This window comes from Streptomyces sp. NPDC005393 (assembly GCF_040606675.1).
GTDB lineage: Bacteria > Actinomycetota > Actinomycetes > Streptomycetales > Streptomycetaceae > Streptomyces.
Genome location: NZ_JBEXFG010000024.1, coordinates 54,751 through 110,095 on the forward strand (window position 1 = coordinate 54,751; position 55,345 = coordinate 110,095).

At 71.0% G+C, this 55,345-nt stretch carries 49 protein-coding genes, 1 tRNA gene and 3 pseudogenes; 30 read left to right on the forward strand and 23 right to left on the reverse strand.

The window, feature by feature from the left end; translation table 11 throughout:
* Positions 1-395: 395 nt before the first annotated feature.
* The 5 genes from ABZS71_RS20775 to ABZS71_RS20795 all read right to left on the reverse strand — a co-directional run bounded on the left by ABZS71_RS20775 (position 396) and on the right by ABZS71_RS20795 (position 5,580).
* A complete protein-coding gene (locus tag ABZS71_RS20775; RefSeq protein ID WP_356212112.1) occupies positions 396-1,076 on the reverse strand; it encodes a response regulator transcription factor in 681 nt (226 codons plus the stop codon).
* On the reverse strand, positions 1,073-2,455 hold the full coding sequence (locus ABZS71_RS20780) for a sensor histidine kinase (protein ID WP_356212115.1): 1,383 nt from the start codon (positions 2,453-2,455) through the stop codon (positions 1,073-1,075). The genes ABZS71_RS20775 and ABZS71_RS20780 overlap by 4 nt, the downstream gene beginning before the upstream one ends.
* Before the next feature lie 116 nt (positions 2,456-2,571).
* Positions 2,572-3,534 carry a DUF4429 domain-containing protein gene (locus ABZS71_RS20785; protein ID WP_356212118.1) on the reverse strand — a complete coding sequence of 321 codons (963 nt, stop codon included), beginning with the start codon at positions 3,532-3,534 and terminating at the stop codon, positions 2,572-2,574.
* Positions 3,535-3,608: 74 nt separating this feature from the next.
* A complete protein-coding gene (locus ABZS71_RS20790) occupies positions 3,609-4,814 on the reverse strand; it encodes an alpha/beta hydrolase (protein WP_356212121.1) in 1,206 nt (401 codons plus the stop codon).
* A 100-nt stretch (positions 4,815-4,914) separates the two neighbouring features.
* On the reverse strand, positions 4,915-5,580 hold the full coding sequence (locus ABZS71_RS20795; protein WP_356212124.1) for a TetR family transcriptional regulator: 666 nt from the start codon (positions 5,578-5,580) through the stop codon (positions 4,915-4,917).
* A gap of 128 nt (positions 5,581-5,708) precedes the next feature.
* On the opposite strand from ABZS71_RS20795, the gene ABZS71_RS20800 reads away from it, so the two are divergent.
* Both ABZS71_RS20800 and ABZS71_RS20805 read left to right on the forward strand, forming a co-directional pair.
* Positions 5,709-7,310, forward strand: a complete 1,602-nt coding sequence (locus tag ABZS71_RS20800; RefSeq protein ID WP_356212127.1) for an MFS transporter — start codon at positions 5,709-5,711, stop codon at positions 7,308-7,310.
* Between the two features lie 117 nt (positions 7,311-7,427).
* Positions 7,428-7,793 carry a peptidase inhibitor family I36 protein gene (locus ABZS71_RS20805; protein WP_355850780.1) on the forward strand — a complete coding sequence of 122 codons (366 nt, stop codon included), beginning with the start codon at positions 7,428-7,430 and terminating at the stop codon, positions 7,791-7,793.
* 920 nt (positions 7,794-8,713) lie between these two features.
* On the opposite strand, the gene aceE is transcribed toward ABZS71_RS20805, so the two are convergent.
* Positions 8,714-11,443 carry a pyruvate dehydrogenase (acetyl-transferring), homodimeric type gene (aceE, locus tag ABZS71_RS20810; protein WP_356212130.1) on the reverse strand — a complete coding sequence of 910 codons (2,730 nt, stop codon included), beginning with the start codon at positions 11,441-11,443 and terminating at the stop codon, positions 8,714-8,716.
* Between the two features lie 475 nt (positions 11,444-11,918).
* Between aceE and ABZS71_RS20815 the strand changes: the two genes are divergently transcribed.
* The 6 genes from ABZS71_RS20815 (at position 11,919) to ABZS71_RS20840 (ending at position 16,444) form a co-directional block, all read left to right on the forward strand.
* Positions 11,919-12,359: a DUF3052 domain-containing protein gene (locus ABZS71_RS20815; RefSeq protein ID WP_355850774.1), complete on the forward strand. Its 441-nt coding sequence runs from the start codon at positions 11,919-11,921 to the stop codon at positions 12,357-12,359.
* A gap of 135 nt (positions 12,360-12,494) precedes the next feature.
* Positions 12,495-12,953 (forward strand): peroxiredoxin, encoded by a 459-nt coding sequence (locus tag ABZS71_RS20820; RefSeq protein ID WP_355850771.1) that lies wholly within the window; start codon positions 12,495-12,497, stop codon positions 12,951-12,953.
* A gap of 115 nt (positions 12,954-13,068) precedes the next feature.
* Positions 13,069-13,644 (forward strand): TerD family protein, encoded by a 576-nt coding sequence (locus tag ABZS71_RS20825; protein ID WP_356212133.1) that lies wholly within the window; start codon positions 13,069-13,071, stop codon positions 13,642-13,644.
* A 155-nt stretch (positions 13,645-13,799) separates the two neighbouring features.
* Positions 13,800-14,375: a TerD family protein gene (locus ABZS71_RS20830; RefSeq protein WP_355850765.1), complete on the forward strand. Its 576-nt coding sequence runs from the start codon at positions 13,800-13,802 to the stop codon at positions 14,373-14,375.
* Between the two features lie 51 nt (positions 14,376-14,426).
* Entirely contained in the window at positions 14,427-15,602 is a 1,176-nt protein-coding gene (locus tag ABZS71_RS20835) for a DUF475 domain-containing protein (RefSeq protein ID WP_356212136.1), read from the forward strand.
* Positions 15,603-15,715: 113 nt separating this feature from the next.
* On the forward strand, positions 15,716-16,444 hold the full coding sequence (locus ABZS71_RS20840) for a Tellurium resistance (protein ID WP_356212214.1): 729 nt from the start codon (positions 15,716-15,718) through the stop codon (positions 16,442-16,444).
* 31 nt (positions 16,445-16,475) lie between these two features.
* Here ABZS71_RS20840 and ABZS71_RS20845 read toward each other — a convergent pair whose 3' ends face one another.
* On the reverse strand, positions 16,476-17,597 hold the full coding sequence (locus ABZS71_RS20845) for a TerD family protein (protein ID WP_355850756.1): 1,122 nt from the start codon (positions 17,595-17,597) through the stop codon (positions 16,476-16,478).
* Positions 17,598-17,830: 233 nt separating this feature from the next.
* On the opposite strand from ABZS71_RS20845, the gene ABZS71_RS20850 reads away from it, so the two are divergent.
* From ABZS71_RS20850 to ABZS71_RS20865, 4 genes are all read left to right on the forward strand, one after another.
* Complete coding sequence (locus tag ABZS71_RS20850) at positions 17,831-19,018, forward strand: HpcH/HpaI aldolase/citrate lyase family protein (RefSeq protein WP_355850753.1); 1,188 nt, start codon at positions 17,831-17,833, stop codon at positions 19,016-19,018.
* Between the two features lie 4 nt (positions 19,019-19,022).
* Positions 19,023-22,427, forward strand: coding sequence for a phosphoribosyltransferase domain-containing protein (locus ABZS71_RS20855; protein WP_356212139.1), 3,405 nt, complete (start codon positions 19,023-19,025; stop codon positions 22,425-22,427).
* Complete coding sequence (locus tag ABZS71_RS20860) at positions 22,424-23,284, forward strand: HAD family hydrolase (protein ID WP_355850746.1); 861 nt, start codon at positions 22,424-22,426, stop codon at positions 23,282-23,284. The genes ABZS71_RS20855 and ABZS71_RS20860 overlap by 4 nt, the downstream gene beginning before the upstream one ends.
* A gap of 120 nt (positions 23,285-23,404) precedes the next feature.
* Positions 23,405-24,067, forward strand: a complete 663-nt coding sequence (locus ABZS71_RS20865) for an O-methyltransferase (protein ID WP_355850743.1) — start codon at positions 23,405-23,407, stop codon at positions 24,065-24,067.
* On the opposite strand, the gene ABZS71_RS20870 is transcribed toward ABZS71_RS20865, so the two are convergent.
* From ABZS71_RS20870 to ABZS71_RS20880, 3 genes are all read right to left on the reverse strand, one after another.
* Positions 24,042-24,938 (reverse strand): DUF4383 domain-containing protein, encoded by an 897-nt coding sequence (locus ABZS71_RS20870; RefSeq protein ID WP_356212142.1) that lies wholly within the window; start codon positions 24,936-24,938, stop codon positions 24,042-24,044. The two genes, ABZS71_RS20865 and ABZS71_RS20870, sit on opposite strands and share 26 nt — an antisense overlap.
* Before the next feature lie 141 nt (positions 24,939-25,079).
* On the reverse strand, positions 25,080-25,310 hold the full coding sequence (locus ABZS71_RS20875) for a zinc ribbon domain-containing protein (protein WP_356212145.1): 231 nt from the start codon (positions 25,308-25,310) through the stop codon (positions 25,080-25,082).
* A gap of 54 nt (positions 25,311-25,364) precedes the next feature.
* On the reverse strand, positions 25,365-26,663 hold the full coding sequence (locus ABZS71_RS20880) for a hypothetical protein (protein ID WP_356212148.1): 1,299 nt from the start codon (positions 26,661-26,663) through the stop codon (positions 25,365-25,367).
* Between the two features lie 296 nt (positions 26,664-26,959).
* Between ABZS71_RS20880 and ABZS71_RS20885 the strand changes: the two genes are divergently transcribed.
* The 7 genes and pseudogenes from ABZS71_RS20885 (at position 26,960) to ABZS71_RS20915 (ending at position 31,940) form a co-directional block, all read left to right on the forward strand.
* A tRNA-Val gene (locus tag ABZS71_RS20885) sits at positions 26,960-27,034 on the forward strand.
* Between the two features lie 283 nt (positions 27,035-27,317).
* Positions 27,318-27,963 (forward strand): annotated as a pseudogene (locus ABZS71_RS20890) (substrate-binding domain-containing protein); the annotation flags it as partial.
* Positions 27,964-28,239: 276 nt separating this feature from the next.
* Positions 28,240-29,949, forward strand: coding sequence for an ATP-binding protein (locus ABZS71_RS20895; RefSeq protein ID WP_356212151.1), 1,710 nt, complete (start codon positions 28,240-28,242; stop codon positions 29,947-29,949).
* 33 nt (positions 29,950-29,982) lie between these two features.
* Complete coding sequence (locus tag ABZS71_RS20900) at positions 29,983-30,378, forward strand: roadblock/LC7 domain-containing protein (protein WP_355850731.1); 396 nt, start codon at positions 29,983-29,985, stop codon at positions 30,376-30,378.
* 3 nt (positions 30,379-30,381) lie between these two features.
* Positions 30,382-30,765, forward strand: a complete 384-nt coding sequence (locus tag ABZS71_RS20905) for a DUF742 domain-containing protein (RefSeq protein ID WP_355850728.1) — start codon at positions 30,382-30,384, stop codon at positions 30,763-30,765.
* On the forward strand, positions 30,743-31,408 hold the full coding sequence (locus tag ABZS71_RS20910) for an ATP/GTP-binding protein (protein WP_355850725.1): 666 nt from the start codon (positions 30,743-30,745) through the stop codon (positions 31,406-31,408). The genes ABZS71_RS20905 and ABZS71_RS20910 overlap by 23 nt, the downstream gene beginning before the upstream one ends.
* The gene (locus ABZS71_RS20915) at positions 31,380-31,940 is read left to right on the forward strand and encodes a GAF domain-containing protein (RefSeq protein ID WP_356212154.1); all 561 of its coding nucleotides are present in this window, start codon (positions 31,380-31,382) and stop codon (positions 31,938-31,940) included. Before ABZS71_RS20910 ends, ABZS71_RS20915 begins: the two co-directional genes overlap by 29 nt.
* Before the next feature lie 191 nt (positions 31,941-32,131).
* On the opposite strand, the gene ABZS71_RS20920 is transcribed toward ABZS71_RS20915, so the two are convergent.
* Complete coding sequence (locus ABZS71_RS20920; RefSeq protein WP_356212157.1) at positions 32,132-32,425, reverse strand: hypothetical protein; 294 nt, start codon at positions 32,423-32,425, stop codon at positions 32,132-32,134.
* Between the two features lie 652 nt (positions 32,426-33,077).
* On the opposite strand from ABZS71_RS20920, the gene ABZS71_RS20925 reads away from it, so the two are divergent.
* Genes ABZS71_RS20925 through ABZS71_RS20935 form a run of 3 tightly spaced genes read left to right on the forward strand, consistent with a single transcriptional unit; the run spans position 33,078 to position 34,939 of the window.
* Entirely contained in the window at positions 33,078-34,232 is a 1,155-nt protein-coding gene (locus ABZS71_RS20925; protein ID WP_356212160.1) for an acyl-CoA desaturase, read from the forward strand.
* A gap of 38 nt (positions 34,233-34,270) precedes the next feature.
* Positions 34,271-34,546 carry a hypothetical protein gene (locus ABZS71_RS20930; RefSeq protein WP_355850713.1) on the forward strand — a complete coding sequence of 92 codons (276 nt, stop codon included), beginning with the start codon at positions 34,271-34,273 and terminating at the stop codon, positions 34,544-34,546.
* Positions 34,547-34,552: 6 nt separating this feature from the next.
* On the forward strand, positions 34,553-34,939 hold the full coding sequence (locus ABZS71_RS20935) for a DUF5994 family protein (protein ID WP_356212163.1): 387 nt from the start codon (positions 34,553-34,555) through the stop codon (positions 34,937-34,939).
* A gap of 519 nt (positions 34,940-35,458) precedes the next feature.
* Here ABZS71_RS20935 and ABZS71_RS20940 read toward each other — a convergent pair.
* A pseudogene (locus tag ABZS71_RS20940) lies at positions 35,459-35,770 on the reverse strand (winged helix-turn-helix domain-containing protein); the annotation flags it as partial.
* An 87-nt stretch (positions 35,771-35,857) separates the two neighbouring features.
* Between ABZS71_RS20940 and ABZS71_RS20945 the strand changes: the two are divergent.
* The gene (locus ABZS71_RS20945) at positions 35,858-36,673 is read left to right on the forward strand and encodes a class I SAM-dependent methyltransferase (protein ID WP_356212166.1); all 816 of its coding nucleotides are present in this window, start codon (positions 35,858-35,860) and stop codon (positions 36,671-36,673) included.
* Positions 36,674-36,772: 99 nt separating this feature from the next.
* Positions 36,773-37,027 (forward strand): annotated as a pseudogene (locus ABZS71_RS20950) (ATP-dependent Clp protease proteolytic subunit); the annotation flags it as partial.
* A 21-nt stretch (positions 37,028-37,048) separates the two neighbouring features.
* Here the strand turns inward: ABZS71_RS20950 and ABZS71_RS20955 are convergent.
* Both ABZS71_RS20955 and ABZS71_RS20960 read right to left on the reverse strand, forming a co-directional pair.
* Positions 37,049-37,498, reverse strand: a complete 450-nt coding sequence (locus ABZS71_RS20955) for a helix-turn-helix transcriptional regulator (protein WP_355850707.1) — start codon at positions 37,496-37,498, stop codon at positions 37,049-37,051.
* A 746-nt stretch (positions 37,499-38,244) separates the two neighbouring features.
* Entirely contained in the window at positions 38,245-38,880 is a 636-nt protein-coding gene (locus ABZS71_RS20960; RefSeq protein WP_356212169.1) for a histidine phosphatase family protein, read from the reverse strand.
* A 607-nt stretch (positions 38,881-39,487) separates the two neighbouring features.
* Here ABZS71_RS20960 and ABZS71_RS20965 point away from each other — a divergent pair.
* Complete coding sequence (locus ABZS71_RS20965; protein WP_355855472.1) at positions 39,488-40,270, forward strand: alpha/beta hydrolase; 783 nt, start codon at positions 39,488-39,490, stop codon at positions 40,268-40,270.
* Here the strand turns inward: ABZS71_RS20965 and ABZS71_RS20970 are convergent.
* The 6 genes from ABZS71_RS20970 to ABZS71_RS20995 form a co-directional block, all read right to left on the reverse strand.
* On the reverse strand, positions 40,251-41,021 hold the full coding sequence (locus tag ABZS71_RS20970) for a lytic transglycosylase domain-containing protein (protein WP_356212172.1): 771 nt from the start codon (positions 41,019-41,021) through the stop codon (positions 40,251-40,253). The genes ABZS71_RS20965 and ABZS71_RS20970 overlap by 20 nt on opposite strands.
* 84 nt (positions 41,022-41,105) lie before the next feature.
* Entirely contained in the window at positions 41,106-41,801 is a 696-nt protein-coding gene (locus ABZS71_RS20975) for a VTT domain-containing protein (RefSeq protein ID WP_355855467.1), read from the reverse strand.
* 186 nt (positions 41,802-41,987) lie between these two features.
* On the reverse strand, positions 41,988-42,404 hold the full coding sequence (locus ABZS71_RS20980) for a DoxX family protein (protein ID WP_356212217.1): 417 nt from the start codon (positions 42,402-42,404) through the stop codon (positions 41,988-41,990).
* A gap of 196 nt (positions 42,405-42,600) precedes the next feature.
* Positions 42,601-44,568: an FAD/NAD(P)-binding protein gene (locus tag ABZS71_RS20985; protein WP_356212175.1), complete on the reverse strand. Its 1,968-nt coding sequence runs from the start codon at positions 44,566-44,568 to the stop codon at positions 42,601-42,603.
* Positions 44,569-44,718: 150 nt separating this feature from the next.
* A complete protein-coding gene (locus ABZS71_RS20990; protein ID WP_356212220.1) occupies positions 44,719-46,407 on the reverse strand; it encodes an alkaline phosphatase D family protein in 1,689 nt (562 codons plus the stop codon).
* Between the two features lie 148 nt (positions 46,408-46,555).
* Positions 46,556-47,224 carry an HNH endonuclease family protein gene (locus ABZS71_RS20995; protein WP_356212178.1) on the reverse strand — a complete coding sequence of 223 codons (669 nt, stop codon included), beginning with the start codon at positions 47,222-47,224 and terminating at the stop codon, positions 46,556-46,558.
* Between the two features lie 201 nt (positions 47,225-47,425).
* Here ABZS71_RS20995 and ABZS71_RS21000 point away from each other — a divergent pair, with 201 nt between their 5' ends.
* Positions 47,426-48,241 (forward strand): ABC transporter permease, encoded by an 816-nt coding sequence (locus tag ABZS71_RS21000; protein WP_356212181.1) that lies wholly within the window; start codon positions 47,426-47,428, stop codon positions 48,239-48,241.
* Between the two features lie 202 nt (positions 48,242-48,443).
* A complete protein-coding gene (locus ABZS71_RS21005; RefSeq protein WP_356212184.1) occupies positions 48,444-49,025 on the forward strand; it encodes a TMEM165/GDT1 family protein in 582 nt (193 codons plus the stop codon).
* A gap of 162 nt (positions 49,026-49,187) precedes the next feature.
* On the opposite strand, the gene ABZS71_RS21010 is transcribed toward ABZS71_RS21005, so the two are convergent.
* Both ABZS71_RS21010 and ABZS71_RS21015 read right to left on the reverse strand, forming a co-directional pair.
* Complete coding sequence (locus ABZS71_RS21010) at positions 49,188-49,850, reverse strand: HAD-IA family hydrolase (protein ID WP_356212187.1); 663 nt, start codon at positions 49,848-49,850, stop codon at positions 49,188-49,190.
* A gap of 158 nt (positions 49,851-50,008) precedes the next feature.
* Positions 50,009-51,037 (reverse strand): peptidoglycan-binding domain-containing protein, encoded by a 1,029-nt coding sequence (locus ABZS71_RS21015; protein WP_356212190.1) that lies wholly within the window; start codon positions 51,035-51,037, stop codon positions 50,009-50,011.
* Positions 51,038-51,337: 300 nt separating this feature from the next.
* Here ABZS71_RS21015 and ABZS71_RS21020 point away from each other — a divergent pair, with 300 nt between their 5' ends.
* On the forward strand, positions 51,338-53,329 hold the full coding sequence (locus ABZS71_RS21020; RefSeq protein WP_356212223.1) for an MFS transporter: 1,992 nt from the start codon (positions 51,338-51,340) through the stop codon (positions 53,327-53,329).
* Positions 53,330-53,347: 18 nt separating this feature from the next.
* Here the strand turns inward: ABZS71_RS21020 and ABZS71_RS21025 are convergent, their stop codons facing one another.
* The gene (locus tag ABZS71_RS21025) at positions 53,348-53,866 is read right to left on the reverse strand and encodes a GNAT family N-acetyltransferase (RefSeq protein ID WP_356212193.1); all 519 of its coding nucleotides are present in this window, start codon (positions 53,864-53,866) and stop codon (positions 53,348-53,350) included.
* Positions 53,867-53,987: 121 nt separating this feature from the next.
* Here ABZS71_RS21025 and ABZS71_RS21030 point away from each other — a divergent pair, with 121 nt between their 5' ends.
* Both ABZS71_RS21030 and ABZS71_RS21035 read left to right on the forward strand, forming a co-directional pair.
* Positions 53,988-54,704 (forward strand): hypothetical protein, encoded by a 717-nt coding sequence (locus ABZS71_RS21030; RefSeq protein ID WP_356212196.1) that lies wholly within the window; start codon positions 53,988-53,990, stop codon positions 54,702-54,704.
* Positions 54,701-55,252, forward strand: a complete 552-nt coding sequence (locus tag ABZS71_RS21035) for a hypothetical protein (protein WP_356212199.1) — start codon at positions 54,701-54,703, stop codon at positions 55,250-55,252. The genes ABZS71_RS21030 and ABZS71_RS21035 overlap by 4 nt, the downstream gene beginning before the upstream one ends.
* Positions 55,253-55,345 lie beyond the last annotated feature (93 nt).

Below are 55,345 nucleotides of genomic sequence, written 5' to 3' on the forward strand. Positions count from 1 at the left end.
TCGGACGTCATACCGGGGTAGGGGGTGCGGCCGCCCCACCCCTCGAGGCTCCGCCCCGGGCCGCGGTGGTGGGTTGCGCCCCGGGCCTCGGCCGAGGTTGCGCCCCGCGCCCCCCGGCTGCCCTTCAGGCGTGCCTCATCGCCGGGGGTGGGAAAATCCAGCCCCTCCGGCGATTGAGGAGCGGGGTCCGGGGCGGGGCCCCTGTGGGGGCGCGGGGCGGGGTCCCGAGGCGGGTGCGGGGCGGGGTCCTGAAGCGGGTGCGGGGCGGGGTCCTGAAGCGGGTGCGGGGCGGGGTCCTGAAGCGGGTGCGGGGCGGGGTCCCGAGGCGGGTGCGGGGCGGGGCTCCGAAGCGGGTGCGGGGCGGGGCCCTGAAGCGGGTGCGGGGCGGGGCCCGGCTACTGGCTCCCCGGCGTCACCAGGCCCGACTCGTACGCGAAGATCACGGCCTGCGCGCGGTCGCGGAGTCCCAGCTTGGCCAGCACCCGGCCCACGTGCGTCTTCACCGTCTGCTCCGCGAGCACCAGCGACTCCGCTATCTCCTGGTTGGAAAGGCCCCGCGCGATCAGCTCCAGCACCTCCGTCTCACGCGGCGTCAGCCCGCCGCGGCGCAGGGCGAGGGCGCCGCGGCGGGGCGCGGGGCGCTGGCGGGCGAAGTCGGCGATCAGGCGGCGGGTGACGGACGGGGCGAGCAGCGCCTCGCCCGCCGCCACCACCCGTACCGCCGAGATCAGATCGGCCGGCGGCGCGTCCTTGAGCAGAAAGCCGCTGGCCCCGGCGCGCAGCGCCTCGTAGACGTAGTCGTCCACATCGAACGTGGTGAGCATCAGGACCTTCGGCCGGTGAATGACCCCGCGCGGCGGGTCGAGGAGCCGGCGGGCCGCCTCCAGCCCGTCCATCTCGGGCATCCGGACGTCCATGAGGACGACATCGGGGTGGGTGCGGCGGCTGACGTCCACGCCCTCCCGTCCGTCCGGCGCCTCGCCGACGACGTCGATATCGCTCTGCGCGGCGAGCAACGCGGCAAACCCCGCCCGCACCATCGCCTGGTCGTCAACGATGATCACCTTGATCGTCATGGCCGGTGGTCCGTCTCTTCGAGGTCTACGAGGGGGAGCCGGGCCGCGACGCGGAAGCCGCCGTCGGGCAGCGGGCCGGTGTCGAGCATGCCGCCGACGAGCCGGACGCGTTCGACCATACCGACGAGGCCATGGCCGGTGCCGGTGGTCTCCAGCGGCTTGGTGGGCGGACTGTCCGGCGGGCCGTTGACCACCAGAAGGGTCAGCCCGGAGCGGTCCTCGGTGGCCGAGACGGAGACGCGGGTGGCCGCGCCCGGGGCGTGCCGGACCACATTGGCCAGCGCCTCCTGCACGATCCGGTACCCGGACAGCTCCACGGCCTGCGGTAGCGGGCCGATGCCGTGGACCTCGTCCGCGATGGTCAGCGTGGTCGGTATCCCGGCCCGTACGGTCGCCTCGACCAGCTGCGGCACCTGCCTGAGGCCCGGCTGCGGCGCCCGCTCGCCGCGTGTCTCCTCGCTGCGCAACACGCCCAGCAGCCGCCGCATTTCGGCGAGGGACTCCCGGGCGGTGGCGGCGATCGTGCCGAACTCCCGCTCCGCCTCGGGCGGCAGACCGCCGATCCGGTACGGGGCGCTGTCCGCCTGCACGGTGATCACCGACATATGGTGGGCGACCACGTCGTGCAGTTCGCGGGCGATCCGGGCGCGCTCCTCCAGCAGGGTGCGACGGGCCCGCTCGGCCTCGCTGATCGTCTCCTGTTCGGCCAGCCGCCGCTGGACGTCACCGCGCTCGCGCAGCGCGCCGCCGACCAGCAGCACCACCCCGCTGAGCACGAACAGCAGCACATTGCTGCCGTTGCTCTTGTTCTGGAAGGCCATGCCGAGCACGAGTCCGGCGGCCCCGGTGACCAGCCACACCGCCACCAGGGTGCGGCGCGGCTCGCGCAGCGCGAGGGCGAGCAGCAGAAAGAGATAGCCCACGATGCCGGGCGGCTGCCAGGGCCATGCCCGGTGCTGGAGGTCGGAGGTGGCGAGCACCACCAGCGCGCACACGATCTCGGAGAGGAAGACGATCCACCACGCCTGCAGGGGGCGGGTGACGGACAGCAGCAGAGGGGTGGTCCGGGCGATGCCGATCAGCGTGGCGACGCCGCCGTTCACCCCGTAGTCGTGGGTGAGGACCTGGGCGGAGACGGGGACGAGGATCGCGGTGAGGATCATCGCCACGCCGTACGGCACGCGGCGCAGCCAGTGGCGGGGCGAGTCGGCGAGCAGCGGGGTCGCCGGATAGCTGGGGGTCACCAGCGCCCGTGCGAGGGCGCCCGCCTGCCGCCGGGCGGCCGCGGGCAGGCTCTCGTGCGCGGTGGAGGACGCGCCGGGGGACGCGCCGGAGCCGGGCGTGGCGGCGGTGGCCGGGGCGGAAGGGGGGCTGGACATGGCCGCTTCAGCGTAGGGTCCACGTCGCGGGCGCACGTCATACCTGGGAGTCGGATGCGGCTCATACCTGGGTATCGGTCGCGTCCCGGGCCCGTTGCCGCTCGTCGGGCAGGCCCTTACAGCTCGGCCAGCAGCTCGGCCTTCTTCGCGCTGAATTCGTCGTCCGTCAGCAGCCCCGCCGTATGCAGCTCGCCCAGGTGGCGGATGCGGTCGGCGATATCGGCCGGGTCGCGGCGCGGGCCCGGGGTCCGGGCCGGCGCGGGGGCGCCGTCGGCGCACGGGGCGGAGGCGGAGGCGGAGGCCCGTACGGCTTCCAGCACGGCGGCGGCGAACGGCAGCGACTGGTGGACGAGCCCGTAGCCCATCCCGAAGACGACGGCCGCCGGGTCCTGGTCGGGGCGGCCCGCGGGCTGGTCCTCGGCGGAGCGCTCCAGCAGCCGCAGATGGCCGTTGTTGCCGCTCTTGGGGGAGCCGCCCTTGGCCGAGCCCTCCTTGGGGGTGCTCTCCTTCGGGGCGGTGCTCGCGGATCCCCTGCTCTCCGGGGAGCGCCACTCCACGCCGGTCAGCTCGTCGACCCGGAAGCGCTGGTCCCCGGCCTTCCACTTCGCGGAGGAGGCACCGGTCCAGAACCAGCGGAAGGAGACCGCCTTGCCGTCGAAGGACGCCTTGCCGTCGTACGCCTTGAAGGACATCGGCGGCGGGGGAGCGGCGACCAGATAGGTTTCGGCGGGGGTGCCGGCGGCGGGCCCGAGGGCCGCGCGTATCTGATCGGCGTAGTAGTCGGCGAGGGTCTCGCGCTCCGCCGGCAGCACCAGGCGGTACGGGTCGTACGCCTCCTTGAGCTGCCCGTCGGCGGCGTCCATCAGCGGGTCGGCGCCGGGTCTGGGCACGGCGCGCAGCACCACCGTTCCTCGTTTGCCGGGAGCGAGCTCGACCGCGGACAGCGCCTCGTAGGGGACGTGGCGTTCGCCGAGCGCCTGGAACAGCTTCGGCGTGCGGATCCCCCGTTCGAAGCGGATGAGCACGGAGTCGGTGTCGAACTCCCAGACGGTCTGAAAACCGGCCAGCACATCACCCATACGGCTCATCGTATGCGGCGGTGGCCCGCCCGTCCCCCTTTGCGAACTACGCGCGTCAAACGCGTTCCGGGCGGTCAGCGCAGCCCGGCGGTGCAATCGTCGCCGTCCCCGCAGCTCACGGACTGGACCGCGCCGACCCCCACCCGGGCGAAGTTGTCCAGGCTGGTGGTGCCCGGTTCGAAGTACCCGGCGTGTCCCTTGGCCCCGTCGGCGGCGAGGACGCGGGCGCCGAAGCCGGAGGAGAGCGGGTCGGCGCCGTGGCCGAGCCCGCCGACCTCCAGATGCGGAATGTCCTGGATCCAGTCGCCGGCGTCACGCATCGCCCAGACCCGGGCGCCAGTGCCGAGGTCGGAGGCGCGGTCGGCGCGCATCCCCGGGCTGCCGGCCACCGCGATATCGGTGACCTTGGGCGGCAGATCGCGGGCCGCGACCCCGCACACCACCGAGCCGTAGCTGTGGCACATCAGCGAGACCCGGGAGAGCGCGGGCAGCGCGTTGACCAGCGCGCGCAGCCGCACCGCTCCCTGGGCGGCGAGCTTGCCGGTGGCCGCGTCCATGCCGATCCCGGCCGGCGAGGTGTAGTCGGCCCAGGCGATGACGGCGGTCTTGGTGTCCGGGGCGTCGGTCCGCTCGTTCTGGTAGAGGGCGCGGGCCATACCGACCGTGGCGGTGTACGGACGCCCGGACTTCTGGAAGGTCAGGATGTTGGTGTCGACGCCGGGCACCACGATCGAGACGCGGTTGGCGTGGGCGAGATCGCCGAAGACCTCGGCGGCCCGGCCGGCGCCCGAGGGGTCGAAGGAGAGGATCTGCCGCCCGTGGCCGAGCAGATCCTCATAGCGGTGCATCCGGCGCCCGGCGTCGGAGCGGCCGAGCGGGGTGAGCCGGCTGTCGTGCATCCGCTCGCGCTCGATGGTGTGCGCCTGGTGCAGGGCGGCCCGGTTGGCGCGGTAGCGCAAGGCCACGGGCGCGCCGTTGAGATTGCCGACGACCAGCGGATAGCGGCGCACCAGCCGGTCGGTCTGGGCCTTGGTGAGCGAGCTGAACCAGCGGGTCAGCGTGCGCGGCGAGCCGTGGGGATCGGGCAGGGCACGGCCGCCGAGGGACGCGTGGCGCCAGGCGCTGACCGATACGGAGAGCGGGTCCGTGGCGCCTCTCTGGCTCCGTACGGCTGTCCAGCCGGTGGTGGCGAGGAGTACGAAGACCACCGCAAGGGCGAGCAGGGCACGCCAGGCGGTGGAACCGGGAGAGGGGGAGCCGAGCTCCGAGAAGGAAGTCACCGCGGGCCACCCTAGGAGAAGCGCGGCGGTGGGTGCCAAGTGCCGTGATTCATCTCACGTTTGAGAACGGCACTTTGTGGGAGCTATGTCTGATTTGATGTTATTTATCCCAGTGTTCGGCGAGTGCGGGGCCCACGTAATCAAGATGGAACGCGGTGATGTCTCGCAATGTGACCGTGCTGTCGTCCTCGCCCTCGCCCCACAGCTTCCCGGCCACCCGGATCACCCCGCCGAACATCGCGACGATCAGCCGCGGTCGCGGATCCGTGGCGAGATCCAGCCCCTCGCGGCGGGCGATCTCGCGCGCCAGCCGCTCCTCCAGCTCCGCGGTGCGGCGCAGATGCACGGCGAGCAGCGCGGGCGTCGACTCGATCACCCGGTACATCCGCATATGGAGTTCGGGCGGCACCATCTGCTCGATGGCCTCGCCGATGCTGCTCCAGGCGTCGAGGACCGCGCCGCGCAGGGCGGCCAGCGGCGCCTCGTCCTCGGGGCGCCGGCACAGGGCGGCGAAGAAGTGCGACTCCGCCGACTCCTGGGTGGCGAAGGCGACTTCCTCCTTGTTGGCGAAGTACCGGAAGAAGGTGCGCTGGGAGACGTCCACCGCCTCCGCGATCTCGTCCACCGTCGTCCGGTCGTACCCCTGACGGGTGAACAGCTCCAGCGCCGACCGCACCAGGGCGTTGCGGGTCCGCTGCTTCTTGCGCTCGCGCAGCCCGGCCGGTGGTGGCGCCGCCTGCTCCGCGACTGCCTTGTCCGTTGTCACCTTCAGGCTCGCTCTCTGCCCCATCCGGGTCGCGTTCGGGCTGCTCAGGATAGCTGTGGGGGAAAGCGACAGCGACCGACGGATGAATCCGATTGTCAATTGTCAGAGGCTGACATTAACCTCCGGATATGACGCCTTCGACCACCGTCGCCGACACGGCGCCGGAACCTCCCATACCGGGTCCCCCCAAGGGGCTGCGTGGTCATCCGTGGCTGACGCTCCTCACCGTTGCCCTCGGCGTGACGATGGTCGCCCTCGACGGCACGATCGTCGCCATCGCCAACCCGGCCATCCAGAAGGACCTCGGCGCCTCGCTCGCCGATGTCCAGTGGATCACCAACGGCTATCTGCTGGCCCTCGCCGTCGCGCTGATCACGGCGGGCAAGCTCGGTGACCGCTTCGGCCACCGGCAGACCTTCCTCATCGGCGTCGTCGGCTTCGCCGCCGCCTCCGCCGCCATCGGATTCTCCGGCAATGTGGCGCTGGTCGTGGCGTTCCGGGTGCTCCAGGGGCTGTGCGGGGCGCTGCTGATGCCCGCGGCGCTCGGACTGCTGCGCGCCACCTTCCCCGCCGAGAAGCTCAATATGGCGATCGGCATCTGGGGCGCGGTGATCGGCTCGTCCACCGCCGCCGGGCCCATCGTCGGCGGTCTGCTCGTCGAGCACGTCAACTGGCAGTCCGTCTTCTTCATCAACGCGCCGGTCGGCCTCCTGGCGCTCGTCCTCGGGCTGCTCCTCCTCGTGGACCACCGCGCCGAGAGCGCCCCGCGCTCCTTCGACCTGCCCGGTATCGCGCTGCTGTCCGCCGCCATGTTCTGCCTCATCTGGGCGCTCATCAGGGCGGCCGACTGGCAGTGGGGCAGCGCGAAGACGCTGCTGTTCCTGGGGCTCGCGGCGGTCTGCTTCGCGCTGTTCGTGTGCTGGGAGAGCAGGACGCGCGAACCGCTGCTGCCGCTCGGCATGTTCCGCTCGGTGCCGCTGAGCGCGGGCACCGTGCTGATGGTGCTGATGGCCTTCGGCTTCATGGGCGGGCTGTTCTTCGTCACCTTCTATCTGCAGAACGTGCACGGGATGAGCCCGGTCGACAGCGGGCTGCATCTGCTCCCGCTCACCGCCACGATGATCGTCTCATCGCCGCTGGCCGGTGTGCTGATCACCCGGTTCGGGCCCCGGCTGCCGCTGGTGACCGCCATGGCGATCACCGCCGTCTCGATGTTCGGTCTCTCCCGGATGGACGTGGGCACCGGCACCGCCATGATGTCCCTGTGGTTCGCGCTCCTCGGCTTCGGCCTCGGCCCGGTCATGGTCGGCGCCACCGAGGTCATCGTCGGCAACGCCCCGATCCAGCACGCCGGGGTCGCGGGCGGTCTCCAGCAGGCCGCGATGCAGGTCGGCGGCAGCCTCGGTACGGCCGTCCTGGGCGCGGTCATGGCCGGCAAGGTGGACGACACGCTGCCGGGCACATGGGCCGGTGCGGGGCTGCCGCCCCTGCCCGCGGACAAGGCGGGCAAGGCGTCCGAGGCAGTCGAGGTCGGGATCGCCCCGATCGCCAAGGGCACTCCGGCGGAGATCGCCGGGAAGATCACGAGCGTCGCGCATGACACGTTCGTGTCGGGGATGGGCCTCGCCTTCACCGTCGCCGCCGTCGTCTCGGCGGTCGCCGCCGTGGTCGCGGCCTTCACCAAGCGTGGTGAGAACGCGGAGGCGGGCGCCGGGGCCGGTCCTATCTGACCCCTTCGTGACACGCCCCCTATCAGGGTGGACCTTGATCAACCCCATGGTGGGGAACGGGAGTCGGCCGACAGGCTGGCTCCCGTTCACGCGTTTCCATCACGGGGAGTGATCCATATGCGCAAGACCGCCATCGCCGCGGCGACCCTCGCCCTGGCCTGTGTGCCGGCCCTGGCCACGGCCCACGCGGCCCCGCCGCCGCGGCTCGGCAGCTGCGCCACCGGTCAGCTGTGTCTGTGGCACCACAGCGGGTTCACCGGGGCGCGCCAGACCCATGAGCTCGCCGACACCGACATCGAGAGCTGTGTGGCCCTTCCGGCCGGCGCCTCGGCCGCCTCGCTGGCCAACCGCACGGGACGGCCGGTGACGGCGTACCAGAGCGCGGAGTGCGCCGAGACGGGCGAGTACCGCACCTATCCCACCGGCTCCTGGGCGCCGGAAACCCCGTACCAGGTACGGGCTTTCAAGATCTGGGAGCGCTGACCCGCCAGGGGGCGGCACCGGACCCGCGGCGGCCTGGCGGCCGCCTGCGGGCGGCCCGGCCATCCGGCGGGGCCGTGCGCGCCGGGCGCTTGGGACCGAGGTCCGGGGCGGAGCCCCTGGACCCGGGGAGGGCGGGCTGGGGGCACCCGGGCGGCCCCGCCCCGTCCCTTCCCGCTGCGTCCGCAATGCGGCTCCGCCGCGTGGCACGAGCTCCGCCCCTGGACCCCGAGTCCTGAGGCCGCGCCCGTGGGGGCCAGTCCTGGAAGCCGGAAGCGGGCTGCGGCCCGGTCCCACCCGAGCGCCGGGTGGGTGGGGACACCAGATGCCGGGCGGGCGGGAAGCCCGAGCGCCGGGCGGGCGGGGGCACTGAAAAGCGCCGGGCGGGTGGGGACACCAGATGCCGGGTGGGTGGGAAGCCCGGGCGCCGGGCGGGCGGGGGCACTGAAAAGCGCCGGCGGGTGGGGACACCAGATGCCGGGCGGGTGGGAAGCCTGGGCGCCGGAGGGGGGCACCGAAAAGCGCCCGGTGGGTGGGGACACCAGATGCCGGGCGGGTGGGAAGCCTGGGCGCCGGGCGGGCGGGGGCACTGAAAAGCGCCGGGCGGGTGGGGACACCAGATGCCGGGCGGGCCGGAAACCCGAGCGCCGGGCGGGTGGGAAGCCCGGGCGCCCGGGGGGGCACTGAAAAGCGCCGGGCGGGTGGGGACACCAGATGCCGGGGGGCGGGAAGCCCGGGCGCCGGGCGGGCGGGGGCACCGAAAAGCGCCGGGCGGGCGGGGGCACTGAAAAGCGCCGGGCGGGCTGGAGAATCCAGCCCGCCCGGCGTTAGACCGAGGCCCCGGGGGCGGAGCCCCCGGGCCCGGGGGCGGCACGGTCGGTGGGGGGCACCCGGGCGCCCCCCACCGCGCCACCCGGGAGGGACTACGCGTCGCCGCCCGCCGCGCCGGGGTCGGCCGCGGCCACGTCGAGCAGCTGGTAGCGGTCGATCGCCTGCTTCAGCGCCGAGCGGTCGATCTTTCCATCCCGCGCCAGCTCCGTCAGCACACCGAGCACGATCGACTCCGCGTCGATGTGGAAGAAGCGGCGCGCCGCGCCCCGGGTGTCGGCGAAGCCGAAGCCGTCGGCGCCCAGCGACTGGTATGTGCCCGGCACCCAGCGCGCGATCTGGTCCGGAACGGCCCGCATCCAGTCGGATACGGCCACCTTCGGGCCCTCCGCGTCCGCGAGCTTACGGGTGACGAACGGAACCTGCTGCTCCTCCTCCGGGTGGAGCAGATTGTGCCGTTCCGCCTCGACGGCGTCACGGCGCAGCTCGTTCCAGGAGGTCGCCGACCAGACGTCCGCCTTGACGTCCCAGTCGTCGGCCAGGATGCGCTGGGCCTCGAGCGCCCACGGCACCGCGACACCGGAGGCGAGGATCTGCGCCAGGATCGCGCCCTTCTCGCCCTCCTTGAAGCGGTAGAGGCCCTTGAGGATGCCCTCGCGGTCCACGTTCTCGGGCTCGGCCGGGTGCTGGATCGGCTCGTTGTAGACGGTGAGGTAGTAGAAGACGTCCTCACTGTTCTCGCCGTACATCCGGCGCAGACCGTCCTGGACGATATGGGCGATCTCAAAGCCGAACGCCGGGTCGTACGCGACGACCGCCGGGTTGGTCGAGGCCAGCAGCTGCGAGTGGCCGTCCGCGTGCTGCAGACCCTCACCGGTCAGGGTCGTACGGCCGGCGGTCGCGCCCAGGACGAAGCCGCGCGCGAGTTGGTCGGCCATCTGCCAGAACTGGTCACCCGTGCGCTGGAACCCGAACATCGAGTAGAAGACATAGACCGGGATCAGCGGCTCGCCATGCGTGGCGTAGGCGGAGCCCGCCGCGATCAGCGACGCCGTACAGCCCGCCTCGGAGATGCCGTCGTGCAGCATCTGCCCGGTCGGCGACTCCTTGTACGCGAGCAGCAGCTCACGGTCGACGGACTCGTACTGCTGGCCCAGCGGGTTGTAGATCTTCGCCGACGGGAAGAGCGAGTCCATGCCGAAGGTGCGGTACTCGTCCGGCGCGATCGGCACGAAGCGCTTGCCGATCTCCTTGTCCCGCATCAGGTCCTTCAGTAGCCGCACGAACGCCATCGTGGTGGCGATCGACTGCTGGCCGGAGCCCTTCTTGACCCCCGCGTACGCCTTGTCGCCCGGCAGCTTCAGCGGCTTCGCGCGCACGACCCGGGTCGGCGTGTAGCCGCCCAGCGCCTTGCGGCGGTCGTGCATGTACTGGATCTCCTCGGAGTCCCGGCCCGGGTGGTAGTACGGCGGCAGGCCGGACTCCAGCTCCTTGTCCGGGATCGGCAGGTGGAGCCGGTCGCGGAAGCCCTTGAGGTCGTCGACCGTCAGCTTCTTCATCTGGTGGGTCGCGTTACGGCCCTCGAAGTTCGGCCCCAGTGTCCAGCCCTTGACGGTCTGCGCGAGGATCACCGTCGGCTGGCCCTTGTGCGCCTTGGCCGCCGCGTACGCCGCGTAGATCTTCTTGTGGTCGTGGCCGCCGCGGCCCAGGTGCAGGATCTGGTCGTCGGTCATGTGCTCGACCATCTTGCGCAGCCGCTGGTCGTCGCCGAAGAAGTGCTCGCGGATATAGGCGCCGGTCTCGGTCGCGTACGTCTGGAACTGGCCGTCCGGCGTGGTGTTCAGCTTGTTGACCAGGAGACCGTCGCGGTCCTGCGCGAGCAGCGGGTCCCAGGTGCGGTCCCACACCAGCTTGATCACGTTCCAGCCGGCGCCGCGGAACTGCGACTCCAGCTCCTGGATGATCTTGCCGTTGCCGCGCACCGGGCCGTCGAGCCGCTGCAGGTTGCAGTTGACGACGAAGGTGAGGTTGTCCAGGCCCTCGCGGGCGGCCAGGGAGAGCTGGCCGAGCGACTCCGGCTCGTCCATCTCGCCGTCGCCCAGGAACGCCCACACGTGCGAGGTGGAGGTGTCGGCGATGCCGCGCGCCTCCATATAGCGGTTCATCCGGGCCTGGTAGATCGCGCCGAGCGGGCCGAGGCCCATGGAGACGGTCGGGAACTCCCAGAAGTCCGGCATCGACCGCGGGTGCGGGTAGCTGGACAGGGCGTGGCCGCGCTGGGACTTCTCCTGGCGGAACCCGTCGAGGTGCGTCTCGCTCAGTCGGTCCAGCAGAAAAGCGCGGGCGTAGATGCCGGGGGAGGCGTGGCCCTGGAAGAAGATCTGGTCGCCGCTGTCGTTGTCCTTGCCGCGGAAGAAGTGGTTGAAGCCCACGTCGTACAGCGAGGCGGAGGAGGCGAAGGTGGCGATGTGGCCACCGACCCCGATGCCCGGACGCTGTGCCCGGGAGACCATCACCGCCGCGTTCCAGCGGGTCGCGTTCAGGATCTTGCGCTCGATCTCCTCGTTGCCGGGGAAGAACGGCTCGTCCTTGGTGGCGATGGTGTTGACGTAGTCCGTGCTGCGCATCTCGGGCACGGCCACCCGCTTCTCGCGGGCGCGCTCGATCAGGCGAAGCATCAGGTAGCGGGCACGTTCCCGGCCTCGCTCATCGACGGCTGCGTCGAGCGAGTCGAGCCATTCCTGGGTTTCCTCGGGATCGAAGTCCGGGACCTGGCTGGGAAGGCCGCCAATGATGATCGGGTTGCGATCGGATCCGGAAGCCACGCTATTCCTTCGCTTTTCGGTCGTGCGGTGCACGGACATGGATTCGTGCTCTGCTGGTGTCACGCCGTCTCCATCGTGTACCGCGGGTACGGGATACGTCATCTCTACCGAGTGGTAACCATCACCTGGTGAGATGGGCGCTCTACCGCCGGCCGGTCGGCGTGCGACGGCCAAATCGCAACCTTACGCCCCGGGTGGGGGTCGGCTGCGTACGACCGTTCGGCCGTGGGGCGGCGTAAGGTGGCGATACACACACGTAAGCCGGACAAGCTTGGGTAATCCGGACGGCTGCTCGCCGTTGCGCGTCGTTCCTCCCTGATGGGAGATGCGGCGACACGTCAACGTTTGGGCGGGATCGCTGGCCGGGTACTTGCGCGATCCGCCCGGCCCGTGTGGACTACGCCCCAAGCCTCTCGCGTACGCGCGCGGGGTCCCCGTACTCGAAGAGTGAACGAAAGATGACAGGAGGCAATCCGTGAGCGCGACCGCGGACCACGCGGAGGAGCGGACCAACCCTGCCGCGAGGCTGGGTTTCCAGCCCGATCAGGTGGTCCAGGAGATCGGCTACGACGACGATGTCGACCAGGAGCTCCGCGAGTCCATCGAGGAGATCACCGGCCAGGAGCTCGTCGACGAGGAGTACGACGATGTGGCCGATGCCGTTGTGCTGTGGTTCCGAGAGGACGACGGCGATTTGACGGACGCGCTGGTGGACGCCATCCAGATGATCGACGACGGCGCACCGGTCTGGCTGCTGACGCCCAAGACCGGCCGTGACGGCTATGTCGAGCCGAGCGACATCAACGAGGCCGCGACCACCGCCGGCCTGTCTCAGACCAAGAGCTTCAACGCGGGCAAGGACTGGACCGGCAGCCGCCTGGTCACTCCGAAGGCCGCCCGTTCCGGGAAGCGCTGAGGCCGGGAATCCACACCGCCAAGCCTCCCTCCGTGCCATTTCGGAGGGGGGCTTGGCGCGTAGGGTGGACGCGATCGTGCGTGATCACACGCGATCGGTCGACCATGTCGAGTAGTGAGCGAAGGGATGTCTTCCATGGCGATAGAGGCCGGAGCCAAAGCCCCCGACTTCGAGCTGAAGAACCAGCACGGCGAGTCGGTGCGGCTTTCCGACTTCCGTGGCGAGAAGAACGTGGTGGTCCTCTTCTACCCGTTCGCGTTCACCGGGGTGTGCACCGGTGAGCTGTGCGCCCTCCGCGATGAGCTGCCCACCTTCGTCAACGACGAGGTCCAGCTGCTCGCGGTCTCCAATGACTCGCCCTTCAGCCTGCGTGTCTTCGCCGAGCAGGAGGGCCTGGAGTACCCCCTGCTGTCCGACTTCTGGCCGCACGGCGAGGCCAGCCGCGCCTACGGCGTTTTCGACGAGGAGAAGGGCTGCGCCGTCCGCGGCACCTTCGTGATCGACAAGGAGGGCGTGGTGCGCTGGACGATCGTCAACGGTCTGCCCGACGCCCGGGACCTGAACGACTATGTGAAGGCCCTCGAGAACCTGTAAGGCCAAAGCCTGTAACGGCCGGGAACCGCTCACTAGGATCGAGGCGTTGATCCTAATGGGAAAACCTCGATGAAGGGGCACATAGTGCTCCTGACGAACCTTTTTAGGAGGACTCGTGGGAGTCAGCCTCAGCAAGGGCGGCAACGTCTCGCTGACCAAGGAAGCCCCTAACCTGACCGCGGTTGTCGTCGGTCTGGGCTGGGACGCCCGCACCACCACGGGCACTGACTTCGACCTCGACGCCAGTGCCCTGCTGACCAACGCCGAGGGCAAGGTCTCCAGCGACCAGAACTTCGTGTTCTTCAACAACCTCAAGAGCCCCGACGGCTCCGTCGAGCACACCGGGGACAACATCACCGGTGAGGGCGAGGGTGACGACGAGCAGATCAAGGTGAACCTGGCCGGGGTGCCGGCCGAAGTCGCCAAGATCGTCTTCCCGGTGTCGATCTATGACGCCGAGACCCGCCAGCAGAGCTTTGGCCAGGTGCGCAACGCGTTCATCCGCGTGGTGAACCAGGCCGACGGCAATGAGCTGGCCCGCTACGACCTCTCCGAGGACGCCTCGACCGAGACCGCCATGGTCTTCGGCGAGCTGTACCGGAACGGGGCGGAGTGGAAGTTCCGCGCCATCGGCCAGGGGTATGCCTCGGGGCTGCGCGGTATCGCGCAGGACTTCGGCGTCAACGTCTGACCGTTCGCTCGACGACCGGCGTATTCGCGCGTACGCATGGGGTGTGCACGTGCATACGCACACGGCAACACCGCGTCCGGCGCCGCATCCCTGCACCCAGGCGGGGGTGCGGCGCCGGACGTGCTTTCGCTCACGCAAGGGGAGGAATCAGCATCATGGGCGTAACGCTCGCCAAGGGGGGCAATGTCTCCCTCTCCAAGGCCGCGCCGAATCTCACACAGGTGCTCGTCGGCCTGGGGTGGGACGCTCGCTCCACCACCGGTGCCCCGTTCGACCTCGACGCCAGCGCGCTGCTGTGCCAGTCCGGGCGGGTGCTCGGCGATGAGTACTTCGTCTTCTACAACAACCTCACGAGCCCCGAGGGCTCCGTCGAGCACACCGGTGACAATCTCACCGGCGAGGGCGAGGGCGACGACGAGTCCCTCCTGATCGATCTGACCAAGGTCCCGGAGCAGGTCGACAAGATCGTCTTCCCCGTCTCCATCCATGAGGCGGATGCCAGGAACCAGACGTTCGGCCAGGTCAGCAACGCCTTCATCCGGGTGGTGAACCAGGCGGACGGTAATGAGCTGGCGCGCTACGACCTCTCCGAGGACGCCTCCGGCGAGACCGCGATGATCTTTGGCGAGGTCTACCGCTATGGCGGGGAATGGAAGTTCCGGGCGGTGGGGCAGGGGTACGCGTCAGGTCTTCGAGGCATCGCTCTAGACTTCGGGGTCAACGTTTCGTAAAGCCGCGTACAGCGCGCGGGGGAGACCTTACGGAGAAGGATTGGGTTGCCAGTGCTCCTCAGAACCTTTGGTTGGTCGTTCGCCGTCACGGTGGGCGGTCTGGCCATGGCCGGCGTCCTCTGGGGGTGGAAGGGGCTCGCGATCGTCGGGATCCTCTCGATCCTGGAGATTTCGCTTTCATTCGACAACGCGGTCATCAACGCGGGCATTCTGCGCAAGATGAACGCCTTCTGGCAGAAGATCTTCCTGACCGTGGGCGTCCTGATCGCCGTCTTCGGCATGCGCCTCGTCTTCCCGGTGGTCATCGTGGCCATCACGGCGAAGATGGCACCGCTGGAAGCCGTTGATCTCGCGATCAACAACAAGGACAAATACGAGCATCTGGTCACGGCGGCGCATCCGGCCATCGCGGCGTACGGCGGGATGTTCCTGCTGATGATCTTCCTCGACTTCATCTTCGAGGAGCGCGACATCAGGTGGCTGGGGTGGCTGGAGAAGCCGCTGGCCAAGCTCGGCAAGCTGGACACCTTCTCGATCGTCATCGCGCTGGTCGGCCTGCTGATCGCCGCGACCACCGTCGCCACCGATGTGGCGCACGGCGGCGGTGACAAGAGCGCGACCGTCCTGCTGTCCGGCGTCGCCGGTCTGCTCACCTATCTGATCGTCGGCGGCATCTCCGGCTACTTCGAGGACAAGCTCGAAGAGGAGGAGGAAGAAGGCGGCGAGGGCGCCGAGGAAGGCGACGACGCGAAGCGCCCGGAGGCCGCGCAGCCCGCTCAGGCCAACGGGGGCAGGGGCGGCGGCGCCACCGTGGTCGGTATGGCCGGCAAGGCCGCGTTCTTCCTGTTCCTCTACCTCGAGGTCATCGACGCGTCCTTCTCCTTCGACGGGGTCATCGGCGCCTTCGCGATCACCAATGACATCTTCGAGATGGCACTGGGTCTGGGCATCGGCGCCATGTACATCCGGTCGCTGACCGTCTTCCTGGTCCGCAAGGGCACCCTGGACGACTACGTCTATCTGGAGCACGGCGCGCACTACGCCATCGGCGCGCTCGCCGTCATCCTGCTGGTCACGATCAAGTACGAGATCAACGAGGTCATCACCGGCCTCGTCGGCGTCGTGCTGATCGCCGCCTCGTACTGGTCCTCGGTCGTGCGCAACCGCCGGGAGGCGGCGGACGGCGAGGACTCGGCGAACAAGGCGGAAGTCACCTCCGGAGTGTGACCGGGGGGCGTTTGAGGAACGCTCTGAGCGGGGCGGCCGAGAGTTTCCGAGCTCCCGGCCGCCCCGCGGCAGTTGACGCAGGCGGGAGCCACGAAAGGGTGGGGGTGCGCACGATGGCGTTCTGGAACAACTGGGGACGGGCCGCGTGGCCCGAGTTCGACAGCGGCGGCGCGTCCGGTGTGGTCGAGCTGACCAAGCGGAATGCGACGATCTCCCTGACCAAGCAGGGCGCCGCCACCGGCAATCTGCGGATCAATCTCTCCTGGCAGATGCGGACGTCGGACTTCAACGGCAAGTCCGGGCGCGGCTCGCTGCGCCATCCGCTGCGGATGTTCAAACCGGAGATGGTGCAGGCCCAGGGCCCCGCCATGGTCAATGTCGACCTCGACCTGGCGGTCATGTACGAGCTGAAGAGCGGCGCCAAGGGCGTGGTCCAGCCGCTCGGCGACTTCTACGGCAATCTCAATGAGGCGCCGTACGTCAAGCTCAGCGGCGACGACCGGTTCGGATCGGGATCCGGCGAGACGATCTACGTCAATATGGACCACAAGGACGACATCAAGCGCCTGCTCGTCTTCGTCTATATCTACGACGGCACCCCCGCCTTCGACCGCACCCATGGCATGGTCACCCTCTACCCGAGCAATGGCCCGCGGGTGGAGATAGCGCTCCATGAGCGGGCCCCGCAGGCACGCTCCTGCGCGGTGGTCATGATCGAGAACGTCAAGGGCGAGATGGTGGTCCGCCGCGAGGTGAAGTACGTGTACGGCTTCCAGGCGGAGCTGGACCGGCTCTACGGGTGGGGGCTGCAGTGGGGCCGCGGCTACAAGACCAAGGTGTAGCAGCGGGCCGCCCTGCCCCGGCCCTGGGCCGTCACCTGTTCTGGAACTGCGGTCCCTGCGGCGGCAGGGTGAACGTATCGCTGTCGGGCCGCCGCCCGGTGGTGGGGTCCGGCACGGGCACGGGCGGCGGGGGCGGCGGCACCGACCCGGTCCGCTGTACCTGCTGCGGATAGCCGTACGCGGGCTGCTGCGGGTATCCGTATGCCGGCTGGGGCGGGTAGCCGTACGCGGGCTGCCCCGGGGTCTGGGCCGGCGGCTGCGGATAGAGCGGAGCCGGGCCCTGCGGCGAGGCGGCCGACGGCTGCGGCGGCACATAGCCGTATCCGCCGCTGTCGCCCTGTGCCGCGGCGGGCTGCACGGGCGGCGGGACGGGCTGCGTCAGCTGCGGGTCCCACGGGTCGGGCGGCGCCCCCTGCGGATAGCCGTAGGACGGCGGATGGGCCTGGGTCGGTGCCTGTGAGGAGCCCGGAGGCGGGGGCGGTGTCGGGGCGGGCGGCAGCGCCACCGCGGCCGGTGCCGGTGCCGCGGGGGGCTCGGAGGCGGCCGCGCCCTCCGGCTCGCCCGCGTCCGTACCCCCGCTCGCGTCCGCTCCCTCGCCGTCGTCCACCGAGATCCCGTACTCCGTCGCCAGCCCGACCAGCCCGGACTCATAGCCCTGCCCCAGCGCGCGGAACTTCCAGCCGTCCCCGCGCCGGTAGAGCTCACCGCAGATCAGCGCGGCCTCCTTGCCCGTCTCGGGCAGCACCGCGAAGATCGCGATCGGCTCCGCGTCCGCCGGGTCCGCCGCGCCGGGCGACGCGTCGTACAGCAGCAGGCTCAGATCCCGCACCTGCCCGAAGGTGCCGCCGTCCGCCGACGCGGCCAGCACCACCCGGTGCACCGCCGGCTCCAGCGCCGACAGATCCGCCTCGATGGTGTCCGTCAGCCCCTCCGACAGCCGCTTCTTCGGGAGGTGCCGGACCAGGCCCGAAGGGTGGCGCGGCTGGTTGTAGAAGACGAAGTCCTCGTCCGAGCGCACACGGTCGTCGCCGGCCAGCAGCAGCGCCGAGGCATCGATATCGGGCACGTCCGTGCCGGGGGTCCAGCGCAGCACCGCTCGTACGGCCGTGGCCTCCAGCGGGATGTTCGATCCCTTCAGCATCGCGTGCGTCATGGCCGCAATCCTGCCCTCCCGGCCGGGGCCGGGACAACGCAGGGGCGGGTTCGAATGCGATACGAGGGCGGTACGGGCGGCAGGGCGGGCATGCCGGACACTGAGCGGACGCACATGAGTTACGCGATTTTCACGCTCTTGGGGAACTTTTGACCCATGCTCGCACGTACGATAATCGGCCAACCGCGGGTCGGCGCGACCGAGGCCGGGTACCGGCAGTACGGGGGAGATATATGCGGCATTTTGGACACTTGCCGGACGAGGTGCGGACGAGCCTCTTTCACCGGGAGCCCGGTGAATTCTCCATGGACTCACCCGCCCGGACGCTGGCCGTCGCCCTCGGCGCGACCCTCTACTGCCCCGCGACCCGACCCCGGCTCGCCGAGGACATCGTCAAACAGGCAGGTCGGGGCGTGGTGTCCATGGTGCTGTGCCTGGAGGACTCCATCCAGGACGCCGAAGTGGCGGAGGCGGAGAAGAATCTCATACGGCAGTTCGCGGAGCTGGCGGAGCTCCATCCGGGCACCGCGCTGCCGCTCCTCTTCATCCGGGTCCGCACCCCGGAACAGATCGACGATCTCGTACGGCGGCTTGGACCGACCGTCCGGCTGCTGTCCGGATTCGTACTGCCCAAATTCAGCGAGGAGCGGGGCGTGCTCTTCCTCGAGGCGCTGATCTCGGCCGAAAACGCCGAGGTGACCGCGGCGTTGGGCGGCCGACGGCTCTACGCGATGCCGGTCCTCGAATCGCCCGAGCTGATGCACCGCGAGACCCGCACCGAAACCCTCAGCGGCATCAGCCGGATCGTCGACAAATACCGCGACCGGGTGCTGGCGCTGCGCCTCGGAGTGACCGATCTCTGCTCGGCCTACGGGCTGCGCAGGGCGCCGTACATGACCGCCTACGACGTACAGCTCGTCGCGTCCGTCATCGGCGATGTGGTCAACATGCTGGGGCGGGCCGACGGCACCGGCTTCACCGTCACCGGGCCGGTGTGGGAGTACTTCAAGCACCATGAGCGGATGTTCAAACCGCAGCTGCGCAGCAGCCCCTTCAGCGGGCGCGCGGAGTCACTGCGTACGGCCCTGATCGAGCACGACATGGACGGGCTGCTGCGCGAGATCGAGCTCGACCGGGCGAACGGGCTGCAGGGCAAGACCTGTATCCACCCCACCCACGTCGCCCCGGTGCACGCGCTGTCCGTCGTCAGCCATGAGGAGTTCAGCGACGCGGCGGACCTCCTCGAACCGCAGCGGTGCGGGGGCGGTGTGCTGCGTTCGTCGTACACCAACAAAATGAACGAGGTGAAGCCGCATCGGGCATGGGCCGAGCGGACCATGCAGCGCGCGGAGGTCTTCGGGGTCGCCCGGGAGGATGTGAGCTTCGTGGAGCTGCTGGCGGCGAGCGTGCGGACCGGATGACTGGATGAGAAGCCAGGGAAGCCAGGGAAGCCAGGGAAGCGGGGCGCGGGACGTGGTGTGGTCGGGGCAGTGGGTCGCGGACCGGCTGGGAGTGCGGCTCGAGGGCGGCGAGGCGTGGCCTGGGCTGCCGGTGCCGGCTGAGCGGCCTGGTTCGGCTGAGCGGTCCGAGCTGCCGGGGCCGGCTGAGCGGCGTGGGCCAGCCGAGCGGTCCGGGCTGCCTGAGCGGCAGGAGCGGCCTGAGCAGCACGGGCTGCCCGAGCGGCCTGGACCGGAGGAGCCGCACGAGCCCCAGGAGCCGCACGAGCCCCAGGAGCCGCAGGAGCCGCACGAGCCACACAAGCCGCACGAGCCGCATGAGCGGCCCGGGCTGCACGACCTGCTGGGGCTCGCGCTGCGGCGCAACCCCAAGCGGGCGCATCTGCTGGTCTCGAACGTTCTCGGCAAGCACGTCCCGCAGCGGCCCGCGACCGTCCACGGCGCGGGCGTGGCGCTCGGCCGCCGGGTGCGGGAGCTCCTCGGCGAGGATGCCGCGGCGCGCGCGGTCGTCCTCGGCTACGCGGAGACGGCCACCGGCCTCGGCCACAGCGTCGCCGACGGCCTCGCCCTCGCCCCCTACCTCCACTCGACCCGCCGCCCGGTCGCGGGCGTCGCGAGCGTGGGCGGCTTCGAGGAGGAGCACAGCCACGCCACGTCCCATCTGCTGCTCCCGGAGGACCCGGGTCTGCTGGGCGGTGACGGTCCCCTGGTGCTGGTGGACGACGAGTTCTCCACGGGTAAGACGGTCCTCAACACGATTGCGGCCCTCCACCGCCGCTTCCCCCGCGACCACTACGTGGTCGTTGCCCTGGTCGATATGCGCTCCCCCCAGGACCGCACCCAACTGGACGCCTTCGCGGCCGACCTGGGCGCCCGCGTCGACCTGATCGCGGCGGCGGCGGGTACGGTGCGCCTCCCGGAGGGGGTGCTGGAGCGAGGCCAGCGGCTGGTGGCCGAGCACGAGGTGGAACCGACGGACGCTGGGGCCGGACCGGTGACCGAGGCGGGACCGTCGGCCGCCCGATCCGGCACAGCCGCGCTCAGGATCGACCTCGCCTGGCCGGAAGGCCTCCCGGACGGCGGCCGCCACGGCTTCACCCCCGCCCACCGCGCCCACCTGGAGGCAGCGCTCCCAGACATGGCGACCCGCATAGCGGAAGCCCTGTCGACGCCGCCCCACCCGGCCGTACGCCCCGCCGCGCCCTCCGACGACGAGCCGCAGCCGGGCGAGACCCGTACCGACGGCCCCGCGCCGACGCCGGCCCACCCGGCCACGCCCGCCGGTGGCGGGCCGCAGGCCGGGCGGGAGGCGTCGGGCGGGCTGTGTGCCCGCGAGGAGCAGTTGGGCGGCCCGGAGTCGGACGCCGCCGTGCCGGGCGAGGGCCGGGCCGATGCCCCGCAGGCGGCGCCGGGCCGCCCGGGTACGTACCCCGACGCCCTCGCGGCGCCCGCCGGTGGCGGGCCGCGGTCGGGCGAGACGCGGCCCGACGGCCCGGCGCCGGCGTCGGACCACTCGGCCGCGTCGTCCGGCGGACCGGCCACGCCCGCCGACGGCGAACCGCAGGCCAGGCGCGAGGCGTGGGGCGGGCGGCGCGGCAGCGAGGAGCTGCTGGGCGGCCTGGCTTCAACGCCGCCCCACTCGGCCGCATCCCCCGTCGGACCCTCCTCGGGCGGGCAGGGCGGTGGCGCCACCGCCGCCCCAGCCGCGCCCCGCCACCGCGTACTGGTTCTCGGGTTCGAGGAGCTGATGTACGCCCCCCTCCGTATCGCCGAGGCCCTCGATGACGCCCTCGACGGCGTCGAGGTGCGCTATTCGACGACCACGCGGTCGCCCGTGCTCGCCGTTGACGATCCCGGGTACGCCATCCGTACCCGGCTCACCTTCCCCGCCCATGACGACCCCGCCGACGGGCCCGGTCCGCGCTACGCGTACAACGTGGCGCCCGGCAGCGACCCGACGCGCCGCTTCGACGCCGTCGTCGCCGTCGTCGACTCGACCGCCGACACCCCCGCGCTGCACGCCCCCGACGGGCTGCTCGCGCGGCTGGCCGCGCAGACCGACCGGCTGCTGCTGGCCGTCGTGCCGTCGTACGTCCCCCAGCCCCCACCCACCCCCCGCCCCGTCCCCGAACGACAGGCCCCGCCCATGCACCAACCGTCGCACGAGCCGCTGCGCGGACCCGATTTCTCTTCCTACGCCCCCGATGAAGTCGGCTGGCTGCTCCAGGACTTCTCCCAGGTCACCCTCGAAGCACCCACCGAGGAGCGGGAGGAGGCGATCCAGAGCGGGGGCGCGCACTACGCCGAGTCGCTGCCTGTGGAGTACCAGCCGAGCGCGCGCTACCAGGAGCTTTTCCGGGCGGCCCTCGACACCTCCGCCGCCCGTATCGCCCGCGCGGTCGGCGCGGTCACCGAGACCGTGCTCGCCGAGCGGTCCCCGCGCCCGGTCCTGGTCTCGCTCGCCCGCGCCGGCACCCCCGTCGGTGTGCTGATGCGCCGCTGGGCGCAGCATGCGCACGGGCTGGACCTCCCGCACTACGCGATCTCCATCGTCCGCGGCCGTGGCATCGACACCGCCGCCCTGCGCTGGCTGGCGGACCACCACGATCCGGCCGACCTCGTCTTCGTGGACGGCTGGACGGGCAAGGGCGCGATCACCCGCGAGCTGGCGGACGCCGTCGCGCCGTACCCGGACATCGATCCGCGGATCGCCGTCCTCGCCGACCCCGGCCGTTGCGTCGAGACCTATGGCACGCGTGACGACTTCCTCGTCCCCTCCGCCTGCCTCAACTCGACCGTCTCCGGGCTGATATCGCGCACCGTGCTCCGCGCCGACCTCGTCGGCCCGAACGACTTCCACGGCGCCAAGTACTACCGTGAGCTGGCCGACGCCGATGTCTCGGCGCACTTCCTGGACACCGTCGCGGCGTGCTTCGACGAGGTCGCCGACGCCGTCGTGGCCGACGCCAAGGAGCTCGCGGCCACCGACCGCACCCCGACCTGGGAGGGATGGGCCGCCGTCGAGCGGATCAGCCAGGAGTACGGCATCCACGACGTCAACCTCGTCAAACCGGGCGTCGGCGAGACCACGCGGGTGCTGCTGCGCCGCGTGCCGTGGAAGATCCTGGCCCAGCGCGGCGCGGGCGCGGACCTGGACCATGTGCGGCTGCTCGCCGAGCAGCGCGGGGTGCCGGTCGAGGAGACGGACGGCCTGCCGTACACCTGCGTCGGGCTGATCCACCCGCGCTACACACGAGGCGCGACGGGCGCTGACGGCAAGGCCGTGGGGAAAACGGTGGACAGCACAGTGAACGGCACAGTGAACGGCCCGGCGAACGGCCCGGCGAACGAGAGAGCGGTGGCGGCACGATGAGCGTTCTGGTGGCAAGCGATCTCGACCGCACGCTGATCTACTCGGCGGCGGCCCTCGGCCTCGACATGCCCGACGCCGAGGCCCCGCGCCTGCTGTGCGTCGAGGTCTACGAGGGCCGTCCGCTGTCGTACATGACGGAGACCGCGGCCGGGCTGCTCGCCGAGCTGGTCCGTACCTCCGTCTTCGTCCCGACGACGACCCGCACCCCCGCGCAGTACGCCCGTGTCAGCCTCCCCGGCCCCGCCTCCCGCTTCGCGATCTGCGCCAATGGCGGACATCTGCTGGTCGACGGCGAGTCCGACCCCGAATGGCATGCGAGCGTGCGCGCCACCCTGGCCGATGAATGCGCCCCCCTGGAGGAGATCCGCGCCCACCTCAGCGCCACCGCCGACCCCGCCTGGCTGCTCAAGGAGCGGGTCGCGGACGAGCTGTTCGCGTATCTCGTCGTCGAACGGGACCTGCTGCCCGAGGAGTACGTCAAGGAGCTGGCGCAGTGGGCCGAGCCGCGCGGCTGGACGGTCTCGCTCCAGGGCCGCAAGGTCTACGCCGTACCCAAGCCGCTCACCAAGAGCGCGGCGGTCGCCGAGATCAAGCGCCGTACGGGTGCGGAAGAGGTGCTCGCCGCCGGTGACTCGCTGCTCGACACCGATCTGCTGCTCGCCGCCGACCGCGGCTGGCGGCCCGGCCACGGCGAGCTGGCCGACGCCGGCTGGACGGCGCCGCAGCTGACGGTGGTCGAGGAGCAGGGCGTCGCGGCGGGCGAGGCGATCGTCCGGGCCCTCGGCGAGCGCGCGTCCGTCACCTGGGCGCGGGCACGCAGCGAGGTCATCCGCGCCGTCTCCCGCGGCCGGGGCTGATCCACGGCCACCGCAGGCCCTCTTCGGGTTACAGTCGCCGAGTCCTCGCCGTCCTGCGTTACCTGGGAAGTTGAGCGAAGAACGGAAGCGCCGACGGCCGGAAGAGCCGAAGGGGGCCATGTGGCCGAGAGCAAGAGCACACCGATAACGGCCGAGCTGTACGACTACGTACTGCGGCACAACCCGCCGCTGGACCCCGTGCAGCGCGGGCTTGTCGAGGTCACGCACGCCAGATTCCCCGAGCACGCGGGCATGCAGTCCGCCGAGGAGCAGGGCCCGCTGCTGGCGTTCCTGGTCCGGCTGACCGGGGCGCGGCACATCGTCGAGGTCGGGACCTTCACCGGGTTCTCCGCGCTCGCCATGGCGCAGGCGCTGCCCGCCGACGGCAAGCTGATCGCCTGCGATGTGTCGGAGGAGTGGACGGCGTACGGGCGGGAGGCGTGGGCGAAGGCCGGGGTCGAGGACCGGATCGAGCTGCGGATCGCCCCCGCGCTGGACACCCTGCGGGCGATGCCCGCCGAGCCCCATATCGACCTGGCCTACCTCGACGCGGACAAGGGGAACTACATCCCGTACTGGGAGGAGCTGGTGTCGCGGCTGAACCCCGGCGGGCTGATCGTCGCGGACAATGTGTTCTTCCACGGGGAGGTCACGGATGCGGCGGCCTCGGGCCCGGGCGCCGCGATCCAGGCGTTCAACGACCATGTGGCCGCCGACGCCCGGATGGAGGCGGTCATGCTGACGGTCGCGGACGGCCTCACTGTGGCGCGCCGCCGCCGCTGAGCCGCTCGCGGCGGTGCCGCCGTAGCGGCGCCCAGCGCCGGGCGCGGGGCGCCGGCTTCTCGGCGGGCTCGGTGCCGCCGGGCTGATCCAGCTTGCCCCACTTACCGGGTGGCTGACCCGGCGGCTGCCGGGACGGGCGGTCGGCCTCGGCCGCGCCACCCTCGGCGTCCACGACGCTCCGCCGCCCCGGCTCTGCCGCCGGCCCCGGCCCCGGCCCACGCTCGCCCTGCGGCCCACCGCCGGGCGTGAGCGGCGTACCGGGCGGGCCGCCCTGCTCGGCGGCGCGGCGGGCGGCGATGGCCTCGTGGGCGCGGGCCTCGCGTTCGGCCTGCTCGGGGTGGCGGGCCAGCCAGTACGGATTGTCGTGCGGCAACCCGCCGCTGACCCGCCCGTACATCCCGAACCACATCAGCATCAGCCCGACCACGAAGCTGAACAGCACATTCTGCATCTGGAACGCCAGAAAGTTGATGCCGGTCCGCAGCAGGGCGAGATTGACGAAACCGCTCAGCAGGAAGAGGAGCCCGAGCACGATATTGAGCGTCGAGGCGAAGTTGCCGCCGATGACCATGCCGATGAACAGCAGCAGCCCGATGACGATGGACAGCACGCTCAGCGCGCCGTTGGTGTTCAGACCGGCGACGGTGGCACCGCCGGTGTCGAAGAACCCGACCTGGTGCATCAGACCGAGGATGCCGAAGGCGACGAGGACGAGCCCCATGAGCCCGGCGCCCACTCGATAGACCTGACTGAGCCGGTGATCGACCGGCAGATGCTCGTCGAGCTTGGTGTGACCGCCGATCCTCTCCGGGAGATGGCGTGCGATTCCCGCGGGGTCAGGACCGATGGGGGAGGGGCGGCTCGTAGCCATCTCCGGCCTCCTTTGCTTCGCCGGACCTCGGCTTCGCGGTCGAGGCCGTACCCGCAGAGGTACGTCATCGGGGTCCGTGTCCCGAAGGCGCAGCGCAGGTACGTATCTCCCAGGATCCGCCCCGCCCCGGCCGGGCTCAAGTCAGCCGCAGCAGCCGCCCCCGCAGCACCCGCCACCGCCACCGCCGCCACCGGGCTGGGGCCGGGGCGGCGCGGAGGCGGACGAGGCGCCGGTGACGGCCACGGTCGACAGCAGCTTCACCGTGTCGTCGTGCCCCTCCGGGCAGGACGCGGGGGCCGAGGACTCGGCCATCGGCCGGTTCAGCTCGAAGGTGGTGCCGCAGGCGCGGCAGCGGTACTCGTAGCGAGGCATGACAGGAGCATAACCAGCAAGCAGCAGGTCAGCCGCCTGAATCCGGGCAGCGGCTCAATGCCCGCCGCCCCGCTCCTCCCGGATGTGCTGCACCACCCGGGCCACGGCCTGCCGGACGGCCTCGGTCTCGGACAGGAAGTGCCACCAGTCCGGATGCCGCCCCTCCAGCCCCGCGATCGCCCGCTCCAGCCGCTCCACGGCCTCGTCCAGCGGCCGCGCGTGCCGGGGGTCGGGCGTGCTGCGCCCGGCCATCGCCAGCCGCTGGGCGTCGCGGATCGCGAAGCGGGTGCGGTCGATCTCCTTCCGCTGGTCGAACGACACCTCGTCCAGCCGCCGCAGCCGGTCCCCGGCCGCCGATACCGCCTCGTCCGTAGTGTTCAGCAGCGCCCGTACGGTCGCGAGCAGCGCCGTGGCGTCCGGCCAGCGCTGCGCCTCGCGCGCCGCCTGCGCCTCCTTGAGCTTCTCCTCGGCCCGCGCCACAGCCCGCGCCGCCTGCTCGGGGACCGGCTGCAGATCCTGCCAGCAGGCCGCGCTGTAGCGGCGGCGCAGCTCGCTGAGGACGGGCTCGACCCCGGCCGCCCGGGTGGTGATCGCCTGAGCGCGCGTACGCAGCGACACCAGCCGCCGGTCGATCTCGGCCGCCCGCTCCGGCAGCCGCTCGGCCTCCCCGCGCACGGCCTCCGCCTTGCGCAGCACATCGTCCGCCCGCCGGATCGTCTCCTGCACCCCGTGCTGCCCGGCGCCCTGGTTGAGCTTGGTCAGCTCGGGCGACAACGCCGCGAGCCGCGCTGCCAGATCGTCCGCCCGCAGCCCCGAGCCACGCACCGCGTCCAGCGCGTTACTCGCCGCGAGCAACGCCTGCCGCGCCCGCTCCACCGCCGGCGCCAGCCGCGCCAGCTGCGTCTCGGCCTGCTGCAACAGCGGCCCCAGCCCCTGCGCGAACCGGTCGAGGTCCGCCTTGGTGTGCACCAGCTCGTCCCTGGCCCACGTCAGGTCCGCGCGGGCGCGGCCAGCCGTGGCCGCGTCCAGATCGTCACGGTCCAGATCATGTGCGTCGACCGCCGTGATGTAATCCCGGCTGACCCGGTCGATCCGCTGCCCGAGCGCCGCGAAGTCGGCCGCCGTACGCCGCGCGGCGGGGGAGTCGTCCACCGCGGTGATCATCTCGATGGAGATCCGCAGATCCCGCTGCGCCGTGTCCAGCTCATAGAACGCCGCCGCCGCGGCATCCCTCGCCGCCTGCGCCTCCGCCCGCTGACTCTCCCCCCGGCCCCCGAACCACCGCCGCCCGCCCCCACCCCCGGCGAACGTCAACGGCAGCACCACCATCACCAGCGGCACCGGCACCAGCATCAGACCCAGAACGGACGGACGACGCGAACGGCGCGGACGGCGCGCTGGACGCGCAGACTCTGCAGGTGTCGCCGCCACTTCCCTCTCCCCATGGTTCGCCCAGGCCCGGATGTCATTCTCCCACCCGTCACTGACGAGCACAGCGGTCGGTACGGTTCACGATCGACGGACCTTCCGCCGCGCGGTCGTGATCTACGGACCTTCCACCGTACGGTCCGCGATCTACGGCCCTTCCGCCCCCCGCGGCTTGATTGCGGCACCACCCCACGGACCCTGTAGGCTGACAGCTCCCCTCAGGGCGCATAGCTCAGCGGTAGAGCGCTGCCCTTACAAGGCAGATGTCGGCGGTTCGAACCCGTCTGCGCCCACCAGTGCGAAGACCCCAGCGATCAAGACTGAGGGCCCTTGACATCCGTGGTGACATCCCCCGGTCTGATGCCCATTCGCCTGCGTCAGCGATCCGCTGACGCAACCGTTCATGTCAGGCGCCCGGTCTTGGCAACGCTCCCTGCTATGCGCTGACGGCAGTTCCCTCGCTCGCCGGCGCGAGTTGCGGTGTGTCATGTGTGGCTCCGGGCCAGTTCCCGCTCGTGTTGCGGCGCGTGGTCGTGTCGGGGGAGCGGGAGCGGGGTTGTCAGGATGAGGAGACCGGCCCGGCGGCTCGCGCCGGCAGGTCTGCTGCGCGGCTTCCACCGCGCGCATTCCGAGACCGCACTCGACGTCGTGACGCTCTTCGACGCCGACGCGGCTATCGCCGCTGTCCGGTCGGGCACGATCGACGCGTCCTTCCGCGCCGTCACCCTGCCCGTGCGACAGCTCCCCGACGGCATCGAGGCCGTCCGGGTGATCGACGAGCCCATCCAGCTCCTCACCGGACCGGCCCACGAGTTCGCCGCCGCCCGCGCGGTCACACCCGCGCAGCTCGCCGGGCACAGGATCTGGATCCCCGGCATCGTCGCCGGTACCGAGTGGGCCGCCTACTACGACGACCTCGCCGCCGCGTTCGGGTTCACCATCGAGGTGACCGGCCCCGACTTCGGCACCGAGCCGCTGCTCGACACGATCGCCGACTCCTCGACAGCTGGCGGCCTTCGTCGGCGAACAGACCCGCCTCGTGTGGCCCGCCGACGACGACTTGCGGCGCGTTGCGGTGCACGATCCGACGCCGGTCTACCCGCACTCACTGATCTGGCGTAGCGACAATCCGCACCCCGCGCTCGCCGCACTCCGCGACTACCTCGGCTCCACACGGCCCGACCACCGCGACGCCGAGACATGGACACCGAAATGGGCGCAGTGATCGACACCGCCGTGTCAACGAATCAACCCCCCCACCAGTGCGGTTCTCGTCGCCCTCGCCAGAACGTTCGAGCGGTTCGAGCAGACGTGGGTCATGGGGGTCGGGTCAGTGGGGGAACATGCGGTCTGGTAGATCATTCCCTAGGACGTAACCACTCGTGACGTCGAGTGCTGTGAGAGGTAACGTGCCTCGCACACTCTCGGCCAGCTGGCCGATATGCAACCAGGGACTGTCATGCAGGAACCTTCGATGTCGCCCACTCATGCCCACCAGGAGATGACGTCAGCCGACTCTCAGACGTGGCATGTCCCGGACATTTTGCCCCAGGGTGGCCAAGGCGACGCAGCTCAGCGCCGCATGGTGCTTCTCGCGGTATTGCCTGCCGGGCTGGTCACGATCACCGGAGCCGCAGCCGCCGCTCTGATGTTCACCGTGGGTGTGGCCCACGTCGACAGGGACGCCTTCTGGGGTCTGCTCACGGGCGTGCTGCTGTTCATCTGCGCGATCCTTATGGGCGCGGGGCTCTTCGCCTCCGCGAAGGCGCGGGACCTCACGCGCCGCTATGCCGAGCTGAGCCGCTTCGCGGCACACGGCCAGGCCGAACTGGCCGCGTTGCGTCAGCGGATAGACCATGGACAACAGCTCATACGCCGTCAGCAGAGCCCGCTACCCGGGCCGACGGGAGACGCGCTGGATCGGCTCGGTCATGAGATCGCATCCGCCCAGCGCGCTGCCGAGGCCGCTGTGGTGGAGCTCGCGGCGCGGGCCCGCGGCGGCGAGCAATTCGAGGTCTTCGCCAATCTGGCCCGGAGGCTGGAGTCTCTGGTGCACCGCGAGATCGGGCAGCTGGACGATCTGGAGAACGAGGTCGAGAACCCGGACCTGCTCAAGGGCCTGTTCCATGTGGACCACTTGGCTACCCGTATCCGGCGATACGCCGAGAATCTCGCCGTGCTCGGCGGCGCTGTCTCCCACCGCCAGTGGACCCGCCCGGTCAGCATGAGCGATGTGCTGCGTTCGGCGGTTGCCGAGATCGAGCAGTATTCGCGGGTCAAGCTGGTGCCTCCGGTGGACGGGACGCTGAAGGGGCACGCGGTCGTCGACGTGGTCCACCTGCTGGCGGAGCTGGTGGAGAACGCCACGGTGTTTTCCCCTCCCCAGACCCAGGTGCTGCTGCGTGCCGAGCTCGTCAACGCCGGGCTGGCGATCGAGGTCGAGGACCGTGGTCTCGGCATGACCTCCACCGAGCGGAATCAGATGAATTCCCTGCTCGCCTCCCCTGACGGCATCGCTTTGGGTGAGCTGCTGCAGGACGGTCGGATCGGCCTGTACGTGGTCTCCGCGCTTGCCCGGCGGCACGGCATCGCCGTACAACTTCAGAGCAATGTCTACGGCGGTACGCAGGCGGTGGTGGTGGTGCCGCACGAGATGCTGGGCCAGCCCGCGGACGCGGTGGAAGCACAGCAACAACCGTCGGGCGTCACTCCGCCCGCCCCTCATGGACACGCCAACGACTCGGCGAAGCAGACACTCGCGCAGGACACGCCGGCCGCCCGAGGCCCGGTGCCCGGGTCGGCCCCCGCACCTGCACCGACACCCGCGTCGGCCCCCGCACCTGCACCGACACCCGCGCCGGCCCCCACACGTGCACCGGCCCCCGCGCCGGCCTCCGCACCGGCACCGGCCCCCGCACCCGCACCGGCGCCGGCCCCCGCACCGCCGCTCGCCCCCGTCGCGGTACCCACGCCGGCGGGCGGTCGCCCCGTGCTGCCCAAGCGTCGCCGTCAGGAAAACCTCTCCCCGGAATTGCGGCAGCCCTCCCAGGCTGCCGTGGCGCTGGAAGAAGCCGAGCACGATCCCGGCCTGATGGCCGCCTTCCAGACCGGCATCCGCCTGGCCGAGGAATCCACGGAAGCCCAAGGATCCACGAAATCCGACACTTCCCCGTCCCTTGGCGGGGATACCCGACCAGACCCTGCCCCCTAGCGGTTTCATGTCATTGAGGAGAAGTGCGCGATCGTGGTGAGCGAAGATCTTTCTTGGCTGTTGAGCGGCCTGGTGCAGCGCGTACCGCATACGCGCAGCGGACTGTTGTTGTCCTCGGACGGTCTGGTGATGGCCTCGGATGGAATGGAGAAAGACGCGGCGGATCATATGGCGGCACTCGCGAGCGGGCTCTACTCGCTGGCCCGCGGTGCCGGCAAGCGATTTGACGACGGCGGTGATGTGCGGCAGATCGTGACGGAACTCAGCAACTCGCTGCTCTTCGTCTCCGCGGCTGGTCAGGGCGCCCTGTTGGCGGTGCTTGCCGGGCGCGAAGCGGACGTCTCGGTTCTGGGCTACGAGATGGCCATGATGGTCAAGAGCGTTCGCCCCCATCTAGGGGCCTCTCCCCGTCAGTCGGTGGAGCAGTGAGAGATGCCGGACGCCCCGGATGGGCCATTGCTCGACGAGGCCGCCGGGCGGCTAGTCCGCCCGTACACCGTCAGCCACGGACGCACCGAACCGACATGCCACTTCGACCTGATGACCATGGTGGCGGCCACCGGTACCGTGCTTCGGGGCACCCTCGGACTGGATCACACACATGTGCTTGAGCTGTGCCGGACGCCGGTCACGGTGGCTGAGATCGCGGCGCACACACAGATGCCCGCAACGGTGATCAAAGTGCTGCTGTCCGACTTGCTGGAGCGCGGCGCGGTCGTCGTACGGCCCTTCATCCTGGGACCGGATGGGCCACGTTCCACCCCCGATCTAGAACTATTGGAGGCGTTGCGGGATGGGCTCCTCAAACGACTCTGAGGTACCCGGCGCCGAGTCCCTTCCGATGGGGATCAAGATTCTGATCGCCGGGGGTTTCGGGGTGGGCAAGACCACCTTTGTGGGAGCGGTCAGCGAGATCGAGCCGCTGAGCACGGAAGAGCTACTGACCGAGGTCAGTGCTGCCACGGACAGGCTGGACGGGGTGGAGAACAAGGCCACCACCACGGTCGCGATGGACTTCGGCCGGCTCACCATCAGCCCCCACCACGTGCTCTATCTGTTCGGCACGCCCGGCCAGGAGCGCTTCTGGTTCATGTGGGACGAGATGTCAGCCGGTGCGCTTGGTGCGGTGGTGCTCGCCGACACCCGTCGGCTGGACCACTCTTTCGCGGCGGTTGACTTCTTTGAATCACGTGGCATCAGCTTCATCGTCGCGGTCAATGAGTTCGACGGATCGCACCGCTATCAGCCGGAAGAGGTGCGGGCGGCGCTCGACCTCAAGCCCGAGGTGCCGGTGGTCCTGGGTGATGCTCGCCTGTCCGGCTCCGGTATTCGGATACTACTTTCCCTCGTGCAACATCTGATCAATTCAAGGAGTTCCCATGGAACCGATGGGGTTCACACCTCCCTCCGGAGGGGAGAGGGGGATCGCCATGCGTCATCTGCTTCTCCCTCCGGATGACCCGGAGGCAGAGGCCCGGGCACGCCGGCTTCGGGAATTGGGGATCGAGGACAAGCCCGTTCCGGAGTTCGATGACTTCGCGCGCGAACTGGCGAAGCGCACCGGGGGTTGCTACTCGGGTGTCAACTTCTTCATCGACGAGGACCGTCAGTACTACGCGGGCTTGTACAGCGCGGCCTCCGACACAACCGTGAGGCTGGAGTCCCCCCTTCTCGAGGATCCCGTGCCCGGCCGGGTGATGCCTCGTGGCTTCGACATCGGTTTCTGCCCGCATGTGGTCAGGCGGCGCAAGGCTCTGGTGCTGGAGGACGTCCGCGACTTTCCACGTTTCGCCGGGAATCACGTGGTCGACGCGATCGGAATCCACTCCTACCTGGGCGCGCCGCTGATCGACCACACGGGCATGGTGCTGGGCACGATCTGTGTGGTGGACCAGGATCCGCATCCCTGGGGTCACGAAGGTCTGGAGACCATCAAGACCATGGCGGCTGAACTGGTGGAGCGCATCGAGCGGTCGGCGGACCGCCAGTGAGGGAGCCTGCTTGAGCGAGGATCCTGTGACCCCGTGTACGGCGGATGAGGCGCGCCGAGGGCTGCCGGGCGGTCATGCCGAATTCCGGTACGCGATGCCCCTCGGCGACGTCGAGCGCTGCTCTGCCCCCTTCGTAACGCTGCTGCGATCTTGGCACAGCCGCAAGGCTGGGCAGCTGGTCTCACGACCGCTCATTTCTGGTGGTCAGGCAGGCGCTGCCGCTCGGTCTCGTACCTGTGCACGCGCTCGACCAGCGGGAGAGGCGTCTCGTCGGGACTGATGACGGACCCGCCGGCCATACGCGCGCACACACCCTCGCAAGCGAGCAGTTGTTTGTCGCTGTGGTGCGACACCACCATCGCGTCCGTGTCCGGTGCACGCCGGTAGTCGGTATGGCAGACGATGCAGACCAGTCCGGCAATCATCTCCTCGGTCGGTTCGGGACGGCCGCGACGACGGCTTGAGATGGCGTCAGGTGAATACATGTGAACCATTTCCTCTTGCTCATAGCGTGACGCGTTGCGGTTGGTTCCGTAGTGCTCAGGGAGCGGTACGGATCTGCTCCGGGCCGTTGCGGGCCTGGCGGTCGGTCCGACGATTCGCCGCGCGCTATGCGGTGACCGGCGGCCGGGCACTCTCCTGGGCGGCGCGGTTGCCCGGCCTTGCCGTTCCCCGAGGTCCGACGCCGCAGCGGATGACGCCACCCGAGATGCGCCGGGGTATCGCCACCGTACTCTCGTCCGGACGCTGGAGTGCACCTATCGCTTCCGGGCCGCAAGGGAACATGCCTCCTCGGCATGCGCGGAGTACGGTGAAGAGGACCGAGGGCGATCCGATGAAGGTTGCCCTGCCACAGCCGTCCTTTGCGATCACGACACGGTCCGGGCCCACGGGCTCGGAGAAGGCGTATACACAGCCCGAGAGCGGCCCGCGTTATGGCCACCATGACCCCGATGCGACGCGCAAACAGGGGACGGCGCGGTCCGAGCACCTGCGAAGCGAACCGGCTGACCTCCAACGATCGTCGTCCGCTCCCCGGTGGCCCGCGAGGGCTGCCCCTCCGACGGCACCGCACGAGCTGCCCGCACCCGCGTGCCGCTGACAGCTGACAGCTGACACCGATCAGGATCGAGATCCATGGAGTCCTCAGACTTCCTTCGATGCCCCGTGTCCACGCGTGGGCCGGCTGGAACCTCCTCGACCTCCGCAAGCTCACCGGCTCCACTGGCCGAGCCCTCCGGGAACATCCATGACGGGCCCACGACGAGCCGTGATCGCCCCACAGGCAGTGACTACGCGCTGCTCTCTCGCCAGGTCAGAAGCACAGGGCTGCTGGGGCACCGGCCGCTGCGTTCCGTTACGGCGCTGGCCGTCACGCTGCTCCTCCTGGCCGGTGGCTGGGCGGCCTTCCTCCTGATCGGCGACTCCTGGTGGCAGCTGACTGCCGCCGCCGTGTTGGCCTTCGCCTTCACGCAGTGCGGATTCCGCGGCCATGAAGCGGGCCATCGCCAATTGTTCCGCGGCAAACGGGCAAACGACGTGACAGGGCTGGTGTTCGTCAATCTCTGCATCGGCCTCGGATTCGGATGGTGGGTGGCCAAACACAACCGTCACCATGCCCATCCCAATCAGGTCGGCCGCGACCCCGACATCCAGACCGGCGCCGTGGTCTTTATCGATCGCGAGGCCAGCGGGCGCACGGGGGTGGCCGGTTTCGTCACCTGCCACCAGGCCCCCCTCTTCTTTCCCCTGCTCCTGCTGGAGGGCTGGGCACTGCACGTGGCCACGGTCCGGGCGCTGCGCAGGGGCAGGACGAGTGCTCCCGCTCCTCTTGCGGTCGAGGTACTGGCTCTGCTCGTGCACATGGCGGCCTATCTCACCGTTGTGCTCCTGGTCCTTTCGCCGCTGAAGGCGCTGGTGTTCGTTCTGGTCCAACAGGCCCTTTTCGGCCTGTACATGGGAGCTTCGTTCGCCCCCAACCACAAGGGCATGGCGATGCCGGAGGAGCACGAGCGCCCGGACTTCCTGCGCGGCCAGGTCCTCACCTCGCGCAACGTGCGGGGCGGGCGTGTCATCGACTTCCTGCTCGGCGGCCTGAATTACCAGATCGAACATCACCTGTTCCCCAGCATGCCCCGGACAGCCCTGCCGGCCGCCCAGCCCCTGGTCCGTGCCTACTGTGCCGAACTCGGCCTGCCCTACGCGCAGACGGGCTTGGTGGACTCGTACCGACAGGCATTGCGCCATCTCCGCGTGGTGGGAGCACCCCTGCGAGCCGAACCACGGGTATGACCCCGACATGCGTCTCCGCTCCATGACAGAGAGTTGCCATGAAACCTGACCAAGGACTGCCCGCACCCGGCCTCGCTGACGTCCGTATCGTCGCCGCGTCTCCCGAAGCCGCCCGCCAGATCGCCGAAGCGCTCCGACGCTGCTTCGCCGCCACCGAACAGCGCGCCTACCCTGCTGGCCACGACGGCAGTGGCACTCGCCTCCACCTCACAGTGGACACCGTGCGCACCCCCGAGATCTCCGAGTCGTTCCGGCCCTGGCTGGTCTCCAGCCAATCGGCAGGCGGAGACCGTGCCCATGCCGAAGAGGTCTGAGGGGCCGTGCTCACGACGACGCCCCTGCCCACCCGCCTGTCTCTGGTACGACCCGAAGCAGGCCCGCACTGGATTGACGGTGCGTGGTGGCCCCACTCCCGGGACCTTACCGATGAACTGCCGATCCTGCTCGCCTCGTTGAACCATCGCTGGGGCCGCATCACCCGCGTCACGGTGCATACCGAGATGTGGCCGGCCTGCCCTCGCCGTATGCCCTTCACCGATCGCGTGGTGCACATCAACCGGTCCGGAGCCGACGGCAGCCGCCACAAGATCTGCCTGCTCTCCTACGGGGTGGGCCGGTGCGATCTGCTGGTCGTCGCGCCCGATACGCCTCCGGCCGAAGCCCGACGCCTCATGGCCGGAGCAGCGCGGCACAGCGACTCGGAGTAGCCTGGGATACAGGGTCGTGCACTCTCACGTGCGACGGCCCGAAAGGGGCGACCCCGGCGCGCATGCACCGGGGTCGTTTGCGTCCCTGCCGGGCTTGGTCACAGCTGGGCCCGGGTCCTCGCCCACCCGCGGTGCGGCACGATCCGCGCGGTGCGGTGTGTTTTCGGTGGCAGTTCTCCGGGCGACACGTGGGCGTCCAGGAGGGCTGTGTGGCGTTGTTGCCAATCCTCAGTCATGGGCACTCATCTCCCTCGGTGGCGGTGTGCCGTCCGGCGGGGGCGGCGGCGGGGGCGTCCCGTCCAGGGCTTGATCGGGGCGGGGTCACCCGTGTGCTTGCTCTCGGTGGTCACAGGTCACCTCTTGTTCGATGATGCTGGGCGTCTTCTTGGCGGCAGGGGCATGCGCAGGGCCCGAGAGGGATGGTCGCGGGGACGCGGCACCACTCGTGTACCTCCGCGTGGGCGGGGTCGGCGGTCGCGAGGCGGCAGTACGGGGAGGTCCAGGCTGGGTGCGCCGCGGTGGCGGGACTTCCTTCGTCGGCGTGCCAAGCCGCTTGAAGGGGCGTCCTCCGGTCACCCGAGGACTCGATCCGCGACGGCCGGCTGGGCGCGCTATCGGAGTCTCGACCACGGTGAATCCGGCGCCCTGGCGAGCGACGACCACGCCGTCGTTCCGCAGAACGTCCATAGCCTTGACGACAGTGGCGCGGGATACGCCGAACTGCTCGGTCAGCTCCCGCCCAGACGGCAGGAGGTCACCAGGGGCGAATTCACCCTCGGTGATGCGGGCGCGGAGGTGATCCGCAATCTGTTCGTACTTCAGCTGCGACATGGCTGCTTCCGCGTAGATGACAGGTTAACCGGGCACGTTACCCGGATCGCGGTGCGCCGCTAGCCGTTGGTCCACCAGAATGCAGCCATGGCAACTCACCGGATAGCGCCCGAGGTCATGACGTTCTACACATCCGGCATTAACGAGGCCGAGCGGCTGTCGGCCTCGGCGGACGGTGTGCTGGAGATGGTGCGGACGCAGGAACTCCTGCGCCGTTACCTCCCTCCGGCCCCTGCGCGCGTTCTCGATGTCGGCGGTGGGCCCGGCACCCACGCTCGCTGGCTGATCGAGGGTGGCTACCACGTCCACCTCGTCGACCCCGTTCCCCGCCATATCGAGCAGGCGCAGCGCATCGAGGGGTGCACCGTCGCGCTGGGCGACGCCCGGCAGCTCGCGGCCGAAAAGGAGTCCTATGACGTGGTCCTCCTGCTCGGCCCCCTCTATCACCTGCTGGAGCGTGATGATCGGGACCAGGCGCTCGCCGAGGCGTACCGTGTGCTGCGCCCCGGTGGGCTGTTTGCCGCGGCTGGGATCAACCGTTACGCCAGCCTTTTCGAGCACACGGCGTTCGCGCATCTCTACCGTGAGCGGATGCAGGAGAGCGTCGGGAACATCCTCCGCACCCAGATCCACGATGGCAAGAAGGCATTCACGGCTGCTTACTTCCACACGGGCGAGCAACTGCGCGAGGAAGTGACCGAGGCCGGGTTCGACGCCGAAGTCTTCGGTATCGAGGGTCCCACGTGGGCGATGCTGAAGGCGACAGAGCAGTACACCGGCGAGTCGGTGATCGATTCGCCGCTGTTCAACTCGGCACTGACAGCCGCGCGTATGGCTGAGCCGTACCCGGAGTTGCTGGCCGCCAGCTCACACCTTTTGGCGATAGGGCATCGCCGGGCCTGACGCCGTTGTCGCCGCCCGCAGAGCGGAAAGGCCCTCTGCCGTGGGCGAATCTGCTGCGGGCCGAGATTCCTGACGTGGCGGCAATGGTGGACCGATGGACTCGAGCACGCCGGGGTGCTGTTGGGGCAGCCGGTGAGCGGCGGGCAGCAGGGGACCGTCTCGGACCTCATCTTGCGGGCCGAGGAGATGCTGCGGATCCGCTCGCAGGTCGAGGAGGTGCTGTCCCGGCACACGCCCCACGACGTCGCGACCCTCCGCGCCGATATGGACCGCGACAAGGTCTTCACGGCGGAGGGGGCGGTGACGTACGGGCTCGCCGATGAGGTGCTCAGCCGGCGGAGGGCGAGGGTGTGACGGTCATGGGGTAAGGCCTCGTCAGGCGGCCAGGCGTACCTCGCCCTGGTGCCCGGTGCTCCCGGCACGCCCGACGCTTCGCGTCGCGAGGGACGTCGCCGTGCCGTCGCGCCGCCGGGCGCCCGGTGCGGTGGAGGCGAGGCGGGCGAGTTCGCCCTGGGCCAGGGCGAGGAGTTCGGCCAACCCGAGGCCGAGGGCGTGGGCGGCGGCCGCGAGGACCTCGGACGAGGCCTCTTTGCGGCCGCGTTCGAGCTCGGAGAGGTACGGCATCGAGATACGGGCCTCGTCGGCCACGTCCTTGAGCGTCCGCTCCTGGGCGAGGCGCTCGCGGCGCAGGACACCGCCGACGATATGCCGCCAGAGGGGCTCCTTGACCGGCTCCTTGGCCTCGGGGCCGGTGGCGTCGGCGGGGGCCGCCGTGGCCGGACGCAGGGGGATGACGCGGGCTCGGTTCGACGCGTGGCTGCTCACCCCCTCAGCGTAGAAGCGTTGCGCCGGGCGGGAAGGGAACGGCGTTCTGCCCTCGGCGAATCGGGCGCGTCGATGGGGAGACGGTCCAGTGGCTGCGCTCCGGCCATGCCGCGCGGACTCGCGGCGCGCGGGCGGGGTGGGGGCGGGTGCGGGCCGGTTGCCGGGTGACGGGTGACGGGTCGGCGGGGTGCCGGTAGTGCGGTCTGCGTTGCTGGACGGGATACGGCCCCGCCAAGTGCGGGTTCGGTTTCGCCTGAGGTGCTTGGTGCATCGGGCGGGGTGGGGGCGGGTGCGGGCCGGTTGCCGGGTGACGGGTCGGCGGGGTGCCGGTAGTGCGGTCGGCGCTGCTTGGACAGGACACGGCCCCGCCGAGTGCGGCTTTCGTCTCGCGCCTGGGCGGCACCCCCCTACGGAAAACGCTTGACCTCGCGCAACTACTTTGTCAAACAATCTCGAAAAGGCTCCCCCGGAGGCGCGGGCCGTGACGGCGCATTCCCACCCACGGGGCCGACGGCACCGGGCCGTAGCCCCACCGGCCGTCATCCGGCGATGGCGCGCGCCCGCCCCCGACCCCTGCGGCGCGGACGGCCGCCGCCGCCCCGGCGAGCCAGGTCCGTTGTCAGTGGCGACCCCTACCGTGGTGCTTGTCCTTATTCACGCTTGCTGGGCTGCATGCGGACTCGGACACGGCGGGGGCCGGACCCAACAGCGCGGGTCCGGCCTCCGCCGCATGCATCCCGCCCGGCTCAGGACGTGATCCGCAGCTCCGGCGGGTAGCCGGTCCAGCGCAGCGGTGCGGGCAGGTGCGTCATGTCGTTGGAGAAGAGGACGGAGGGCGGCCGGCCGGGCGGCGGGTAGCGGATGACCGTCAGGGCCGCGTTGCAGTGGTTGAGGCCCAGCCAGCGCCACTTGGGGGCGTCGAGCGCGGCCCGGACGAGCCAGCCGATGAGGAAGTTATGGGTGACGACCAGCTCATGGCGGTCTTCGGGGCCGTCCGCCGGGCCCGTGAAGTGTTCCGCGGCCTCGTGGGCCAGCCGGGGGCCGCGGGCGCGTTCGTCCGCCGGGAAGCGGTGGACGAAGTCGAGCAGGAAGTCGGCGGAGTCGGGCGGCAGTTCGTCCCGCCGGGGCGTGTACGGCACGTAGTCCCCGGCCGGCTCGCAGGCGTGGGCGGGTACGCCGTCGAGCCGCTCGCCGATCAGCCGGGCGGCCTGGGCCGCCCGGGGCAGCGGGCCGTGGTGGATCGCCGACAGGGGTACGTCCCGGAGCCGGTCGCCGAGCAGTACGGCCTGGCGGCGGCCGTTCGGTGTCAGCTCGCGTTCGTCCGGGGTGGCCTCGCCGTGCCGGGTCAGATAGAGATAGCGGGTGGCGGTGGTCGCGGTCATGGGCCCCTGTCCCCTCGGGAGTTGGTGGGAGGGACGCCGATCATGACTGACCCGGTTTCACCGCTACTCTCCGCTCGATGGCTCCTGGTCCCGCCGGGGCGGGGGCTCGTGGCCGGCCGGCGGCCGACGGCGTAGGCCCTCGCCCGGGGCGAGACGTACGACCGCCTCCGCCAGCTGGGCGCAGACGGAACATCTTGCACCTGTACCGGATGGGCCACGCGCTCATCCCGGCTGCCGGAAGGGCAGTCGTCAGGCGCGCTCGTCGCGTCAAGCCCGCCACCGCAAGGTAGGCAGGAATCTCCCGGATTCATCCGGGAGAGCACTTCAACAGAACGAAATGCCTACGACCCGCCCAACCAGGCCGCCTGGATGAACGGAAACACGCAGGGCTACGCGGCCTACAAGGTGGGCGCCGATGTCACCAGCCATGAGGCATGGGGGCTCGGCAGCTACACGGATCATCCTCGTGCCCGCGATACGGCCCCTCCTGATGTCGTATCGCGGGCACGCATATGCGCACCGGGCTTGCCCAGTTCCGTTGGAGACGTCACCGTTGTCCCCCCGGGCACGCGCCGCGCGCCCGCATTCGACTGGGACCGGAGGTGCCATGGGACCGATCGTTCCACCCCTCGTTCCACCGTATGAGACCGTCGGCCAAGGGCCGCACCATGTGATGGCGGTGCACGGCTGGTTCTCGGACCGCGCCGCGTACGCCGCGATGCTGCCGCATATCGACCGGCGCGCCTTCACCTACGTCCTCCCCGATCTGCGCGGCTACGGGGAGGCGCGCGACCTCCCCGGCGCGTACACGACCGCCGAGGCCGGCCAGGATCTGCTCGCGCTCGCCGATGAACTCGGCTGGGAGCGGTTCTCCCTCCTCGGCCACTCGATGGGCGGCGCCGTCGTCCAGCGCGTCGTGGCCGCCGCCCCGCACCGCGTCCGGCGGCTGGTCGGGGTCGCGCCGGTGCCCGCCAGCGGGGTGCCGATGGAGGGCGAGCAGTGGCAGCTGTTCGCGAACGCCGCCGACCGCCCCGAGAACCGGCGGACGATCATCGACCTCACCACCGGAGGCCGTCACCCGGCCGTGTGGCTGGACCTGATGGTGCGGCACTCGGTGGAGCACAGCGACGCCAAGGCGTTCCGGGCGTGGCTGGACTCCTGGGCGCTGGAGGACTTCCACGAGGAGATAGACGGTGCCCGGGTGCCGGTCCGGGTCGTGGTCGGCGCCCATGACCCGGCGCTCACGGCGGAGGTGATGCGGCAGACCTGGCTGCGCTGGTACCCCAACGCCGAACTGGTCGAGCTGCCGTGCGCCGGGCACTACCCCGCCGATGAGACCCCGCTGGAACTCGTACGGGCCGTGGAGGACTTCATCGCCACCGACGCGTAGGCGGTGTGGTGGCGGCGGGGAGGTCCGAGGACGGGTCCGCGGAAGCGGTGGGGGAGGGCGCAAGGGACGGCGACAGGGAGGGCACAGGGGAGGGCGGGGCGGACGAGGGCGGGGCGGAGGCGGGGCCGGTGTGGATCCCGGAGGGGTTCTTCCCGGCGGTGTGCTTCGCCTCGCTCTTCTGGTACTTCACCTCGCTCTCCCGGTACTTGGGGAGCAGCTCCTTCACGATCTTGTCCACATAGCCACGCGTCTCCTGGATCTTCGGGATGCCGCGCGCCCTGAGGACCGCGTTCGGCCCCGCGTTGTACGCCGCGAGCGCGAGCCTGGTCGCGGCGAGCTTGGTCTCGCTGCCCGGGATCACCTTGACCACGGTGTACAGATGGCACATATAGCGCGCCTGCGAGGGGATGGCGTCCCGGGGCTCCCAGACGTCGGCCTTGCCGTCGCCGTTGCCGTCCCGGCCCCACTCCTTCCAGGTGTCCGGCGAGAACTGCGAAATGCCCTGGGCGTGCCCCGAGTCCGCGTCCGGCCGCCAGCCGCTCTCCGCGTCGATCTGCGCGGCCAGCAGCGGCACGCTCAGTGAGGGGCAGACACGGGCCGCCACCTCCACGACCGGGCGCCGGGCCTCAGGGATCACCGGCAGCTCGGGTTTCGAGGGCGCGGTGAGATGCCGTACGACAAGGACAGCGGCGACGACCAGGGCGAGGCCCGCGAGAAACGCCGCGACCAGCCCGGCAGCACGGCTCAGCATGCCGGCACCGGCAGGAAGGGGGTACGCATGGGGGGACGGTAACCGGAATCCCGGGCCGAGTCGTAATCGCTCGCCGACACGGACCTAGGGGACCTGGGGGACCGAGGGCACCGGCGCTCCCGCCGGACCGGCGGGAGCGGGCAGCGGACCGGCCTCGTCCGCGCCGGGCCGCTTCACCACGAACGCCGCGCCGGCGCCCGCCGCGAAGAGCGCGAGCACCGAGACTGCCGTACCGAGCCAGGTGGCGCCGAGCCACTGTCCGCCGACATAGCCGAGGGCCACGCTGTACGCCGCCCACGCCAGCCCGGCCACCGCCGACCACGGCAGGAACTCCTTGACCCTGCGGTGGGCCGCGCCCGCGCTCAGGCTGACGACCGAGCGTCCGGCGGGGGCGAAGCGGGCTATCACGACCAGCGGGCCGCCGCCGCGCACGATCGCGGTGCCCAACTTCTCTTGTGCGCAGGTGAGTCGGCGCGAGCGCGCGATGGCCCGGTCGAGCCGGTCACTGCCGCGCCAGGCCAGCCGGTAGGCGACCATGTCGCCGAGGACGGAGGCGGTCGCCGCGCACAGCACGAGCGCGAACATCGCCGGGAAGTCGGCCGCGTCCGCCTGGCGCACCGCCCCCACGGCGTCGACCGTGGTCCCGGCGGCCGCGGTGGCGGCGGTGATGACGAGGACTCCGCTGGGCAGAACGGGCAGGAAGACGTCGAGGAGGACAGATGCCGCGATGACCGCGTAAATCCATGGGGTGTTGGTCAGCGACCCCAAATGTTCCAACAACGTTCTTCTCCCGATCCCGTTCCCCCCGCTGCGCATGTCGCCGGGAAGCGGCAGGCGCCAGCCTGTACAGCCATACAGCGTACGCCTGTGACTGATGAGGATACCGGTAATGGGTGATGATGTTGTTCGAATCACGCCATGAGGGGGCACTTGACCCCCAGGGCGTGACGCTTGACGTGACGTATATCAGACCGCCGACGGCCGGCGCTGCGCCTCGGTCGCCGTGGCGGACTCCAGGGCCGAGCCGAGGAGCCGGTCCGGCGCCCAGGGGCCGGGGCCGGTGAAGACGATGAGCAGGAGCGCCCAGCAGAACATCGCGGCGAGCTCGCCGCCGTTCTGAAGGGGCCACGGCCTCTCCGGCTGGTGCTCGTGGAAGTACGCGTACGCCATCGAGCCCGAGGAGAGGAACGCCGCGCTGCGGGTGCCGAGACCGAGCGGCACCAGGGCGCCGCCGACGAGTTGGATCACCGCGGCGTACCAGCCGGGCCAGGTGCCCGCGTCGATGGTCTTGCCGGTGCCCATCATGCCGCCGAACCAGCCGAGCAGCGACGAGGCGCCGTGGCAGAAGAAGAGCAGGCCGACGACGATGCGGAAAAGGGACAGAGCGTACGGTCTGCCGTTGTCAGGACTTCACCGAGGTTGCGGGGCGTGGCGGGAGGCATGGGGGCGTGCTCCTTGTTCCGGGGACGGGAAACAATGGGAACGCCAGGTCAGGGTGACCTCACCTGTGCTTGCAAGTTCAAGTTCTTGCCAACGCAAGGCCCCGGAAGGCGTGCTGAAATCGTCCGAAAGCCGCTTCTCAGAGCCCTACGGCGCACATGGGGGCGTCTTCCTCCCAGGGCGGCGCCGTCACCGCGACGCGCAACACTGCCCGTGCCACCGCGTCCGTGTCGCACAGCGTGACCGAGTTCACCCCCGGCCGGGCCCCCGCGGCCGTCACCCAGTGGACCCCCTCGGTCGGCACCCCGATGGCGAAACGGCGCGGATGCGGCCGTCCCTGAGCGTCCACCAGCCGGTAGGGCGCGGCGGTGACATCGAGTCCGCCCGTCTCGTAGCTCTCCACCCGGTGCGGGCGGCACTGCCCGGTGCTCAGCAGATGGAGCAGCAACTCATCGGCCGTCCGCCGCAGATCCGGCTCCGGCAGCCGCGCCTCGATCAGCGTCGTCACCGTCACGGGCGGACCCGGCACCTCGGCCGACCGCGCGGAGAAACCGCCGCCGCGCCCGCCGTGTTCAGGGGCCTCCATGGACACTTCCAGCCGCGGGCCGAGGATCTGGAGCACGCCCGCCTCGATCAGCGCGGCCATCTCCTCGATCCGGCGGCGCGGCGGGCCGATCGAGAGAAACGCGTTCAGCGGGGTGTACCAGCGGTCGAGATGGGCGCGGCGCGAGGCCCCCGTCAGCCCGCCGTGGTCGACGATCTGCCGCACCTCGTTGCGGAGGTCGCGCAGTACGTCCAGGGCCGCCTTGACGGGGCCCTCCACATTGCCGAGGCGGGCGTGCGCCACGTCCTGGCGCGCGTAGGCCAGCAGCCATCGCTGGAAGTCGTCACGCCCCGTGAACTCGCGCCCCCGGTGCGGCTGTGACACCTCATCCCAGGACCAGCGCTCGGTCTGCGGTATGCCGAATTCCGAGAGTACGGCGGCCTCTTCGGGGCTGCCGTGCTCGGTGGCCAAAAAGTGACTCCTGAAGCGCGACGGGATGGATGAGGCGGGGGCGGATGGGGCCGGTGTGGACGGGATGGGGGTGCCGGGCGCGCGGAGCGCCAGCAGCGCCTCGTAGTAGACCGTCTCGGCCTCCTTGGCCACCAGCGGCCATATCTCCGTCAGGAAGTCCGGCGGGTCGCCGGCGTCCGCGCGCTTGCGGAACTGGCCGAGGACGTCGGGGGTGAGCAGCAGCGGGGTATGCCTGCCGCACGGCCCCTTCGCGTTGTCGCCGCGCGCCTGGTACGGGATGCCGCGCCGCGAACCCGCGTACAGCCGTGGCTCACGGCCCGAGGGCCGATAGACCAGCCCGCTGCCGCTGCCCCGCGGGTCGGGTGCGAACGTCCCGCCCCGGCCCGCCGTCAGCAGCGTCATATGGTCGAAGAAGTTGAGGCCGAGGCCGCGGAGCAGGACCGGTTCACCAGGCGCGATGGGCGACAAGTCGACATCGGCGGGGTTGGCGGGCGGGTAGTAGCGCAGCCCGTGCCGCCCGGCGTGCGCCGCGTACCGCCGCTCCGTCGCGTCGGTGGTCGCGGGCAGATGGCCCTGGGCGAGGACGACCGCGCCCAGCCCGCCGATCCGGGTGCCGTCGTCGAGCGTCAACGCCTGCTCGCCGCCGGGTTGTTCGTCGAGCCGTACGGCGCGGGCCAGGTGCACCTGGACGGTGACCGCGGCGGGGGCGCTCCGGACCACCTCGCCGAACACCCACTCCAGATAGCGGCCGTAGAGCGCGCGGCTCGGATAGTCGTCCGGGCCGAGGCCGGGCGCCAGTCCGCTCGCGGCGACCCATTCGTACAGGCTCGGCCCGGTCCGTACCGGTCCGCCGCATTCGACGCTCTCATCGGTGAACAGGGTCACCTGCGAGGCCACGGTGTTCATCAGCAACTCGCCCGGCTGGGCGGTACGCCACACCCGGCCCGCACCGGGCGGGGAGGGATCCACCATGTGCACGGTCAGCGGGGTGTGGGGCATCAGCTCAGGGGCCGAAGCGCACAGGCGCTCCAGCACGCTGGTACCGCGGGGGCCGGCGCCGACGACGGCTATGGCGTGGGGGTCTCCGGCCAAGGTGTTGTCTCCGGGGCAGATGTGACACAGGAATCGCGCCCATCATGGCCGGTCGTTCCGCGGGAATCGAGCCAGTGTCCGGAACCTTCCGCTCCGTTGTGGGGTGGATCACATCGTGGAATGGGTGAGGGGGGTTTATGTCCCCTGTGCCTACCAGTCCGTCGTCAGCGTCGTCACCAGCCGGGGCCCGCCCGTCCCCCCGTTCGCCTGAGCCTGTTCGAGGCGCAGGTGTGCGGCACGGCCCCGCAGCGTCAGGGTCATCAGCTGGTTGCCGAACCACGGGCCGCCCGTTTTGCGCCAGCTCAGCCGGGAGCGCGGGACGCGTCCGTGCCGGGTGAAGAGACGGCCGATCGCACGGCCCGCCGCGCTCCAGCCGAAGCGGAAGCCGAACCGGATCGGGGCGCCGATGCTGTTGTGCACCGGCGAACACGTCAGCTGCCGCACCTGGCTGCCCGGCCGGCGCGGCCGGCGCGACCAGTCGGGCTCCGCGATATACGCATGGTGCACATCGCCCGACAGCACACTGATCGTCGCCGGCGCCCCCGATGCGCCGCCCACCTCCGCGATCAGGTCGGTGAGCGCGTCGAAGGAGTCCGGGAAGGCGGCCCAGTGCTCCAGGTCGCCGCGCTGCCGCAGATCCTCGCCGATCCGGGCCCAGCGCGCGCCACGCCGCCCGCCGCAGACCGAGGCGTTCCACGCCTCCACGTCGTGCACGAAGTGCGGCAGCAGCCAGGGCAGCGAGGTGCCGAGCAGCAGATGGTCGTATCTACCGTCCGGCGTCCCCTCCAGCGCCTGCTCCCGCACCCACGCCAGCTCCTTCTCGTGGAGCATCGCCCGCGCGCCCTCGTCCAGCACCCGCGCCGCACGCGTGTCGACCATCAGCAGCCGCACCCGGCCGAAGTCGCGGCGGTAGCTCCAGCGCGCGGACGTCGGGTCCGCGTCGGCGCGGGAGGCGAACTCCCGCAACACCTCCGTGCCGTCGCCGTCGCCGTCACCGTCCGACGCGTCGCGCACCGCCGCGTACAGCTCATCGGCGGCCAGTTCGGCGGGGGAGAGGTTGCCCAGGTGCTGATAGACCCAGTACGACATCAGGCCGCTCAGGATCCGCTCCCGCCACCACGGGGTGGCGCGCATCCGGCGCAGCCATGCCTCGCTGGTGTTCCAGTCGTCTATGACGTCGTGGTCGTCGAAGATCATGCAACTGGGGACGGTGGAGAGCAGCCACCGCACCTCGGGGTCCAGCCAGGACTCGTAGTAGAGCCGGGTGTACTCCTCATAGTCCGCGACCTGATCCCCCGGCGGCCGGCTCAGATCGCGGCGGCCGGCGAGCCAGCGGCGGGTCTCGGCGGAGGTCTCGTCCGCGTAGACCTGGTCGCCCAGCAGCACCAGCACATCCGGGCGCGGGCTGTCCGGGGCGTGGGCCAGGGTGTGCGCGAGGGTGTCGAGGGCGTCGGGCCCGACCGGGTCGTGCGACGCGTCGGAGGGCGGCGCGGCCCACCGGCAGGAGCCGAAGGCGACGCGTACGGGCGACGCGGAGTCCGCCTCCGGCGCCGGCGTACGGATCGTGCTGTCCGGGAAGCCGGAGTCGGGCAGCGGCCAGACCTGTTCACCGTCCAGCAGCACGCGGTACGCCGTCTCGCCGCCCGGCCGCAGCCCGGTGACCGGGATCAGGGCGTAGTGGTGGTCGGCGATCCGCCAGGTGCGGGCCGTGCCGCCCGCGCCGTCGGCACACCGCACCTCGGCCTCGCAGGGCCGGTCGGTCTCGACCCAGACGGTCGCGCTCGTCCCCGTCTCCCAGTCGACCTGGCGCAGCGCTGGTCCCAGGCGCAGCCCGGCCATCCGGCTCTCCCGGTCTTCCCGGCGCTCCATCCGGCCCTCCTCCGTCGCTCTGTCCGTGTCCATGCCTCGCGCATGGCGTACCGCATGCTCGCGGTACGTACGGTACGGAACGGAACGACGGGGAGGTCCTCGCGGTTCCGGGGGGCTGTCAGCAGCCGTTGAGGATGTTGCTGAGCGCGGTCTTCTCGGCCGGGTCGAGGGTGAGCTTGTAGTAGTACTTCACCGACACCCACATACGGGCGTACGTGCAGTGGTAGGACGTCCTCGACGGCAGCCACTCGGCCGGGTCCTGGTCGCCCTTGGACTGGTTGACGTTGTCCGTCACGGCTATGAGCTGCGAGCGGGTCAGATCGTTGGCGAAGCCCTGGCGCTGGGCGGTGGTCCAGCCGCTCGCGCCGGACTTCCACGCCTCGGAGAGCGGCACGACGTGGTCGATGTCCACGTCGGCGGCGGCCGTCCAGGTGGCGCCGTCGTACTCGGAGTACCAACTGCCGCTGGTCGCCGCGCAGCTGGAGTCGGTCTGGACGTTCGTCCCGTCGCGCTTGAGGACGACCTCACGGGTGTTGCAGGCGCCGCTCTGGGTGATCCAGTGGGGGAACTTGTCGCGGCTGTAACCGTCGGACGAGCCCTCCGCCTGGACGGTCAACGAGGCCAGCTCCGTACGGGCGGTGGCGGCGCTCGGCGGGGTGGGCGGGGAGGCCTGGGCGGACGGTCCGTTCAGTACGAGCGTGCCCAGCAGGGCGGCGAACCCGCCGAAGACGGACAATCGACGCGCGTAGATGCGACGTCGTGTGGAGCGACTGCGCATTTCTGACATGCGAACTCCCTTGAAGTGGGGGGGCGTTGGCCGCTGGTGCCCGGCCATGTTTGCGGCGCCAGGTTTCCGTGGGGTGGGCGCCAGGTAACAGAGTGACGACGCGGTCATGTCAACGCAAGAGGGTCCCGGGCGTGGATGTTCGCGGGGCGTGCGCGCCGTGCGGTGCCGCGAATCGTCCGCTCCCCGCCGTAGGGTGGCGGCGTGTTCGCCGCCCCCGCTCTCGCGGCCACGGCATTGCTGCCGGTCAACGCCACGCTCGGGGTGGTGCTCGGCGCCTTGCTGCTGGCCGCCGTGGCCGTCGCCGCCCGCGCCCGTCTCGCGGACAGCGGCGGCCGTGGCTACGCCCGCGCGATCGCCGTGGCGGGGGTGCGCGCGGCCGCCCAACTGGCCGCCGTCTCCTATGCCATCGGCTGGGTGGTCCGGTCCGTACCGCTGCTCCTGGCCTTCCTGGCCCTGATGTTCGCCGTCGCCGTACGCACCGCGGGTCGCCGGATCACCCTCAACCGCACGTGGTGGTGGGCCGCGCTGCCCATCGGCGCCGGGGTGGTGCCGGTGGTCGCGGTGCTGCTGCTGGCCGGGCTCGTACCGCTCAAGGGGATCGCGCTGATCCCCATCACCGGCATCCTCATCGGCGGCGCGCTCACCGCCACCGTGCTCGGCGGGCGGCGCGCGCTGGACGAGCTGACCGCGCGCCACGGCGAGGTCGAGGCGGGTCTCGCACTCGGGATGCTGGAGCGGGAGGCGCGGCTGGAAATCGCCCGTCCGGCGGCCTCGGACGCGCTGCTTCCGGGGCTCGACCAGACCCGCACTGTGGGACTCGTCACACTTCCCGGCGCCTTCGTCGGGATGCTGCTGGGCGGCGCCTCACCCGTGCTGGCGGGCGCGGTGCAGCTGTTCGTGCTGGTCGCGCTGATGGCGGTGCAGGCGGTGGCGGTCGCGGTGGTGCTGGAGCTGGTCGCCCTGGGCCGGCTGCACCGGAGGCTTCCCGTATCCTTGTCGGCAGCAGAAGGGGAGTAGCTCCTCGCCGGACCGTCGACATACTGCCCGCCCCTCGTGGGCGGGCCGGCGCCCGGAGCGTACGAGCGCGATCGCCGCATCGTGGTGGTGGGTCCGTCGTACGCCAGCGAGACCTTCGGCCGCAGTGTCCGACGCTGCCGTGCCGAAGCGATCCCTCCCCCGGGGCCCTCGGCGCGGCCCGATCCAACGAGGTAGCCAGCCTGTGTTCAGCTTCACCGTCGCCGCCGTGGTCTTCTGCGTCGTCTTCCTCGCCGAACTTCCCGACAAGACCGCCCTCGCCGGGCTGATGCTCGGCACCCGCTACCGCGCGTCGTACGTCTTCGTCGGTGTCGCCGTCGCCTTCGCCGTCCACGTCGGGATCGCCCTCGCGGCGGGCAGCGCGCTCGGCCTGCTGCCGCACCGGCTGCTGCAGGCGATCGTGGGGGCGCTCTTCCTCGGGGGAGCGGCGATGCTGCTCTTCAAGAAGGACGACCACGAGGAGGAGATCCGCAAGCCCGCCGACCAGAGCTTCTGGAAGGTCTCCGGGGCGGGCTTCACGCTGATCCTGGTCGCCGAGTTCGGCGATCTCACCCAGATCATGACCGCCAACCTCGCCGCCCGCTACGACGACCCGCTGTCGGTCGGCGTGGGCGCGGTGCTGGCCCTGTGGTCGGTCGCGGCGCTCGGCATCCTGGGCGGCCGCACCCTGATGAAGTACGTACCGCTGCGGCTGATCACCAAGGTCGCGGCGATGGTGATGCTGGCGCTGGGTGGATTCAGCCTGTACGAGGCCGTGGCGGGCTGAGGGCCCGAGCGGGGCGCGGGTGCGGGGCGGCGGGTTGGGCTGCCCAGTCGGCTTGGTCCCCCCGGTCCGCCCGGTCGGCCTGGCCCGCCCAGTGCGCCCGGTCGGCCTGGCCCGCCCAGTGCGCGCCCGGTCCGCCCGGTGCGCCCGGTCGGCCCGGTCCGCTCAGTCCGAGAAGTGCAGCCGCAGGGTGCCGTCGGACAGCGCCTCGACCCGCACCTGCTCCAGATCCCGCACATGGGCGTCCGGGGCCAGGGCCGCGGCCCGCGGTCCGACCCCGACGACCCGCATCCCGGCCGCACGGCCCGCCGCGATGCCCGCCTCCGAGTCCTCGAAGACGACGCAGTCACGGGGCGCGAAGCCCAGCTCGGCCGCGCCCTTCAGAAAGCCCTCGGGATCCGGCTTGCTCGCGCCGACGCACTCCGCAGTGACCCGTACCTCCGGCAGCGGCAGCGCGGTCGCACCCATCCGGGCGCGGGCGAGGCCCTCGTCGGCGGAGGTCACCAGGGCGTGCGGAAGACCGGCCAGCGAGGCCATGAAGGCAGGCGCGCCGGGCACCGGTACGACGCCGTCGAGATCCGTGGTCTCCCACTCCAGCATCCGCTGGTTGTCGGCCAGGTTCCGCTCGACGGGACGGTCGGGCAGCAGCATCGCCATGGTCGCGTGGGCCTGCCGTCCGTGGACGACCTTCAGCACGCTCTCCTCGTCCAGCCCCTGCTCGGCGGCCCACCGTCGCCAGTAGCGCTCCACGACGGCATCGGAGTTGACGAGGGTGCCGTCCATGTCGAGGAGCAGTGCGCGGGCGGTGAGCGGGGCGGTGGCCGGCATCGGCGTACTCCAAGCACTCCAGGGCGCGGAAAGAGGCAAGCGGCTCCGCCCGCCGGTCAGGGAATGCGGGCGGAACCACTTTGTTCCTCCACGATACAAAGAGGGGTGGCCGTGCGCCAGTGGTTCCGGGTCGCCGATTGCCGCGCGGCCCGGGCCGGTTAGGGTTCGTCGGTTCGGGACTCCAGGTCACGGCGGGTGTTCTCGCCGTAGACCCCGTCCGGATCGCCCTTCACGTCGTAGCGGTCCTGGTAGCTGGAGACGGCGTCCTTCACCCCGTCGTCGTACTTTCCGTCCGCCGCCCCGAGGTACATCAGCAACTGCGTCAGCCGCTTCTGCAGCTCGGCGACCTCGGCCCCGCTGTCGCCCTCGCGCAGCACCGGCGGGCCGGTGGGCTCGGGGCTTTCGGGCGTGCTGGAGGGCGAGCCGGTCGGCTCGGTCGGCTTCGGCTCGGCGGCCGGACGGGTGGCGGAAGCCGACGGGGAGGCGGGCGCGGCGATCGGCGCGGCGCTGCCGCTCGGGATCGCGCTCGGCCGCGCGGAGCCGGAGGCGGCGGTGTCGGCCGTCGCGCTCGGCGAGGCGCCGCCGGGTGCCGTGGTGTCCTCGGCCGGCTTGTCGTCGTCGGCGGCCGGGGCGCTGGTCCGGGTGTCGGACAGCGTTCGGTCGCCCTTCTCGCCGGCGTCGTCCTTGTGGTTTGCGCCGCCCAGAAGGCCGGTGCCGATGGCCAGCGATCCGGCGACGGCCACGGCGGCGGCGCCCGCGACCACGATCGCGATGGCCTTGCGCTTGCTCTTGCGGTGGCGGGCGGAGCCGGGGGCGGCGTCTTCCGCCTCGGCTTCGTCGTCCACGTCGGCTTTGTCGTCCGCGTGGTCCGCGGGGGGCGTGTCGTCCGCGCCGTCCCCGCCGTCGGGTCTGTCGTCTCTTCTCTTCTCGCCGCGGTCGATGGGGTCGATGCGGTCGAGGGGTTCGATCGCCTGCGTCTCGTCGGCGTCCGCGAACAGCCGGTCATCACCGGGATCCGGGCTGGTCGCGCTCTCCTCCGAGAGCGTCACATAAGGACGCAGATGTATCTGGTCATCGGTGTCGCCGGCCGCCGAGGCGGCTGCGGCGGCGCGTGCGGCGCACTCGCAGCCGGGGCGGCCATTGGCGCGTGCCGGTGCGAAGCAGTGCGGGCAGGACTCTGCCGTCACGGAACTTTCCCTCCCTGGAGTCGCAGCGATTATGCGCATCCGATCCCCTTCCGCGCATGTGTTCGCTCGCCGCGTCGACCGGCTCGGCGGGCCGTAACAGGGCATAAAGGTGAGGATGGGGTGAGGATGAGGGGTGACGAGTATCCGAGCCCCGAGGTGCGCGAGCATCCGCCACACCAGAGCAGCCGAGGAGTCACCATGGCGCAGGACGCCGGCCGCCCGGCTCCGGCCCCAGGAGCCCCGGGCCCCGGAGCCCCGGGCGCCCCGGCACCCGGACCCGGGGAGGGCCGGACGCGGCGTATGGTCCTGGTGGCCATCGGCGCGCTGCTGCTCGGCATGTTGCTCGCCGCGCTCGATCAGACGATCGTCTCCACCGCGCTGCCGACCATCGTCAGCGATCTCGGCGGGCTGGACCATCTGTCGTGGGTCGTCACCGCGTATCTCCTGGCCTCGACCGCCGCCACCCCGCTGTGGGGCAAGCTTGGCGATCAGTACGGGCGCAAGAAACTCTTCCAGGCCGCGATCGTCATCTTCCTGGTCGGCTCCGCGCTGTGCGGGCTCGCCCAGAACATGGGTCAGCTGATCGCCTTCCGCGGGCTGCAGGGGCTGGGCGGCGGCGGGCTGATCGTGCTGTCGATGGCCATCGTGGGCGATATCGTCCCGCCCCGCGAACGCGGCCGCTACCAGGGTCTCTTCGGCGCCGTCTTCAGCGCCACGAGCGTGCTCGGACCGCTGCTCGGCGGGGTGTTCGTCGACCATCTCAGCTGGCGCTGGGTCTTCTACATCAACCTCCCCGTGGGCGTCGTCGCGCTGCTCGTCATCGCGTCCGTGCTGCACATCCCGGTGAGCCGCACCCCGCACACCATCGACTATCTGGGGACCTGCCTGATCGCCGCCGTCGCCGCCGCCCTGGTGCTGATGGCCTCGCTCGGCGGCGTCACCTACGCCTGGGGGTCCTGGCAGATTATCGGGCTCGCGGTGCTCGGCGCGGTGCTGCTGGTGGCCTTCGTACGGGTGGAGAGGCGGGCCGCGGAGCCCGTGCTGCCGCTGAAGCTGTTCCGCAGCCGCACCTTCACGCTCTGCGCGGTCATCGGCTTCATCGTCGGCTTCGCGATGTTCGGCAGCATGGTGTATCTGCCGACCTTCCTCCAGGTCGTCCAGGGCGTCTCGCCGACCATGTCCGGCGTCCATATGCTGCCGATGGTCCTCGGCATGCTGATCTCGTCCACCGTCTCCGGACACCTGGTCAGCCGCACCGGCCACTACAAGATCTTCCCGATCCTGGGCACCGCCGTGACCGCCGTCGGGCTGCTGCTGCTGCATCAGCTGCGGGAGTCCAGCGGGGTGGCGGAGATGAGCGTGTACTTCTTCGTCTTCGGCTCCGGGCTCGGCCTGGTCATCCAGGTGCTGGTGCTGATCGTGCAGAACTCCGTCAGCTACGACGACCTGGGGGTCGCCACCTCCGGCGCGACCTTCTTCCGCTCGATCGGCGCCTCGTTCGGCGTCTCCGTCTTCGGCACGATCTTCGTCAACAACCTCCGCCCCCATATCGCGGCCGCGCTCGCCGGGCAGCGGCTGCCACCGGGCATCACGCCCGACCGGCTGAGCTCCGATCCACGGGGCATCGGCCGGCTGCCGCCGGGGCCACGGGCCGGGGTGCTGCACGCCTTCGCCGTCTCCATCACCGAGGTGTTCCTGTACGCGGTGCCCGTCGTGCTGATCGCCTTCGTCCTCGCCTGGTACCTGCGGGAGGAGCCGCTGCGCGGCAGCGTCACCGCGCCCGAGGCCAGCGAGGTGCTGGCCACCAACCCGGTCGAGCGCTCCTCGCACGACGAATGCGCGAGGGCCCTGTCGCTGCTGGGCAGCAGGGAGGGGCGGCGGCGGATCTACGTCGACATCACCCAGCGGGCCGGGCTCGACCTCAAGCCGGCCGCGAGCTGGATGCTGCTGCGCATCAGCCACTACGGCTCGGTCGAACCCGCCCTCCTCGCCGAGCACGCCCCCGTACCGCTGCGGGTCATCACGGACGCGGCCCGCCAGATCGAGGAGCGCGGGCTGGGCGTGCGGTTCGGCCTGGGCCTGACGCTGACCGCGGACGGCCGGGAGGCGGCGGGCCGGCTCTACCGGGCGCGCGAGGCGTCGCTGGCGGAGCTGCTGGGCGACTGGTGGTCGCCGGACCGCCCGACCGATCTGGTAGAGCTGGTGGACGAGCTGACGAAGGAGATGTGCGGCTCGGACGCGGAGCAGCCGCGGGTCGCGAGGCCGCCGCGGGACACCGGCCCGGCGCCGTGAACCGGGCCCGGTGAGGGTTCAGCCCAGCTCCTTGGCCATCCAGACCTCGGCGTAGGGCCCCTCCGTGAACGGCGCGACCTCCCGGTAGCCATGGCGGGCGTAGAGCGCTCGGGCCTCGACCAGATCGAGCCGGGTGTCGAGCGCGATCCGCGCGGCGCCCAGTGCGCCCGCCGCCGCCTCGACGGCCGCGAGCAGCGCGCCGCCCCCGCCGAGTCCGCGCTTGACGGGGCGTACGAAGACCCGCTTGAGCTCCGCCGTACGCTCGTCCAGCAGCCGTAGCCCCGCGCATCCGGCGAGCTCACCGGCGTGGTGGGCCAGCAGGAACACCCCCTCCGGCAGGGCGAGATCGTCGCTGGGCATCTCCGCCAGCGCCTGCTCGATCTCCTCGGCGGTCGAGTCCCGCCCCTCGTGGAGCCGGTAGTAGCGATCGGCGACATCCACGAGGTACTCGCGCAGCAGCGCGGCCGAGACGGGGTCGTCGACGGGGTGCGCGGCCACCGTCCAGGAAGCGATCGTCGGGGCGGGCGTACGGCTCATGCCCGGCATCCTGACATCTGACGTCCCGCACCGCACCGCAGTTTGAGGACCGAAGACCGGGCTACCCGACAGAGAGCCCCCGAACCGGAGGGGGGAGCCTGCGGGAAGGCAGAAGCAGACCATGCCAACTGTCGCCATCAGCATCGTCGTTGTCGTCGCAGTCGTTCTCGCGATCGCGTTCGCCATCCGTCTCGTACACGGGGGCGCCAGCCGCAGAGAACGCGTTCTGCGACGCCGGTTCGGACCGGAGTACGAGCTGACCGTCGCTCAGCACGGGGGCGACAGCAGGGCGGCGGAACGGGAGCTGGAGGAACGGCTGCTGCGCTACGGGGAGCTGAAGACCGAACCCCTCCCCGGTGAGCTGCGTGAGCGATATGTGGCGGAGTGGGCCGGCGCGCAGGAGGAGTTCATCGAGTCCCCCGAGCGCGCGGTGGCCGGTGCCGATCAGCTGCTGGCCCGGCTCGCCCGCGACCGCGGCTACCCGTCCGACCGCTACGAGGAACAGGTCGCGGCGCTGTCTGTGCACCACGCGGACTGGGTGCAGGTCTACCGCCGGCTCCATGACGCGGCCGCCCGCGCCCGCGAGGGCCGGGCCGACACCGAGGAGCTGCGCGAGGCATTGGTGCACGCCCGGCCCTTCTTCGAGGACCTGGTCAGGCCTCCGCACCACAGCGCCACCGGCCGTCATGAGACCACCGGTCACGAGACCACCCACCATGCCGCCCCCCACCATGCCGCCCCCCACCATGCCGCCACCGATCATGACGGCAGGGCCCACGGCAGGCGTCAGCGGTGGGCGCTGCGAACGGGCCACGCCAGGAAGGGCGGTGCCTGGTGAAGGACCCGATCGACCCCACCAATCCCCGTAACCACGGCAACCCGACGGACCCGGCCGGCCCCACCGATCCCACCGATTCCACCGACCCCCTCGAAGCGCACGGCCGGGAGCGCCGGGAGTGCCGGGAGCGCCCGGAGTACGCCGAGGGACCGGAGCGGAACGGCCAACGCCGCCACGGTCTGGAGAAGCACGAAGTGCCGCCCCTGCCGGACGCGATAGCCGCTACGCGGTCACCGGGGCAGCCGGAGCCGACGAAGACCCCGAACGGCCCCAGCTTCCCCGTCCTGTCGACGAGCGAGCACGACAAACTGGCCCAGCGTCTGCGCCACGCGGTCACCGGCTTCGTGGACTCCCCGCACGGCTCCGTCGAAGAGGCCGACGCCCTCCTCGATGACATCACCCTCCGGCTCGCCGACCTCCTCGCCGAACGCCGTCGCACCCTTCGCGCCGCATGGCACGACGACGGCGCGGTCATCTCGGAGACCGAGGAGCTGAGGCTCGCCATGCGTGGCTATCGCAACGTGCTGGAACGCCTGCTCAGCATCTGACCGTTCCTAATCAGTGAGCAGGAGTGAGTCTTGGACCCACTGCCAGGCACTGCGCGCATCCCGAACGGTTTTGGATGCACTGGTTGCCCGCGT

Bases quoted from the DNA above. Each gene is read 5' to 3' on its own strand.
- ABZS71_RS20775 (WP_356212112.1), bottom strand. From the start codon at position 1,076: ATGACGATCAAGGTGATCATCGTTGACGACCAGGCGATGGTGCGGGCG.
- ABZS71_RS20780 (WP_356212115.1), bottom strand. From the start codon at position 2,455: ATGTCCAGCCCCCCTTCCGCCCCGGCCACCGCCGCCACGCCCGGCTCC.
- ABZS71_RS20785 (WP_356212118.1), bottom strand. From the start codon at position 3,534: ATGGGTGATGTGCTGGCCGGTTTTCAGACCGTCTGGGAGTTCGACACC.
- ABZS71_RS20800 (WP_356212127.1), top strand. From the start codon at position 5,709: ATGACGCCTTCGACCACCGTCGCCGACACGGCGCCGGAACCTCCCATA.
- ABZS71_RS20805 (WP_355850780.1), top strand. From the start codon at position 7,428: ATGCGCAAGACCGCCATCGCCGCGGCGACCCTCGCCCTGGCCTGTGTG.
- ABZS71_RS20820 (WP_355850771.1), top strand. From the start codon at position 12,495: ATGGCGATAGAGGCCGGAGCCAAAGCCCCCGACTTCGAGCTGAAGAAC.
- ABZS71_RS20830 (WP_355850765.1), top strand. From the start codon at position 13,800: ATGGGCGTAACGCTCGCCAAGGGGGGCAATGTCTCCCTCTCCAAGGCC.
- ABZS71_RS20840 (WP_356212214.1), top strand. From the start codon at position 15,716: ATGGCGTTCTGGAACAACTGGGGACGGGCCGCGTGGCCCGAGTTCGAC.
- ABZS71_RS20845 (WP_355850756.1), bottom strand. From the start codon at position 17,597: ATGACGCACGCGATGCTGAAGGGATCGAACATCCCGCTGGAGGCCACG.
- ABZS71_RS20850 (WP_355850753.1), top strand. From the start codon at position 17,831: ATGCGGCATTTTGGACACTTGCCGGACGAGGTGCGGACGAGCCTCTTT.
- ABZS71_RS20855 (WP_356212139.1), top strand. From the start codon at position 19,023: ATGAGAAGCCAGGGAAGCCAGGGAAGCCAGGGAAGCGGGGCGCGGGAC.
- ABZS71_RS20860 (WP_355850746.1), top strand. From the start codon at position 22,424: ATGAGCGTTCTGGTGGCAAGCGATCTCGACCGCACGCTGATCTACTCG.
- ABZS71_RS20870 (WP_356212142.1), bottom strand. From the start codon at position 24,938: ATGGCTACGAGCCGCCCCTCCCCCATCGGTCCTGACCCCGCGGGAATC.
- ABZS71_RS20875 (WP_356212145.1), bottom strand. From the start codon at position 25,310: ATGCCTCGCTACGAGTACCGCTGCCGCGCCTGCGGCACCACCTTCGAG.
- ABZS71_RS20880 (WP_356212148.1), bottom strand. From the start codon at position 26,663: ATGCTGGTGCCGGTGCCGCTGGTGATGGTGGTGCTGCCGTTGACGTTC.
- ABZS71_RS20895 (WP_356212151.1), top strand. From the start codon at position 28,240: ATGACGTCAGCCGACTCTCAGACGTGGCATGTCCCGGACATTTTGCCC.
- ABZS71_RS20905 (WP_355850728.1), top strand. From the start codon at position 30,382: ATGCCGGACGCCCCGGATGGGCCATTGCTCGACGAGGCCGCCGGGCGG.
- ABZS71_RS20910 (WP_355850725.1), top strand. From the start codon at position 30,743: ATGGGCTCCTCAAACGACTCTGAGGTACCCGGCGCCGAGTCCCTTCCG.
- ABZS71_RS20915 (WP_356212154.1), top strand. From the start codon at position 31,380: ATGCGTCATCTGCTTCTCCCTCCGGATGACCCGGAGGCAGAGGCCCGG.
- ABZS71_RS20920 (WP_356212157.1), bottom strand. From the start codon at position 32,425: ATGTATTCACCTGACGCCATCTCAAGCCGTCGTCGCGGCCGTCCCGAA.
- ABZS71_RS20925 (WP_356212160.1), top strand. From the start codon at position 33,078: ATGGAGTCCTCAGACTTCCTTCGATGCCCCGTGTCCACGCGTGGGCCG.
- ABZS71_RS20930 (WP_355850713.1), top strand. From the start codon at position 34,271: ATGAAACCTGACCAAGGACTGCCCGCACCCGGCCTCGCTGACGTCCGT.
- ABZS71_RS20945 (WP_356212166.1), top strand. From the start codon at position 35,858: ATGGCAACTCACCGGATAGCGCCCGAGGTCATGACGTTCTACACATCC.
- ABZS71_RS20960 (WP_356212169.1), bottom strand. From the start codon at position 38,880: ATGACCGCGACCACCGCCACCCGCTATCTCTATCTGACCCGGCACGGC.
- ABZS71_RS20965 (WP_355855472.1), top strand. From the start codon at position 39,488: ATGGGACCGATCGTTCCACCCCTCGTTCCACCGTATGAGACCGTCGGC.
- ABZS71_RS20970 (WP_356212172.1), bottom strand. From the start codon at position 41,021: ATGCTGAGCCGTGCTGCCGGGCTGGTCGCGGCGTTTCTCGCGGGCCTC.
- ABZS71_RS20990 (WP_356212220.1), bottom strand. From the start codon at position 46,407: ATGGCCGGGCTGCGCCTGGGACCAGCGCTGCGCCAGGTCGACTGGGAG.
- ABZS71_RS20995 (WP_356212178.1), bottom strand. From the start codon at position 47,224: ATGTCAGAAATGCGCAGTCGCTCCACACGACGTCGCATCTACGCGCGT.
- ABZS71_RS21010 (WP_356212187.1), bottom strand. From the start codon at position 49,850: ATGCCGGCCACCGCCCCGCTCACCGCCCGCGCACTGCTCCTCGACATG.
- ABZS71_RS21020 (WP_356212223.1), top strand. From the start codon at position 51,338: ATGGTCCTGGTGGCCATCGGCGCGCTGCTGCTCGGCATGTTGCTCGCC.
- ABZS71_RS21025 (WP_356212193.1), bottom strand. From the start codon at position 53,866: ATGAGCCGTACGCCCGCCCCGACGATCGCTTCCTGGACGGTGGCCGCG.
- ABZS71_RS21030 (WP_356212196.1), top strand. From the start codon at position 53,988: ATGCCAACTGTCGCCATCAGCATCGTCGTTGTCGTCGCAGTCGTTCTC.